The organism is Nostoc sp. FACHB-190 (assembly GCF_014696905.1).
In the GTDB taxonomy this organism is placed as follows: domain Bacteria; phylum Cyanobacteriota; class Cyanobacteriia; order Cyanobacteriales; family Nostocaceae; genus Nostoc_B.
The window spans coordinates 1-57671 of the sequence record NZ_JACJQW010000023.1 but is presented as its reverse complement, the minus strand read 5'-3'; the positions used below and the strand labels follow the sequence as shown (position 1 = coordinate 57671).

The window sequence follows — 57671 nt, the reverse complement described above, 5'->3', positions numbered from 1 at the left end:
GTTGCCCGTACTCCTTTACCAGTCAACGGACGAAAACCAGCAGGCGTTTCGATTTGAAATTCTAAAACACTGGTTGCACCTCTAATTCTGGTGCGAATGACGCGATAAAGTTGCTGGTTAATGTGAAACGTGAAATCAACGCGGACTTCTTTAGCCCCGGCGTGAATCACGTCATCTTCAACAGCAGCACGACTTTCACCCCAAATTGCCCATGTAATCGCCTCAAGCAAAGACGATTTACCCGCACCATTAGAACCAGAAATACAAGCCGTATGCAAACCACGAAAATCTAAAGTAGCATCACGGTAACTAAGGAAGTTTTTGAGGATAAGTTGTACTGGAATCATTGAGGCAATAGCGCCACATCTAGGTTTTCATCAACAAGCAGTACAGATGCACTCTAGATAGTTTAGCTAGGTAGATATCAGTATTCTAGTCTTTAAGTCCGTAATTTTACGAAAATTAACAATATGATGAGCAAGTTTTTCCCTTCTGGCAAATTAGGCGTTGCTGATTTCATGTATGAAAATCAATTTGTTTTCTGATAAAACCCTTGTAGGGACGTTTCATGAAACGTCTCTACATTTAAATTCATACCTCGATTCAGCAACGCCACAAATTATTTTGTTAATAAAGAGATGTAAGCTTGAGAGACAATTTATTTTTACTGTAGAGACTTTGTATACAAAGTCTCTACTATAGCAATCCTAAATCATTTGTGAAATCTCTTTCTTTTCCTCTTTCTCTTTCTTTGTGTCCTTTGCGCCCTACCCTGCGGGAAGCCGCTACCGCGTCTATGCGGTTCGTTAAAAAGAATACTTTTTCACAACTCAGATAGAATTGCTATATAGCAATCCTGAATGATATACAAACATCTCTCTACCTTATCTACCTTGTCTCTTTTGTTCATTTCTCAATTAGGGCTGCTATATATTTATTGAACCTAACCCTTCAAATTTCGCAGCAGTAATTGACAACCACATAAAAACGGGTTGGGATTTTCGATACGCTCATCTTGCAGTACCTCAATCGGCAACTTGCTGTGATAAATCAATTCATCGTAATCCATCAACGCATTCCACTTAATCTTGCCTGTGGGAAAACCTAATTCTAAAGCGGCATCATAGATTAATTCCTGCCATTTCTCAATCTCTGGATCTCGTGATTTACAATAATCGAGAATTGCGATTAATGCACCGGATTTTGTAACACGTAAAATTTCACTCAAAGCGCGTACAGGATCAGCGACAACACACAGTGTAAAACCCGATGCAGCAGCATCAAAGCTATTATCAGCAAAATCCAAATTTAGCAAATCAGCAACTTTAAAAGTGATATCTGCGGCGACAGTTTTTTTCTGGGCTTCATTGATCATTTTTTCAGATAAATCTACACCCACAACGCTCACACCTGGGGGATAAGCCGGAAGATTTAATCCTGTGCCGACAGCAGCATCCAGCACAGTTTGTCCTGGTTGAAGTTGTAGGGAATCAATCAGTGGTTGACGCTCAATGTGCCAGTAGCGCAGCATAATCTGTTCATAATCTACTGCACCGTGATTGTAGGCATCAATTATTTTGACTACTTGCATAAACTTACCATTAATGTCTAAGTAAATGCCTTGTTGTAACTATGTTATGCAACACTTTGACAAGATATATTTGTCATATTTTGTATATTATATGATGGTGTAAATACTTTTATTTTTAGATATATAGGAATCCGATTTGATTTCTGAATCTATTTGTGTAGGCAGGGAGTAGGGAATGGGGAGTAGGGAGTAGGAAAGCAGCCTGATCTGAGTGTACTGATTTTTTTCCCAAATCAAATATGAGTCCTATAAAATGTAAAACAAAATGATGATGGAACAAATTTAGTAAATTTGCGTCAATTAGAAGTATCAAAATCTTGGGTGAGCAACATATTTTAAAAGTGTAAAATTTGGTGGAACCACAGCAAATACTCCTCGTCATTCAATCAGTCTTACCTACGGAATATGCCGAGAGATAGTTCCACGATGAGTCAGAAACAATCTCAGTAACACCTCGTCATTACATCAGGTCACACACATAAACGTAAATTTTGTTATGACACACCTTTATCGGCTGAAATCTGGAACTGCTGCATTCATGGCAATAGCCTTAACTACAGCAGGTGCGATCGCTCCCATGATTGCATTAGCTCCCGCCCAAGCGCAATATAATCTTGGGCAATCACGCTCAACTACAATTCCTGCTAATGTAACTTTGCCTGTAACTTACGAAAAAGAAAAAATCGTGATCACCCCAGGCGAAAGTATGTCCATCAAGCTGAGAATAGCTAACGACATCATCGATAGAAATAGAAATGTCTTAATTCCTGCTAGAACTGAAGTGGTTGGTAGATTAGAACCTGTCGATTTATACGGCAGAAGTTCCTCCAACAACAGAAATAGTGATAATAGCAAGGGTGTGAGATTTGTTGCTTCCGAACTCGTCTTTCCTTCTGGTCGCAGATTACCAATTAATGCGAATTCTCGCACAATTACCGAAACAGAAAGAATCAGCAAAGGTGCTAATACTGGCCAAATTTTAACCGATGCAGCTATTGGTGCAGGTGCGGCCACTGTTATTTCATTGTTAACTGGTAACAGAAGGATAGAAGTGTTAGAACCTGTGGCTGGTGGTGCGGTTGGCGCTGCTGCGAGTGTGCTATTGCGGAAAAACCAAGCTGATGTGTTTGTTCTCAGACCTGAAGAAGATTTGGACATCACATTGACAAGCAATTTAGTTATTTCTCGAAATAATACCTATTAACTAAAATTCCATCGTGAATTTAATCATGCTATCAGCGATCGCCTGTGTCAACGTCTGGGCGATCGCTTCATTTTTATCGATAAAAATATCGGAGATAAATAACCATTAACTCCTAATATGTCATCTGGAATAAGTAATGAATCAGACACATAAATACTATGACTTATTACCTATTTATTTCAGCAACTTAAATCTAAAAATATTCCCCAAAAATATCAAATAATAGAAACTTTTTATATCCAAAATGGTCTAAGTAATTAACAGAAACAAAATAAATGTAAAGAGGCATAAATTAATGTTTACTTTAAATCGTTGGCAATCTAAAACTGCTGCAATCATGGCTTTGACCATTACTGCTGGCGCTGTCGCACCTTTTATAACTGCTACACCTTCTTTAGCTCAAACTACTTTTACAGATGTTTCTTCTAATTATTGGGCAGCACAATTTATTCAAGAATTGTCACAACGGGGTGTAATTGCAGGTTTTCCTGATGGTAGTTTCCGCCCAGAAGAAGCAGTCACCCGCGCTCAATTTGCTGCGATGGTAAATAAGGCTTTTGCAAAAGCACCACAACGACAAGGAATCAACTTTGTGGATGTACCCAGCAATTTCTGGGCATCTAGCGCCATTCAGCAAGCTTATACCATCGGTTTCCTATCGGGATATCCTGGAAATCGTTTTGAGCCAAATCAAGCGATTCCTCGTCAACAGGTGTTAGTTTCCCTGGCTAATGGTTTGCAATATAACCCTAGTGGTAATGTGGAAAGCACTCTGCAATACTTCAATGATGCTTCAGGAATTGCGAGTTATGCCCGTAGTCCGATTGCGGCGGCGACAGAACAGCAAATTGTGGTCAACTATCCTAATGTTAAATTCCTCAGCCCAAATGCCACTGCAACACGCGCCCAGGTAGCAGCTTTTATTTACCAAGCTTTAGTGAGTTCTAATCAAGCTTCGGCAATTAACTCACCTTACATAGTTGCGTCTCAACCCACAACACCTACACCCGTCTCAATTACAATTCCCCAAGGAACTGTTATCCCTGTGAAGTATGACCAAGCGAAAAAAATCTTGGTAACTAAAGATGAGACTGCACCTTTAACACTGACTGTTGACCAAAACGTAGTTACCCAAGATGGTACTGTGGTAATTCCGGCTGGTAGTCAAGTTGTTGGTCAACTCAAACCAGCCAAAGGCGGTTCACAATTCGTAGGACAAAAACTAGTGTTAACCACAGGTCAGGAGTATCAAATTGCTGCTACTTCTGATGTGATTACCAAAACCGAAACAGTCAACAAAGGTACTAGTACAAGAGCCATTATTACCAATACAGTCTTAGGTGCGGCGGCGGCGGCGGCGGTATCTGCGGTGACAGGCGATCGCGCGATCGCAACCGAAGAAGTTCTCGGTGGTGGGGCGATCGGTGGTTTAATTGGCTTGTTCTTCGGTCGCAACAGTGTTGATTTAATCGCCATTAACCCCAACACAGATTTAGAAATGACCATTAATCAAAATCTGTTGGTGTCAGTGAGATAGTGTGAAAGGCGCTAGGGGCTAGTGTAGAGTTTAGTCAAAGTTATGAAGGAGAAAATTTCCCATTTCATACTTCATACTTCACATTTCATACTTCATTTGACTAATTGGCAACCAAATAATAAATGTAGTTCCTGGTGCATCGGATGATGCGATCGCGGTTGTAATTGCGGGGCTGAAAACTTCAATTTCACCTTGCATTTGCTCGATTAATTGTTTTGCGATCGCTAGTCCCAAGCCTGTACCGGGAATTTCTGTTTGGGCTTGTACACCCCGGTAATGTCTTTCACCCAAATGTGCTATGTCTTCTTGGGGGATTCCTGGCCCAGTATCACTAATAGCAACACCCAAAAAGCTATCTCTTGTTTGACCTACTTGGATGAAAATTTTGCCGCCTTTGGGTGTGTATTTCAAAGCATTATCAATAATGTTATTCAATACCTCTTGTAAGGCTTTAAGATTAACACGCACCAAAGGTAAGCTTTTCGGAATATCAGTTTTGATTTTCAGGTGTCGTTCTTGAGCGATCGCTTTGGCTGATAGTAATAATGGTGCTAGTAAATCAGACAAAGAGCAATCCGTGGCTTGTTCACCTGTACCTGGCAATAATAAAATCGGTTTAGGTTCTGTTTGGACAGTTGCCTCTACAAACACTTCATTTTCTGGTAATGCCCTTGGTGCTACATCCAATTCTGACCAGTCAATAACCTGCTCAAATTGTTGCAATAATTCTTTGAGGCGATCGCTTTCTCGGACAATACTCGCCCCCACTTCTCGGTTTGGGTCGCCTGGGCGCAGTCTTTTAAATAGCAATTTGCCAAAAGTCCGCAATGCTGTCAAGGGATTGCGAAATTGGTGCAGCAAGTTATCTAATAAATCTCGTTGCTGTTCTTGCAGCACTTGTTGTTGATGTAGCTGCTGTTGCAACCAAGCGCGACGCTGATCTAAAACACAAGCGATCGCCAAAGTTTGAACTATCTTTTGAATTGTATTTTGCTCTTGTTGATTCCAAGCCCGGTCTTCTCTGCATGTTACCAGTAATCCCATCATCACACCTTCATGAACTAAAGGCATAACAATCTGGTGTCCACTCAGCAAATACTCTTGTTGGAAATTAGGTTGTTCTGTATCAGTCGGAGATTCTGTAGCTGCGGTTAGTAACCTTTTTTGCTGTTGCGGTAGTAGCAAAATATTACTAATTTGCAACTGTTTGCGTGCTTTTACTTCCGTATTTTCTTCTTCAGGTGGTAATCCTGCGGTTTCTGGATAAACAACCACAGGAATAAGTTTCGCCTCAGTTGTTGGCGCTTCTACCAATTCTTGTGTTAAATACACCACACTTAAAGAAGCTCCCAAACCTTGGGCTAACAATGTTATTTGTTCTCGGCATAAAGCCACAAAATCTGAACTAGCAGACATTAACATTTTTCATTTCTTGCTCAGGATCACAGGCTTTGAAGGAATTTTCGACAACAAAGAACTCAGAACTCAGGAGTCAGAATACAGAATCTACACTGAGTGTAACTGACAGGTGAATGACAGTGAAACTCCACATAAATCTAAGATTTGCTGGTTTACCCTTCAGGAAGGCTACATCTAGAATTAGTGGCAGGTCTGGTTCACTCATAATTAATTCTGACTCCTGAATACTGGCTCCTGAATTTTTCTTCAAGAATCTGCTTGATTCTAACTCTCTTTTTATCAAGCTTAACGAAAGCTTCTAAAATAATGGTACAAATAAAGAAATTGTGTACTTTACTAGTTGTGTGATTTATTTGCCTTCAGAAAAATTATTTTTATTGTATTAAAAGTTTATAAACTCTTGATTTTTTGAACTAGAACTTTTATAATTACGACGGATTTTGTAGCTATCACTACAATCTAATAGCTTGAAAGAGGAGGAAAATAGGTTGGCAAGGAGACGGAAACGGAAGAGTCGTCGTCGCCAGGAAGGACGGCGGATTTTAGAGCATGTGCCTCAATATAGCATCGAAAGCGGCGAAGAAAAACCTGTGACAGCAGCACGGAAATTCATTCAGGCTGAAGGGATCTTGCCACCAGCTCTGCTACTCGTAAAGCGCAATGAACACACAACAGACCGATATTTCTGGGCAGAAAAAGGTCTGTTTGGAGCTCAATACGTCGAAGAAAACCATTTCTTGTTTCCCAGCCTACGGACGTTAGAAGCTCCGGCTGGTTCAGAACCTGTGGCAGTAGCTGCACGTTGAACTTGAATTGGTACTTTTACGTTGTTGAATGTGTTCTGAATATTCATTTAACTGGCAAAGTTGCTCAGTTTATGCAAAATTTTCAATTTTTTTTAAATTTGGGCCTGATTTGCCAGTAGAGGGTAGTCCAGGCAGTTGGACAAACAACTTGATTCAAGCCAATTTGGTTTGTATGAGTTGAATCATCAACTAATACACATCAGGGAGTGAGAAAGAGTGATTAAGAGCATCTAAAAGCAACAGTAGAGTTGTACTTTGCTTTGGAAGGCTACGTTACAAGATACATTTTTCTCTCAAACGTTTCGTTACAGAGAAATTTTACATCCCACAAATCCTCTTTCCTACTCCCTATTGTTTATTTCTTCTTTGTGAATCACTAGAAACAGCTTAAAAAACAAAATTTAATCACTCAGCTTTAAGTTGAGTGCCTTCTGTAACTCAATCAGTTCATCTCGATGGGCAGTTACAGTAATCTTACCCGGAGAGTTGGGTTCATCTTGATTAGCTTTTTGCAGATGAAGTAAGACTTTCTCGGTTCTTCCTGCTTTTTTCCAATAAAATAGACCGCTCAAAGGTGCTAACAGAATTATTCCCAGAAAAAAACTGCTTATGTTGGGCAGAAGCAGTGACAAAACAAAAGATAAACAAATTAAACCTACAGTTGCAAGTAGGGTTAAAAAAATTGCTAAAAATAAGCTGGGTTGGACAAAACCCTCAAATGTGACTTGATTTTGATCTCGGTCTACCTCTGCCACTCGGTAAGACCGGGAACGGAAATAATCCTGTAATTGAGGCATTAATACAGCTTCGTCCTGCTCAGATATTAGTTGAGCCGTTTCTGTGCGGTCTTTGGTAGCAGCACGAATAAAGAAAAACAACCCAACTAATAACAACAAGGTGAGCAGAAACGTAGATGGCAGAATAGCAGTATCCATAACTGATTGTTAGTGTTTAACGGGAGGAGATTTATTCATTATTAATTATTAGTTAATTTGTCCTCCCGTTGATGTACTCTTGCCAAAGACGTGTTAAATCCTGCGCTTGAACTTGCCATTCTGGAGAAACTTGGTACATCCGCCTCGGTCGTCCTCGTCCTTCGAGTTTCTTCCAATACCCATTAATTGCCCTTTCGTCTTCCAGAAATTTGATCGCACTATAAAGCACGGTATCTGAAAGCCGATAGGTTGGATACTCAGTTTCTAAACGTTGAATTAACTCGGTGCCGTAGGATTCACCTTGCAGTAAGACAGACAGTATGTAACAAATTGCTAGTTCCTGACAGAGGTAAGTTGGCGGAGGATTTTCAAAGAATTGATATATATCCTCAAGTTTCATGGTTGGTGAATGGCTAAAAAAATGCCCTAGTGTGGGGTTTATCATCCTTGTGTTCCGTATGTAGTACTACTAAAAGTAAGCATTCATACAGAGACACTAGGCAGGATTGTCAAAGCGTCAACGTAAAAAAAGTAAAACAAATATGCCCCACGCAGATAAAGTCATGGGATACAAGCGAAACTCTAAGGAGTGTAAGATATACCCTCCTATTTAAGCTCTAGGCAGTGTGGTGAGGAGCAAGAAAGACAGAGGCATAGCCACTGTAATTGGTGTCAAATGATGCCGAGCCGATTAGAACTGCATAAGCATAAAATGCCATCGAAGAAATTTTACAAGTAAAATGCGATTTTGTCTGTAAATTTTCTTTCATGACAAAGTTCTACTTGAGCTACTCATAGGTCATCTGGTAAGTGTGATAGTAATAAGACTTACGCACTAAGATGATCTGTGAAGAATGGGTGAAGGAGCTTCGCCGTGAGCGCCAGCCGAACGGTGTAAGGGTTTTGAATACATACACCCTGATACCCGTACACCCCAGACTCGCCCAAACCCTTGATTTTTGGTCTCACTGCGTAAGTCCTAAGCAAATCTAGCAAGTGCTAAGTATATTAATTAGTATGTCGCAAAATTCCGATGCCCTGCGAGCGATCGCTCAAACATTCCGTCTCATAGGTTGGATTAGTTTTTGGATTCAGCTAGTGCTAGGGGTAGTTTCCAGCATCATTGTGTTATTGTTTGCTATTTTCTCCCAAAGAGCCGGTAGCCCTAGTAATAATCCAGGGACTGGATTTGGAGTATTTCTGGCTGTCTGTGGGTTAATTGTGTTGGGTGCGGGTATTTATATTGCTTTTCGCTACACCAGAATTGGCAGACAACTAGAATCTTCAAATCCCAGTAATCGCCCACGCAAAATCGAAACTGTACAAGTATTACGCTTAGGCTTGTGGATAAATTTGATTGGGACTTTGGTAACACTTTTAGGAGCGCAGGCGATCGTTGGGACTTTGGTAGCTAGATCAATCTCTCCCCAAGCCATCACTACACAATTTTTTGATCCAACGCGGATTATTAGTGGTTTGGATATGTTGGTAGTTCAGGCAAACACTAACACCGTTTCCGCCCACTTTGCTGGATTAGTGGCATCGCTTTGGCTGATCAACCGCATCAACCGCCCATAACCTGATTTTCTTGGCTGATTAAAAATTTTCCTGTCAGTAAGCAAAAGTTTACGTTTAACTTTTCCGAAACCAACTTACACAAGCTTGTAACTTAGCATATAGTTGTAAAAAAACTTACTACTCATAAGTAGTATTAAAGCTTACTTGAGGATGAAATTTATCTTTTGAGGATATTATGACAAATTCATTTGACCCCAGGAGAAATCAACCAAGACAAAATTTTGATCAGAGTGCTTGGAGATTTGGTGTACAAGTTGCTTTTAGTGCTGTGGTGTTGGGACTGTGTATTTTTCAATTGGTGTCAAAACCAAGTAATGATCAGAATACAGCACTCTACTGGGGTGGGGTGACTAGCGTTTTAGCATACTGGCTACCTTCCCCTGGGCAGAATAGGGATGATAAAGAGCAGATGACAATTAATACTAGAACATTTACAGCTACTGACAGTAACGGCCAAGTTGGTAACGACACCATTTTGGCTCAAACCAATTCCACAACTATAACTACAGACTCTAAAAATTGATATAGCAGATTACAGGTGAGAGGTTATAGGTTACAGTTTTATTGATCAGTTTTTGGGATTTAAATTCATACTAAATCCTGTTGATCTCAACTTAAGAAAGATAGTTGTCATCTTCAGAATTATTATCCCAATTAGAAACATTATTAGAACGATAGGCTTCGGTTTTGGTGCGGCGATTTTCCTGGCGTAAGGCTTCTCGTTCTCGTAATGTTAGCTGTGGTTTTTCGGTAATTGGTAAACGTTCTACTGTGCGCTTAGAGGATTTCTGACGCACAAAGGTCTTCCACGCAGTTTTTATCCCAACTGCAAAGCTACGAGTCCCAACTTGAAGATTTTGGGCTTGTTTTTTTGCACCATCAATGCTTTGATCAACTTGTTGAACGACTTGACTAGCACTTTTGACACCTTCACTGACATCATTAGTTAAGTCAGTGATTTCGATACCAGTGGTGCGGATAGAATTTAAAGTAGGTGGTAACTCCCGCGATAGGGTATCAAACAACTTTTCGGCACTGCGGGCGGCGCGGGCTACTTCTAGCAATGCGGGTATGGCCGCCACTAAAACAGCAGTTAAGCTGGCGGCGACTAAGAGTAGGGACAGTCCCAACCAAAATAGGGGGTCAATCACGGCTTATGCTATCTATGAGCGTTCCAACGGCTGGGGAATTGAATCTGAGTCTTCTTCGGTTGTTTGCCGATGCAAAACTTGACTTTCGCGCTGACTAGCATCAATGCCAGCTGCGATCGCTTCTTTGAGTCTATCCAAAGTTTCATCCCAGTTACGTAATGCGTTAGCAGACAGACGATCTGCCTGAATTTGTACACTTGTTGATAAATCTTCCGCTAATTCTGGGATGGCATCAGCAGACTTTTTCAAAAGTTTACGAGTTTCGCGTCCTGTGCGCGGAGCAATTAGCAAACCGGTTAAAGCACCGATGGTTGCTCCTAGCATCATACCGCCAATAAAGACTCCAGAACGGTTATTAGACATCTGAGTTGTTTCTCTCCTTACACTTATTTTAGGTGGCTTGTTTCCTCTTGTATAACCAGAATGTTTTGATTGAGTTAATTTATCTTGACAATTGATCAACGAGAAAGGTTGCTGTTGTTTATTCTGGTTTTGGGAACTGTCTTTGTTCTCCCGAAAGAATGAGATTGACGAATATAGCGTTTACTTAGTCGCTGTCCTAACAATAGCAGACTCACAATTTGCCGTACTTGCTGAAGTTGCAATTGTAGAGATTGATTTCCCAGTCTGAGGTTGCGGATATTTTGCTGACTGATATCCAGATTTTGGGGTGCTTGGGACAGGAGATTCTGGCTACATTGTTGATATGCGGTTAACCTATCAGTTATCCATGCAATTCTTCCCTTAATTTGCCAGATTTGCCAAGCTACGTAGAACAGCAATAGGGAAATGAGGGTATTAATGATGACTACTACTGTAACCATTGTTTACATACGTAAGAATTTGATTGATGTTTGGGTCTGGTAGAAGTTGCGATCGCAGATAATAAAATTAATCTGATGGGCAAAATACCGATGGAACCTCTCACCCTCAACATACCACCAGCAGTAGGTTTGACAGACGAGCAGTTTTATCAAATATGTCTAGCCAATGATGAATGGCGTATCGAACTCACTGCCGAAGGAGAATTAATTATTATGCCACCAACTGGCGGCGAAAGTGGTATTAGAAATTCAGGATTGACAGCTAAACTTTACATTTGGAATGAACAAGCAAAGCTGGGAAAAGTGTTTGACTCTTCTACAGAGTTTCGCTTACCAAATGGTGCGTATCGTTCGCCGGATGTTTCTTGGGTGAAGCAAGAACGCTGGGATGCACTAACCCCTGAACAAAAAAGACGCTTTCCGCCCATTTGCCCTGACTTTGTGATTGAACTGCGTTCTCAAACTGATTCTCTCAAAAAATTGCGGGATAAGATGCTGGAGTATCGAGATAATGGTGCTCGTTTGGGTTGGTTAATTGATCCGTTCACACCTTTAGTAGAAATTTATCGCCCTGGTATTGCAGTGGAAGTGATTAATTTTGCTGTTGAACAACCACCTACATTGTCTGGTGAAGATGTCTTACCTGGGTTTGTTTTGTTGTTAACTACAATCCTCAATCCTTGAACGTTTGATGAACTTGTAATTCCTCATTAATTTTGATGGACACAATATCGATGGAACCTCTCACCCTCAACATACCACCAGCAGTAGGTTTGACAGACGAGCAGTTTTATCAAATATGTCTAGCCAATGATGAATGGCATATCGAACTCACGGCCGAAGGAGAATTAATTATTATGCCACCAACTGGCGGCGAAAGCGGTATTAGAAATTCAGACATTAACACAGAACTGAGTTTATGGAATCGTCAAACCAAGCTGGGAAAAGTGTTTGACTCTTCTACAGAGTTTCGCTTACCAAATGGTGCGTATCGTTCACCGGATGCTTCCTGGGTGAAGCAAGAACGCTGGGATGCACTGACACTTGAACAAAAACGCCGCTTTCCGCCCATTTGCCCTGACTTTGTGATTGAACTGCGTTCTCAAACTGATTCTCTCAAAAAATTGCGGGATAAGATGCTGGAGTATCGAGATAATGGTGCGCGTTTGGGTTGGTTGATTGATCCGTTCACACCTTTAGTAGAAATTTATCGCCCTGGTATTGCAGTGGAAGTGATTAATTTTGCTGTTGAACAACCACCTACATTGTCTGGTGAAGATGTATTGCCAGGATTTATCTTATCTTTAACTACAATACTTAATCCTTGAGATGTGAGAACATATTCGATTCCCCATAACGAGGAGAAATTTCATTTGACAGGTTGCAGGTGTTCAGATCCCCGACTTTTTCAAAAAGTCGGGGATATATGAGTTGAGATAGTTGGTGTGGCGGACTACTAAAATCGGAATGTAGTCCGAATGATGCCAGTGTAAATTGTATCGTTGTTGCTGTTATGTTCGGGGTTAAAGATTACCAGCAGTCCTGGTGTAATTGAGATATTGTCATTGACTTGGTAGCGATACAATGCTTCTAAATGGTAGGAGGTATCAGAGTCTTCCCGACGGGCGTTAGTAGCAGTTCGTACATTTTCACCAAAGTCATTGTCTGTAACTTTTGGCGGTTGACCGAAGATAATCCCACCTAAGTTACCTTTTTTACCCAAGTCTGGGAAAGCGAAAGTCACTGCCCAATTCCAGATATCTGCTTGATCACCACGATTGACGTTAGGTGAAAATGTAGTTTCAGCGATCGCACTACTATACCCCACCCAACCAGACAAGACAAATTTAGGATTTAAACGATAGCTGGCTTGAAAACTATAGTGATTGGCAGAAGTGGCGATTCCACGGGGACTTGTACTGGTACTTCCAGCGCCAGCGCCAAAGGGCTGGTCGGCAAAAGCACCACCATATAACCCGGAAACTGCCACATCATTATTCGCACCGCTAAAGTAGGAGTGGGCGTAGGTTAATCCTAATGAAAGGTCTTTGTTTGGTTGAAATGCCAATTGTGCTAATGCGCCATAACTACCATCGAATAAACCTCTTCCCGCAGTGGGATTCTCACCTCTTCTAGCAAGATAACCGCCAGATAAAGTAATCGCATCGCTGAGTTTGTAGTTCACACTCACGCCTGAACCAAAACCAGCACCTGAACCAGTGTTACTGGCGCGATAGATGGGGGAAAAACGACCAGCGCGGGAAATTGCACCTAAAGGAATTGATGCTAACAAGGGGTTGAAGTTGTTGAAGTTGTCGTAAAATTCCCCCCCAATTGCGTCAACAATCACGTTGAGTTTGTCACCTACGGGGAAGCGATAAAATAATTTACCAAGTATAAACCCGTTATCGGTGCTGCCATCCCAAGAGAGACGGGTCATGTTTGTACCCGAAACTGCATTATTAACGGCGGTGTTATTCGCTTCTAAACGTGTTAATAGTTGGTCTTTACCAGTAAAGCTAGTAACAAAGTTAAGACGGATGCGATCGCTAAATATTGTATTATTTGTCAAACGCTCGCCACCTCTGGCTCCTGCTCTAAATTGGTCAGAGTTTATGGCTCTATCCTCACCATAAACTCCGCCTACACTAAAAATCACCTCTCCATTAAACCTGGTGGTGGTGGAAAATTGCTGACTTTCTAAAATAGCTGTACGATTTTCTAAAGCATCAACTCTGCCTCTGACTTCTGCCAGAGTATCAGCAAAATCTGTTTGCAGTTTTTGTAAAGTTGCTAAGTCTTCTTTGGTTACTAAGTCTGCTGTACTACTGGCAATCAATTCATTAACTCGATTCAAACAAGCATTCAAACCTGCGGCAAATTCATAACGAGTCAGGGCGCGATTACCGCGATAGGTGCTATTTGGGTAGCCTGCAATACAACCATAACGCTCAACTAATGATTGTAATGCTTGGAATGCCCAATCTGTAGGTTGCACATCTGTTAGTTGCGAGACTGATGTTACTTGACCTTGAATCTCGTTTTCCGAGTCTGCAATATCTGTCTCGGAAATTACATTGCTTTGGATTGTCGGATTGGCAGATACAGTTGTTGCCGCGATCGCATTCAACCCTATAACTATTGATGCTATCCCCAAAGAACGACGCATAATATCAGACATTATTGAAATTGTCCAGTAATATTACTCAGGTTTTTCGTATCAATTACTGTATGTCTAAATACTCAGCTTAAAAGTATTGAGCTATACAAAAAAATATTTTTACTTTTTTCGTATAAAAAAATTAAAAAGTCTAAAAATACTTCTCTATAAGCTTTTCAGCCTATTAAGACAAAGATATTTAGCTAAATACACCAATTCTAATAAAGCATGATTTTGATGTATTTTTTACATCATATATTTTTACAAATGACAAAGCAGCAAAATTCTGCATCTCTGCCATCTTTGTAGAGTGGTATAGCCCTCCTATTTGAGATATGAATAAGAGACTTTAAAGAGACAAGACAAGGGGGAGAAGGTAGATAAAGGAGATAAATGTTTGTAAATCATTTGGGATTGCTATATCCTCAGCAATAAGTCCAACATCTCTAATTTTCTAAATCAGGAGATACATAAAGATGTCCGTTAGCAATTCACCAACCCAACTCAAACGCGAGTTAGGTGTTTTTGGTGCAACCCTGATGGGATTGGGTTCGATTGTCGGAACGGGTGTATTTGTCAGTATTGGAATTGCGGCGGGGATAGCAGGGCCAGCAGTAATTCTGGCGGTGGTAATTGGGGCAATTGTAGCTACTTGTAATGGTTTGAGTAGCGCCCAGTTAGCTGCTAATCATGCAGTTAGTGGTGGTACTTATGAATATGGTTATAAATATCTAACTCCGGCTTTTGGTTTTACCGCAGGTTGGATGTTTTTAGTAGCGAAAACAGCTTCGGCGGCGACGGCTGCGTTGGGTTTTGCTGGGTATTTTCTGAATATTTGCGGGTGGAGTAACAGTTGGCTTGTACCTGTGGCGATGTTGGCGGTAGTAGTGATCACAGGAATTGTATTAACTGGGATTAGACGGTCTAATACTGCTAATACGGTAATTGTTTCGGTGACATTGCTGTCTTTAGGTTTATTTGTGTTGGTTTGTTTACCTCGTGCAGCCACGGTAGGAATGACAAATTTAACACCTTTTTTTACGACTTCTCCTGGGGCGGTACTGCACGCCAGCGCCTTGATGTTTGTGGCTTACACTGGTTATGGACGTATTGCCACAATGGGAGAAGAAGCGCGATCGCCCAGAGTTACAATACCCAAAGCGATGATTATCTGTTTGCTGCTGACAATGCTGTTATATATAGTTGTCGCTACTGTGGCAATTGGGGCTGTAGGGGCAGATTTTTTAAGTAATACCGTAGGGCAAAGCAAAGCCGCACCTTTAGAAGTAGTGGCCCGGAATGTGGCTGGTTCTGGTGTCGCTTTGGTGTTAGCTATAGGTGCAATGACAGCAATGTTAGGTGTGCTGTTGAACTTGATTTTAGGCTTATCCCGTGTGTTGTTGGCAATGGGTCGCCGTTCCGATGCACCGAGATTTTTAGCCAGACTCAACCGCGAACAAAATTCCCCATATTGGGCGGTAATTTTCGTGGGAATTGCGATCGCACTTTTAGTTTTGTTGGGTAACGTCAAAACTACTTGGTCGTTTAGCGCCTTTAGTGTTTTAATTTACTACGCAATTACTAACTTAGCTTCTCTCAAACTTTTGCCATCTGAAAGACTGTATCCTGTGTGGGTAGGCTGGTTGGGTTTGTTATCTTGTTTATTCCTCGCCTTTTGGGTAGACTCGGCTATCTGGCAAGTCGGCTTAGGGTTAATTGTAGCTGGCTTAATTTGGCACAAAATCCGACGGATGGTCGGTGAGAGGTGACAGGTTACAGGTTATAGGTTACAGGTTATGGGTTAAGGGTGAGAGGTTACAGATATAGCAATCCTAAATGATTTATAAACATCTCTCTCCCTTGTCTCCCTTGTCTCCCTTGTCTACCCTGTCTCCCTTGTCCTTGTTGCTAACCTATCAACTAGGACTGCTATGTGAAATCTACAAACCTGCTTGAAAAATTTGGTTTGGGGTGAGATTCAAGTCAGGGAAAGTGTGGGAGATAATTCGGTCATCATCTCGGAACTTACTAACCTGATATTCTCCCTCAACTAAATTACAAACAGAGATGGTTGGTTGTTTGGGATTCCCAATAAAATTACGTCCACCCAATGCTGCGTAATCTATAATCCAGTATTCGGGGATACCCATCTCTTCGTAATCAGCGTATTTTAAGTAGTAATCATCTCGCCAGTTGGTTGACACAACCTCAATTACCAAAGGTATTGATGCACCTAAACTGACCACAGATTCTTTTTTCCATAATGGTTCATTTGCCAGATTGGGACGATTCAGCACTAAAACATCGGGAAAATAACCAGAATCTTTTTCTAGTGGTCTGACAATAGCTTGATTGGGGATAATGTAGAGAAGTCCTAAACGTCTGATTTCACAAGGAATTTCGATACCTAAAAACCCTTTGACTTCCTCATGGTCTCCTACTGGTTGTGCCATTTCAACAATACTTCCATTATGTAATTCGTAGCGTACCCCGGAATTTTCACGTAGGCGATCGATAAATTCCGCAAAGGTGACTAAATTGGGGATGGCTTGAGTCATAGATAATCAATGATTACGACTGTGGAAACATTATCTCTAATCTAAACGCTCCCGAATTGGTCGCCCAAAAAATTGAGACATTGAGATATTGCTGGAATATTGCATCAGTACTAAAAAACGTCAACTGTTCGTTGTCTCTTGATGAATATTAACAGTTTTCATGAATTTTTAACCTATTTTCTGCATATTTCTGGCAAATTAAGATGAAAGTATTCATAGAAGATACTTTTTATCCAGCATTTCTCCGTTGAGTCAAGTACACCTCGATAGGGGCATAGAGACACTCTGCCTATTTTTGTGTACCTCTTAACAATGAAAACTGCTGTAAGTTGTTGATTTAATCAAATGGATTGAAAAATTATGAAACCAGTAAACACAGGAATCAAATATGCCTTTCCCTTAATTACTTATCCAGATGGTAGAAAATCTATTTGTACTATTCCTTCAGGATATGTTCAAACAGCATTATCTGAATCAGATTATAAAGATTTAAGTAATGAATTTGGACTAGAAGTCGCCTTAGTAAAAGCTGTGATGGAAGTTGAATCTAATGGTTCTGGATTTTTATTGAAAGAACAATCGCCAGCACGCCCAAAAATTTTGTTTGAAGGGCATTGGTTTTATAAATTAACTCCTAAACCTGTCTCTAAAAGTCGTCCTGATTTGTCTTACCCTAGTTGGGATAAAAGTAAATATAAAGGTGGTTCCAGCGAGTGGGACAGATTATTAGATGCCATGACATTTGATGAAATTCAGGCTTTAAAAAGCGCATCTTTTGGATTGGGGCAAGTGATGGGGTTTAATTATCCTGTTGCGGGTTGTGCTTCGATTCAGCAATTTATTGAAGAAAACTTTGCTGGAGAGTACTGGCAAGCCAGACACATGATGAATTTTATTGTGAATAATAATTTGTTAGATGAGCTAAAGCGAAAAGATTGGGATGGTTTTGCTAGGGGCTACAATGGCCCTGGCTATAAAAAGAATAACTATCATACCAAGTTGGAAGCAGCTTACAAAAAAGCCCTATAGAATTTTTCTCTTCTTACAGGAATGAAGCACAAAGATGTGTGCATTCACTTTCAACATATAGCCCCTGCGCTAAGGCGCACGCTACGCGAACAGACTGAAGTCTGGGGCTATACAAACGAAGCCTGCGAAGGCAGGCTAATTATATTTTTAAAGTTTGTAGTTGGGCTTTAGCCCTTTATTTAAGTGATAAATCGCAACTACGAACCCTTCATTACTACCAAGGTACAGGCTCACCCAGATGGAAAAAGCCGCCACTTGGCCCATCATCAGGTAGGGTAGCTAACTGCACGCCTGTTTTTGCACCTTCGCCAATGTCCATCATTGCGCCTTCTCCACCCAATTCTGTTTTTACCCAGCCGGGATGGGCGCTGTTGACTTTGACTGGTGTATTGCGTAGTTCATGGGCTAAGTGAACGGTAAAGGAATTAACGGCTGCTTTGGAAGCATTGTAGGCAAAGGGTTTAGCATCATAGATAAACGAGTTTGGATCAGCGTGGAGGGTGAGTGAACCTTCAATGCTGGCCATATTGACAATCCGTCCGCTTTTACTCTTCAAAATCAATGGCAGTAATGCTTGAGTCACTTCTACTAAGGCAAAAAAGTTAGTCTCAAAAGTCTTGCGAATGATATCTAGAGAAACAGAACTGGCGTTACTAATGCCCCAATCTCCATCCAGCATCACTCCTGCATTGTTAATCAGAACGTCAAGCTGGCCAAATCTGTCGGCGATTTCTTGAACGGCTGTGTGAATTTGAGTACTACTATTAATATCGAGGGCGATCGCTTCAGCTTTGAATCCTTCATCTTTCAGTGTCGTTGCTGCTGCTTGCGCGGCTTGGAGATTGCGTCCTGCTATCAGAACTGTTAATCCTTGCTGGGCGAGTTGGCGGCTCATTTCAAATCCTAGGCCTTTGTTTGCGCCAGTAATTAGTGCAATCTTGCCATTTGATGCGCTACTCGTCATTGGCTCCTCCTTTGGGATAGATGCTTAAAGCAGTCAGAGCGAATCTACCATAAGATTTCCATGACTAAACCTAGAAGATTGGCTAGTTTTTGCAGAGATTACTAGCAATTCTTATGCTACACTTTTTATAGCAAATTTTGTTTACTCTAATGATATGTTAAGAGTCGTTAAAGTCAGGTTATATCCAGATGTCCAGCAGCAGCAGTCACTAGCGCAAGCTTTTGGCTGTTGTCGCTGGCTTTGGAATTATTGCTTGAATTTGATGAACCAAACATATAAAGAGACAGGTAAGGGGTTATCTGGATACGAAGTTAAAAAGATAATTCCCCAGTTAAAGAAAGAGTACGAATGGCTAACATCGACCTATTCACAATGCTTGCAGCAAGTCTGTTTAAACCTAGGGGTAGCATTTAATAATTTTTTTGAAAAACGAGCTAAATATCCAAGATTCAAATCAAAGCATGGTAAACAGTCAATTCAATATCCTCAAAACGTCAAGGTTTCTGATAATTGCGTGACCCTCCCAAAAATAGGAGATATATCAGCAATAATTCATAGACCTATTGAGGGTAAAGTTAAGACTGTAACCATATCTAAAAACTGCTCTAATCAATACTTTGCGGCAATTATTTCTGACGATGGTAAAGATAAACCATTATCAAATACAGAAGGTAAAGCGATAGGTATTGATCTGGGACTGACTCACTTTGCAGTTACTAGCGATGGGTCTAAGTTTGATAATCCTAAAATACTGAGCAAGCATGAACAGAATTTAAAACTTAAACAGCAGCAATTATCTAGAAAACAGAAGGGTTCTAATAACCGCATCAAAGCTAGAAAAAAAGTTGCTAGAGTTCACAGAAAAATCACTAACTGCCGTGAGGATTTTCTGCACAAGCTATCGCGTAGGATAGTTAACGAAAATCAAGTTATAGTGCTGGAAAATCTCAATGTTAAAGGCATAATGCAAAACCATAAACTAGCCAAATCTATACATCAAGTTGGATGGGGTATGTTCTGCACAATGCTTAAATATAAAGCGGAGATGTCGGGGAAAATATATCAGGAAGTTGATAGATTTTTTCCTAGTTCAAAAACCTGCCATGTGTGCTTAAACCAAGTCGGTAGTTTACCGCTAGATGTAAGATTCTGGACTTGCGAAAACTGCTATGAGAAGCATGACAGGGATATCAACGCAAGCATTAACCTCAGAGATGAGGGACTACGAATTTTGACCTCTGGAACGGGGGATAAAGCCTGTCGCCCAGATGTAAGTCGTGTCAAGGGAGGACGCAAGAAATCCACTGTCACGCTTTCTGTTGGGCAGGAAGCTTACACTAACCGCTTGCGGTAGTGTAGGTAGTTCACCACAAAAATATAAAACCGCTTATTATGGGTGAGATTATCATGCAAGCGAGAGCAGAGGTTTTGATGATATGGTGGCTGATGTAATAACAGATACAGTTCCCGTAACTGTTTTGACTGGCTATTTGGGCGCAGGCAAAACAACTTTACTCAATCACATTCTCACTTATGAACATGGTAAAAAAGTGGCTGTGATTGTGAATGAGTTTGGGGAAGTGGGCATTGATAATCAATTAGTTATTGATGCCGATGAAGAAATATTTGAGATGAATAATGGCTGTATTTGTTGTACAGTTCGTGGCGATTTAATTCGCATCATCGGTAATTTGATGAAGCGACGTGATAAGTTTGACCATTTAGTAATTGAAACTACTGGTTTGGCTGATCCGGCTCCAGTGATTCAGACATTCTTTGTTGATGAAGACATGCAGGCGAAACTGTCTCTAGATGCAGTGGTGACAGTGGTGGATGCCAAGCATATTTGGCAACATTGGGAAGCTGATGAAGCTCAAGAACAAATTGCGTTTGCGGATGTTATTTTACTTAATAAAACCGATTTAGTTGCAGCAGAAGAATTAGAAGAATTAGAAAAGCGGATTCGGGGGATGAATGCGATCGCCAAAATCTATCGCACCCGCAACTCAGAATTAGCAATGGATTCCTTATTGGGTGTGCAAGCGTTTGATTTGAATCGCGCCTTAGAAATTGACCCGAATTTTTTAGGCGAAGATGCCCACGAACATGATGAAAGCGTTTATTCTGTGGCGTTAGTAGCAGCAGGCGCACTCGACGGCGAGAAACTACACGCTTGGATGAGTAAATTATTACAAACTCAAGGTACTGATATTTTTCGGATGAAGGGGATTTTAAATATTGCAGGGGAAGACAATCGCTTTGTATTTCAAGGCGTACACATGATATTTGATGGTAGACCCGATAGACCTTGGAAACCCACCGAAACCCGGAAAAACGAGTTGGTTTTCATCGGTCGTAATTTAGATGAAGCCAAACTCAAACAAGATTTTTTGGCTTGTCTAGTGTAGAAAGTGCTGAATGCTGAGTCATGTACACTTCGACTTCGCTCAGTGTACATGACTCAGAACCCTAAACCCTTACACCCCTAAACCCTAAGCCTTTACACCCTTATACCCTTACACCCCTAAACCCTTACACCCTTATTTAATGCTTATCTGACAAAATTGGTTCTGTGGCGACATCGTTTAAACGGATGCTGGCTAACAAATCTTGCCATTGTGTGTTCAAGGCTGAATCTTGGGGATTTTCTTGTCTGAGGGTGGCTAGTATTGTGATGGCTTCATGCCAAATACCATTTTGAGCATAGATGGCAAATTGTTCTAAAAGTGTGGCTGTTTGCAGTTCCTTGATAGTTGCTTGACTGAGGTTAACTCGTTTCACTACTCCTTCCACAAAAATAGGAGGTGATGGTTCTTTAGTCTCACAAGCAAAAGTCAAAAACCAACGGTATCGTTGATTGACAGCTAATTTAGGAGCATTAGCAGGTAGAGTCACACTAATGATTCCGGGATTTTTTGGCAGTGCTATTGGTTGGTTATACAATTCCTTTGATTGCGGCTGATCTTCTTGCAGGACAAACATAGAGGGAAGATTGTCTTTTTGGGAATACGGCACATAAAACCAAAAGGTTGGGTGTGGTGATGTAGTTAATGACCAAACATTGGTAATTGAAGATGGTTCTTTTGTATACGGTACTAAAGCCGTCAAATCTTGTTTGACTTGGGGACAAGAACCGCGTTTTGCACCTCCTAATACCCGACCTCCTGGTGGTGGATCTGCTGGTGGTTTAGGTGGATTAAAATTTACTGTTTGGGATACAGTTTTCATGTTGTGACTAGCCATTGGTATTGGTGTTGCCATTGGCTTTGGTGTTGCTGCTAGTGCTAGGGTTTGGCTGGCTAAAACACCTACATAGCCTAGAGTTAATCCGAGTGGTAGTTTCATCAGTTGTAAACTCCAGTTGTGTGAGGCTGAGACAGTTGAGTATATCTCTGTAGACTACTGTTTCAAGCGGTTAATTGTTCATTTTTTAAATTTTTGCCAAAACTTTGACGGGCAATTTTGGATGGCAACAGTAGTTGTTGTTCCTACTAGCAACCAAGCTGAAGGCACAAACGGCACCCATACACCCCAGATTAATAAACCAAGACACAGTAAATAAAGTATGCCAGAGGTAAGACCCAAGGCTAATGCCAACAAGGGTAGCCGCCGCCACCGCCAAACTAGCAAGCCACCAACCACAGACCAGCCCCAAATCCAAAGTATTTCCCATCCAAAAGGCCACACTGTCAGCAATGGTCGCTGATTTAAGACGGCACTAATAATTTGGCTAATCATGTGTGCCTGAACAGTAACTCCGGGCATTTGTGCGTCTAATCTGCTGTTGAATGGTGTTGCCCAATAGTCAGGAAAATCACCTTTAGCTGTCACCCCAATCAAAATAATTCGGTCTTTGATGGCGTTAGAGTTCATCGGACTCGATAAAATTTGGGTGAGTGTGACGGTTTCAGCAATTTTCTTGGTAGCGCGATAGTTGAGTAAGGTTTGACCGCTATTGGCATCAATGCCTTGATAGCCGCTACTACGAGATGATAAACGGGGAAAAATGGTATTACCTAACTGTAAATTTCCTTGGGGGGTAAATTTTGGTTGAATTCCCAAGGGTAAAAGATAACGAAATGCCAATTGTGTGCTGAACGCATAGTCAGCAGAACACAGAGATGCTGTTTCTGGGGTAAAAAACATCAAATGGCGACGCACCACTCCATCAGGATCATGAAGAAAGTCGCTGAATCCTTGCCGATTTTTGGGAATTTCTGGTGGTGGTTCAATGCCTTTGGTCATGACAGTTGAATCACTACCTTTACACACACCAATTAAATTATCAGTTTTTTGCAACCTTTGAGCTAGTTCTGGGAGTTCGGCGGGAAAATCACGATAAATATCTAAGCCGATCGCTCGCGGTTGGTATTCTTGTAATTTGATTAGTAAGGCATTGAGTGATTGATCAGATAAAGAAGTTCCCTTCAAAACCTGACCGCTACGGCGTTGGTTGACTAAATCAGCATCGTCAATGGTCACTATTAATAGTCGCGGATCTGACCCTTCATCGGGGCGCGATCGCATCATTTGATCGTAAGCTTGGAGTTCTGCACTTTGGAAAACTCCGAAAAACCGCAGCCCCAAAATTGCTAATGTCATAATGACACTAGAGGCTATGCCTAATTTCCAGTAGAGTTTGGGGTATTGAGATTTACTTTTGATTGGGGGTGTGATTTGTCGCCAAGTTAGGGGGATTTGGGCAGGATTTTGACAAATTACTGGTAGCCATGTGGCACAGGGAAATCTATCTTCTAAGCCTTGCAAACGTTCCCTGGCTTGGCGGACTGCTTGATATAAAGATTCGCCCCCGGCAAAACTTGTTAAAAAATATTTCAAAAATTCTTGGGCTACTTGGTCGGGGACAGGTTCGCGCATAATCACCATTTGGGGAATATGCAGATCAGCTAATTCTCGCGCTAGTCCCAAACCATCACAGGAGTTAAAAATTGCCAAGTGCAAGCCCCGTTCAATGGCTTGTTTGAGGGCGTATCTTAACTCGTGAATAGTCAAACTATCGGTTTTGTTTAAATAAATTCGTCCGGTGACATCATCTCCCTGACTAGAAGTGTGTCCCGCAAAGAATAAAATATCCCAATTTTGTCGCCAGAGAAAATCGTTTAATTCTTGACGCTGGGGTTCTACTAAAAAGGTGATATCGGCATTTTGACATTGTTGCAAAATGGCTAAATCTGCTTGGGTGTCAATGCCTTGACTGTTGCCAACGATGGCTAAAATTTTAACTTTTTGGTTTTGCGTGCGGAGTTGGGGGATGCTGTCGTAGGTTGGTGAGGCGATCGCTATTTCTGCTTTGGGATAACGTTCTAGTAATTCCCACAGATGCCAAGGTAATCTCTGCAATTGACTATTATCTGTTTGTAAAATTACCCGTACCTCATCCGTAGGTATGAGTTTTTCTAGCCATTTCTCCCGCAGTGGGCGAAATTCTTCGGAACGCAACCAAGTATTAAAACGCGCCTGTAAAACATGGGCTAAATCTTGACAACTTTGGGTAATAGAAACATTTGTGACTTGGATTTTCTCAGCATCTAAGCGAAAGGTATTACCAATTTGACGATAACTTGATTGCCAACGGGTGTAGTATAGCGGCATTTCTGGGCATGGTGGTAGTCTACCAGTGATTTCTGTGGTTGGGCGATCGCTTTCTTCACCAATCTGAAGCGTCACAGCAAACCCTTGGTTAAAACTAACGTCTCCAAATTTCAAAACCACTAACTTAGCCATGACCAATAAAAAATTTTAAATTTTATCGAAAATTGCCGAGTACTAATTTAAATCTAGCCCCTAGCCTCTAGCCCCTAGCCCCTAGCCTCTAGCTTGTTTTTCAAATCATAAATTGTTCTCTCACACTCATATCATTTAACGAAATTTCGACGCTAAATTGTTCTTGAATGTCTCCCCGAAATTGCAATTGAATGTAATTATCTGCGCTGCGGGCTTGGGCTTCTAAAAATACTGCGCCTGACTCATCTAATACTGTGAGTTTTACACCTTCTGGCAAATAAACTTGATTAGTCGTGGGGTGCAGTTGCAAACGAATACTGGTTTTATTTTCTTCTGGGCTAATTTCGACAATCAACATTAAGGGTTGATGAGCAATTTGAATACCCAAATCAATGAGTTTTGCTCTTTTAGTAGTTTGTGACTGTTGGTTAGCCGATGATTCTTCCGTGGTTACACTACCACGAAAAGCATAATTAGGTCTAGAATCTAACAATTCTCTTAAAGCTTCCACTGTTTGCCAGCCTGCATCCACTTGACCGATAAACCATTGGCTTAAATTTACTAAAGCTTTAGCTGGAGAAGCTTGTAATTGGGCGATGCGGTCAATTAATGCTTCTAGAGGTTGTAGTTGATGCAATGGTAAAAATTCATCATGCACACTCCGCATAAACCCTAATATATGGGCTTCATGGAGAGATTCATCTACTTGCACCACTACATAACCTACTCTGTCCTCCCAAGTTTCAGGCGGAATGAAACAAGTTTGTTCATTTAATTTGACTGGGCGACATTCTAAACGACCAACAGAGGTAATTTCTAGGTCAGCTACGTTACTACATAACTGCATTATTGGGTTCCAACTATCGCCAACGTTGCGGTTGGTGGGAATTTCCATTAATTGCAAATACTCATTCACCACCCAGACGGCCAATGTATTTAATCGTACTTGTTCCGCTTTGGTTGAGTTTGGTTGTTGATGGGCAAATCTTTCAGCCATCTTACAAGCGGCTTGAGTGATAGGCAACGTGATGCCTAAATCATCTACTCTCTGGGTGGTGCGAGTCATAATGTTATACCTAGTGTTCAGGACTGTGTTGTAGTATCTATCGCCCAGGCTCAATAAATTTATGCCACAAAATCAAGAAATAAAAGAAATATCCTGATATTTTTGTGTATTCATAAATTTGTGCTATTGCAAGGCAAAGATATATAAAGTTTGTATGAAGCGGTTGCTGTTAATTACAGAAAGATTTTCCCCGGATGTGGGGGGTTTGGCTAGGAGTGCGACAAGGCTAGTAGGGACGCTGTGTCAGTTGGGTATAGCAGTTGATGTTGTTACCTGGAGTCGTTATCTACAACCGGGGGAAGTTCTACCACCGGAAAGTATAGATGGCAAATCCCGTGTTTATCGTATTGGGCTATACCGTAATTGGGATATGACTATGCCCCATACTTTAAATGTGCTGGAATGGTTGCATTCTTGTTGGCATTATGATGCAGTGTGGGGGCATTATGTATTTCCAAGCGGTTTTTTAGCAACTTGGTTTGGGGGAATGCAAGGAATACCCAGCACTGTTAGCGCCCGTGGTAATGATATTGATAAAGAAATGTTTCCCCCTGGTGATTTTGCCCGTTTGCAATGGACGTTGCAACAAACTCAAGTCATTACGGCTGTGAGTGCTGATATGTCGCGCAAAATTCAGCTATTGAGTGGGAGAAATGATGTGTTGGTGTTGAAAAATGCCGTAGATACAGAAATTTTTGCCCCTCAGTCGATACAAACCAGTCAAATTACCCCCCTTAATCCCCCCTTTCCAAGGGGGGAAATAAGCAAATCTAGTTCCCTCCCCTTGGAAAGGGGAGGGTTAGGGTGGGGTAACAAGAGTGATACGATAACTGGCGTGTATACCGTAGAGTCGGCAGTAGGGAAAATTAATAGGGAATCTTTAGGAATTGCGCCAGAAGAAGTAGTATTAGGGTTTTGTGGAGAATTGCGGGAGAAGAAAGGACAGCAATTTTTATTAAATGCTTTAACCACAGTACGAAATCAGCGTCCAGCTTATTTATTGATTATCGGTGAAGTACGGGCTTCTCAGGAATCTGTGCTGCAAGTTTATGCAACTCAATACCCAGAACATGCACAAAGAATTATTATGACGGGACATTTACCTGATATTCAAGCTGTGGCGGCGCATTTACAATTGTGTGATGTGTATCTCCAGCCTTCACTGTGGGAAGGAATGCCAAATGCACTTTTAGAAGCAATGGCTTGTGGTTGTTGCTGTATTGCTAGTGATGCGGGGGGTATCACTGAAGTAATTACACATGGTGAAGATGGTTTTATTTTGCCGCGATCGCAACTGCATAAATTAGGTGAAGCTGTTTTAGAATGTTTGACAATGCCCAGCACCCTCAAATCTCAAATTACTCAAGCTGCACGCGATCGCATCCTCAAAGAATATTCTATCCCTCAAGAACAACAGCGACTGCAAATTGTTCTCGACCGTCTTTTAAAAAACTAAGGGTGAAATCAAGTCAAAAGTCAAAATGCAAAATCAAATCAGCAAACTACCCTATCCCCCTTGTCTCCCTTGTCTACCTTGTCTCCCTTCTCCCCTTCCTCAACCCCCAACTCGGTATAAGCTGCAATTAAAGCCTCACCTGCCAGTTGCCAAGTATAATGCTGTTCTATTCGCCCTCTAGCATTAGCAGCGAGATAAGTTGCTAATTCTGGTTCATTTTGTAAGCGCAAGACTGCATCTTTTATAGCTTTGGCGGAACTGGGTTTAACTAACAAAAAATGTACGCCATCTTCTCCAAGTTCTCGCACTACTGGTAAATCACTAGCAATTACAGGTGTACCTGTCGCCATTCCTTCTAAAATCTTCAGTGGACAGCAGCCTTGAATTAAGTTGCGATCGTTTGGTGTTAAAGGTGCCAAAATCACATCAGCATGATGAATATATTGAACTAATTCTTGCTGTGATATTGGTTCTAGTATTTTAAACTGTTCAGCAACTTCTAATTTCACAGCCAGTTGTTTTAAAGTTTTAATTTGGTCATATCTGGCTTGTCCAATTACCGTTAAATCAGCAGGAATCTCGCGGTTGATTAAAGCTAAAGCTTCAATTGCTAAATTTACACCTTGCCACGGTGACAAAGTACCAAAATATATGAGATTGATAGATTGATTGTTTAAATTTTGGTTTTTTCCAGAGTAGGTAAATACATCCAAATCTACCCCATTAGGAATTACTCGAATTTTATTATCTGATATACCCCGACTTTGTAAATATTCTGAGGTAATACTACTGGGTGTGATAATTAAATCTGCTACTGCTAGACAAATTTGCTCTTGAGTATATAACTTATGTAAAAGCTCTTGATCATCCACAACATTTGGGTAGCGATATTTCAGCTCTATGGAAGGTAGTCCATTCACTTCAAAAATTAATTTTTGACAATATTTCTGTTTATTTTGTGCAATTACAAATCCTTCATAAATTGAACGAATATGTATAACTTGAAATTGCTTGTCTTGCAACCATAATTTCAATAAATGACGAAAATTCAAAATTCGCTGAATCAAATTATCTCCGCAAGCAGCTAAAGCTGTGTGTGCAACTTGTGGATAAATCTCTTGACTATCTATACATTCTCTGGTTGGTGAAACTGTTACTAAGTCGATACCATCAAAAGCAGTTCCTACAGCTTGAGCAAATGCTGTAATATGAATTGCTGCTCCTTTTGGTGCGGGTACAGTATCAAATGAAATATAAGCTATTTTTGATTGCTTCATAAATATATAGATGGCAGGTAGGCATTTTTAGCTAAACTTTCAATTAACCTATAGTAATCCTCAATCATTTGTGAAATTCTCTTTCTTTTCCTCTTTCTCTTTCTTTGTGTCCTACCCTTCGGGAAGCCGCTATCGCGTCTATGCGCCCTTTGCGGTTCGTTAAAAAGAATACTTTTTCACAACTCAAATAGGATTGCTATAGAATATAGTCGTGAATACCAACCTTACACATACTGCAAATATCAGATACAATTGCTCTATTTTGATAATTGAGTATAATCAAGGTAAAAGCAAAGTATAATTTATTAAAAAATATTTCAAAATATTGAAATAGATTGAAAAATTACTTTTTTTAACAAAAATCAAATAAATTCTATTAAAGCTGATTTAGTTGTAAATAATATGCCTATTGATGTAAAACAATTCCGGCAAAACTTGACTTATACAGCGCAAGCATCAATTAAGCAAGTAATAGCTGATTTGCAAGAGATAGCAGAGATTGATCACCTTGCCGAACTGAAACAAAAAGAATATGGCAAAAAGGCATTAAATTACTTTTGGGGAATATTAATTGCTGTTATTTTGATAATTGTTGGCTCTATTATTATACCTGATGCTCAATTATTAGGTGTGCTGATCCTCTTATTAACTTTAGCAATTTTTGGGCTGGCGATCGCTTTTATTTTGGCATTAGTCAAGCGGTCAAAGTTCGGTAGAATCAACGTGATTAATTATCGTTACCAATCTACACAAAAAATCTTACAAATGTTAGCGAGAGATATGGATACAAATGCAACTATTGATTTGCATCTATCTTTTAAAATAACTGAAAAAAACGAGCATAAAATCAGTACCACACCCCACCCTAGTAAAACTGATTGGAAAATAGATAATTATCAACATGAATGGATGAAAATTCAAGGACAGTTTTTAGACAAGACTCGCTTTGAATTATCTGCAACTTCTTTATCTAAAAAGCAATACGGCTGGAAACGTGGTAGCAGTGGTAAAAATAAATATAAATCAAAAATTAAATCTGGAGGATTAGATATTCACTTAAATATGGTCTATCCTCAGCGTCGCTATGGTGCAATCAAAGTTTTAAAAGACGAAATTGATGGAGCATTAAAATTACCAAAATTATCTAATCTGCGAAACTTAAGATTAACCGATAAATCTATGCAGCTTGCAGTTAGAATAGCCCCTAATGTCGCTGACAATCAAGAGGAAATATATCAAACAGTTACAGCGATGTTTTTAAGCCTTTATCAAGTGCTGAATCTAGCAAAAGCTTTGTCTAAATAAATACAGCATTTTTCAGTTGAGTACAGTACAAGTTTATATGGACTAGAGACTAGATGAATGTACTTTATTGGAATGAAAAACGCAATAATACAAACTGTTAGTAGTAGTATCTATAGCAATCCTAAAATAATTTATAAACCTCTTTCTCCCTTGTCTACCCTGTCATCCTTGTCTCCCTTGTCTCTGTTGTTCACATATCAAATAGAAATACTATAGTGATCAAGATACTACAATAGACTGATAATGATTAAACAAACTTAAAAGCAGGTGAAATATGCAGTTAGAAATCAAACCACACCATTACACACCTGAAGAATATTTAGAACTGGAAGAGAAAGCAGAATTTAGGAATGAATATCGTGATGGAGAAATTATTCCCATGACTGGTGGTACTACTAATCATAATAAAATTGCTTTGAATTTAGCTGTATTTCTAAAAATGATATTGAAGGCTCAAGATTATGAAATATATATCAGTGATGTCCGCTTATGGGTTCCTCGATATCGCCAGTATACTTATCCAGATGTGATGGTAATTGCTGGAGAACCTGTGTATACAGGAACAAATACGACTACTGTGATGAACCCTTGTTTAATTACCGAAGTTTTATCAAAATCACCTAAAAACTATGACCAAGGTGATAAATTTACTTATTATCGCTCAATTCCTGAGTTTAAGGAATATATTTTAATTGACCAGTATAACTATCATGTTATGCAGTATGTTAAAACTGCTGAAGGTCAATGGTTATTTACTGAGACTGAAACTCAATCAGCAACTTTATCGATTCAAACACTTAATGTTGAAATTACATTGAGTGATATTTATGAACGAGTTAATTTTACGGACAACAATGAAGAAAGCTAAACTAAATCTATGAAGAATAGAGTTTTAAAAATTGCAACTTTAGTTTTTTTGATTACCGCTATTTTAGGCTGTAGCAATGCAAGTAACAAGACTGTAGAACAGCCAAATCAAGTAAATAGTCCTCCTGTGGCTGAAAATACAACTAATGTAGCCACGCGGACTGATAAAATTAAAATTAAAACCGAAACTGGGACAGATTTATTTGAACTTAAGCCGCAAGCAGATGGCGCTAAATTAGTTGATGGAAAAGAGCAAGAAATAGCTAGAATTAAATCAGAAAAATCTGGTAAATTAAAATTTAAAAATCCTGCGGATAAAACTTTGGGTTATGTAGTTACGGAAAAAGGGTCTTGGAAGTTAGAAAATTCTAGTCAAAACCAAGATTTATATAGTTTGAAAAAACAGAGTAATGGTGATTATGGCTTAGAAGATGGAGGGAAAAAATTAGTTTATCAGATTAAATCAAATGATAAAGGTATCGAAATTTTAAAACCTAATAAACAGCTAGTTTATCAAATTAGAATTAAAGAAGGTAAGACGGCTTTAAGAAATCCATCAGGTAAAACCGTGTTTTATACCAAATCAAGCATTTCACCAATTGCATTTGCTTGTTTTGGCTTTGATGTTCTCAACCGCGAACAGCAAGCAGCCTTAGCTTATGCAGTCAATTTAACAGGAGGACAATAGACTTTGCAAATACAGCTAACTTGGATAGATCCAAATACAGGCGATCGCAGAGAACCAGTCTTAGAAACCCCAGTGGCTATTGGTAAACAATTTAATGCCATGCCACAGCAAATTTATGAACAAAGAGTTTCTCGAATAGTTATCGAGGATGACTTAATTGCAGATTACCATGCTTTGATTGACTGGCAAAATCAAGAGTTGATAATTATTAACCAAAATACAAATAATTCTATCAAAATTAACGATACTCAGTTAACTAATGGTATCTTGCAAAATGGCGATCGCATTCAAATTGGCAGTTGTGAAATTGTCGTCAACTTTGCCAATCTAGGAGAGTGCGATCGCATGGTAGGCTTTTTATTTAAACGCCGTTGTGGACGCACCGATAGAACCAAATGCCCTGACTGTAATACATCTTATGATGATGATTATGCCTATTATCCCGAATATGGTAGTTACCGTTATTGGGGTAGTAGTTACTATCATGACCGCGATAACTATTCATACAACCACGAAACAGGTAATGTAGACTTTACCGAAGCTGATGCTGTCAGTTTTGAAGCAGAAAGAGATAGCGATTTTGAAACCAATATGGGAGCAAGTTGAATGTGAAGGGGGTGGGGAGTGGGGAATTATTAGTTAATAAAAAATGACAAATGACAATTGACAAACACTTGGTTAATTTACGCCCTTGGGGGTGGTTGGGGACATTTAAATCGGGCTTTGGCTTTGGGGAGAATTGCCGCTAAAGATAGAAAAGTTACGATTATTACTAACAGTCCATACGCCTTAAAAATCAATCATGAAAATTGCATAGTAAATTGGATTTCTGAACAGGCTGGTTTTTCTACAACTTGTCAGCAAGTACGAGAAATCATCTTGAATACTCAATGCGATCGCCTAATTATAGACACTTTTCCTAGAGGCTTAGGCGGTGAACTCGCAGACATCTTACCGCAGTTGCAAGCCACACCACGCATTTTAATTCATCGAGATATCAACCCAGACTATGTAAACGCTAAAAATTTGCGGTCTTTTGTCGCCCAGAACTACGATACAGTGATTGTTCCCGGTGAAGGGCAAGATTTACCCTTGGCTGACTTACCAAATGTGCAGCATACAGCCCCTTGGTTAATTCGCAATTGTGAAGAATTACCGGATAGAATGAGTGTGCGATCGCATATTTTCAAAGTTAACCCAGATATCAAAACGATTTTAGTTTGTGCAGCCGGGAACGCTTCAGAATTGTCTTTCTTTGCCCAACTCACCCTGTGCTTACAGCAAAATTTTCCCCATTGTGTAGTCAGAATTTTAGCGGCTAATTGTCCCGCAGATATTCCCGAAACTTTATGGATATCGCACCATCCAGGAATTGAATGTCTAGCGGCTGCTGATATTGTTGTTGGTGGCGCAGGATATAACACAGTCTACGAATGTGTGGCTGTGGGTGTACCTTTGGTAGCATTTGCCTTTCAAAGATTGTACGATCGCCAAGCCAAAAGAGCTAATCAAGTTTACAGGGTACAAAATATACAACAGGCCATTACAACCGTCAGCACACTGTTAGACAGAATAGAGGTGACAAGAAATTTGTCTATGCCAACTTATATTAACGGTGCTGTCCAAGCACTACACTACATCTCAGCTTGAAATTCTCCTTGAAACTAACCTTGTGGTAGCAATCTTGCAGAAGCTTAGGATAGAGTTTTAGCCAAGCCATAAACAATGGCCATGTGTGGATCACTGCTACACCTGCGATCGCCGGTTGAACCAGCGAAAATAGTCAAAGTTACAACAAGTTTGAAGTTCAAGGAAGTTGTGATTAACCTACGCTTTGCCACCTCTGCTGATTTGGATCTGCTACGACATTGGGATGAACAGCCTCATGTGATGGCTTCAGATCCTAACGATGACTGGAACTGGGTAGTAGAACTGGAAAAAACCCCTGATTGGAGAGAGCAATTGATTGCTGAAATCGATGGTCGTCCCATTGGATTTATCCAGATCATCGATCCGGCTCGTGAGGAAAGCCATTATTGGGGAGATGTTGCAGAAAATCTGCGGGCTATCGATATCTGGATTGGGGAAGAGTCAGATTTAGGCAAAGGCTATGGAACAAAAATGATGCAGTTAGCCCTGGCTCGATGTTTTGCCGAGCCATCGGTAGCAGCTGTAATTATTGATCCACTTGCCAACAATACCCGCGCCCACCGCTTTTATGAACGTTTTGGCTTCCAATTTGTTGAATACCGAAGATTCGGTGAGGATGAGTGCTTTATTTATCGTCTTAATCGACTAGACTGGCAACATAACAACCCTGCTGACCATAGTAGTTCATGATAATGATCGATTTCTTTTAAATATCTACATTAAGCATTTAATTGAATTTACTTTACCAGTCGTTATAGAAGAGTTATAAGTTATAAGTTATGAGTTTATACCTTAACTTTTAAGCATTACCTGTACTGAATCGTGAATCTAACTCGACTGATTCCCATTTTTGATAATTCCGTTACTAGCTGGGCTGTAGAGGCGCGGCTGTTGCGTTGGTTAACCTTGATTTGGTTATTTTTTGGGTTAATTGTGCTGTATTCAGCATCTTACCCAGTTGCCGACGCGCGTCAAGGCGACGGATTATATTATTTCAAACGTCAGATTATCTGGGTGATAGTTTCGCTAATCGTCTTTAACTTGATTGTGAATCTGCCGTTACGCAAAATTTTGCGGGTATCTCATTGGTTTTTAGGACTGTTTTTACTGTTAATTTTCGTGACTCTTGTCCCAGGTTTAGGTAAAAAAGCGTTTGATGCAGCGCGTTGGATAGCCATTGGCCCCATCCCTATCCAACCATCAGAATTAATCAAACCTTTTTTAGTGTTGCAAAGTGCCAGACTTTTTGGACAATGGGAACAAATACCTGGGCGAGTGCGTTTGACTTGGTTGTTAATTTTTGGGTTGGTACTTTTGGGCATTCTTGCCCAACCTAACTTGAGTACAACTGCACTTTGCGGGATGACAATTTGGTTAATTGCCTTAGCGGCTGGATTACCTTATAAATATTTAGCTGGCACAGCAATAGGCGGAGTGTTATTAGCCGTACTCAGTATTAGCATCAAAGAATATCAGCGCAAGCGGGTGATGTCTTTTCTCAATCCCTGGGCAGATGCAACAGGTGATGGCTATCAGTTAGTTCAAAGTTTACTCGCTGTTGGTTCTGGACAAACTTGGGGCGCTGGCTATGGCTTTTCGCAGCAAAAACAATTTTTCTTACCCATTCAAGATACCGACTTTATTTTTGCTGTTTTCGCCGAAGAGTTTGGTTTTGCAGGTGGTATCGCCCTGCTGCTGATGTTAGCAGTGTTTACCACTTTGGGATTAATTGTGGCGATGAAAGCCAAAAATCCCGTTAATCGTTTAGTGGCGATCGGTGTCACTATTGTGATGATTGGACAATCTTTATTACATATCGCCGTTGCGACAGGCGCTTTACCAACTACAGGCTTACCCTTACCGATGTTTAGTTACGGTGGTAATTCGATGATTGCTAGTTTAGTTGCGGCTGCATTGTTAATTCGGGTAGCCAGGGAAAGCAACGAAGCTGAGGTTGTACCGTTACGCCGAACTCCATCGCGGCGAAAGTTATATAGGTGATAGGTTATTGCCAAGATTCGCCATCATTAATTTATAGAATATCTGAGAGTGGATGCGATCGCACCCACTTCTTTTTTACAAATTTTCTACTTTTAACTGCGTGTCTGTGTTTTGCCATGCGGTAATAAATTCAGTCTGCGTCAATTTAGCTGCATCATCTTTACCTTGGGCTTGCAAACTTGCTTGCAACCCAAACAAAGACCTTCCATTATGGGGATACTTTTCTAAATCAGCACGAAACACTTTCTCGGCTGTAGCATAATCACCCTTGGCTAACAGCACACCCCCTAATGCTTCTCTGGTGGGCAAATACCAATCTGGTGGTTCTACATAATCAAGGGCATCTTCCGCTACTACTGCTTGTTCTAAGTATCTAATTGCCAAATTGTAGTTATGATTAGCTTTGGCAATTTTGCCCTCCAGAACTTTTTGCGCGATATAAAGAATGCGATTAGCAGGAGTAAAGCCAATAGTCACCCCAGGCGGAAGTTTTTGGATTGCAACTTGTAAGGCGCTGCTTTCATCCGCCGCACTTTGCAGATTGCCTGTAGCTGTATAAGCTAAACCTTGGGTAAAATGCCAAAGTGCTGTGGTTGTTGGCAAAGTCGCATCTGGTGGTGGAGTGTGTAAAATTGCATCCCAATCATTGAACCTGGCCTGTATCAGCATTTTACTGCCCAAAAATCCCTCAACCAGAGGTATATGAGAACCCAGAGAATTAGCGTGGGCAATTAACGTATCAGCAGCTTGGAGTGCATCTTGATATCTACCCGCCATACTACTAGCCACCATGAGAAAATGTACATTGTGGCTAAAGTACATTTGGGCATAAAATCCCTGAATTTTATTTTTACTGATATAAGCAGCATCTTCGGCGATCGCTTGTGCATTTGATCGCATTGCCCCTTGATAATCTCCCACACGAAAATAAATATGGCTAGGCATGTGTACCAAATGTCCAGCAGCTGGAACGAGTGTTTCCAACCGTTTCGCACTGGCGAGGGCAAGTTCTGGATGCAGAGACGCTTCTACCGCATGAATATAGTAGTGATTTGCCCCCGGATGATTGGGATTTCGTTGCAAGACCGATTCTAAAACAGTGACAATTTCTGTTGTATCTGCTTGTGGCTGACCATCATGTGTCCAAAGTTGCCAGGGATGCAAATCCATCAAACTTTCTGCAAACAAAGTGGCTGCATCCAAATCATCAGGATATTTTTGGGTGAGATTTGCCATCGCTTGGGCATAGTCCACCTGTAATTCCTGCAAATCTGCATCAGGATTGGCAGCATAACGCTTTGCCAAAGCCGCAATATAATCTTGTTCGGGAACTGGTGCTTTCTCTGCCAGTGTCAAAGCTTGTTGTATTGCCTGATATGCCGTTTGTTCCTTTTCAGTAGTAATAACGGCGTTTATATTCGGCCCTAAAGCTAAAGCAATACCCCAGTAAGCCATTGCCATTTCTGGGTCAAGTTCCGCCGCGTGTTCAAAAGAACGCACCGCTTCATCATGATTAAAGCCGTAAACTAAGTTTAATCCCTGGTCAAAAAACTGTTGTGCTTCAGGATTTTGGGTGGAAACTGGATGATGATAAGTCCCTAAGCCAGGAATTAAGTTATATGAGGGTTTTGCTTCTGCAAGTACCTCACTGGGAAAGATGAACGTTAGTATGAGTACCCAAACTATTAATAAGTATCTCATAGCAATATTCCCATTTTTGATTACTATTTAGTATTTAGATTACAGTGACTGGAAAAGAATATATGCGTCTTGTATGAGTCAGAATCGCGATCGCTTTTCCCCGCCTTTCATCACATTTATTCAACTCTTATTTCTCTGAGACCTCTGTGCCTCTGTGGTTCGTTATTCCTCTAAAAACAAATAAGGTTCCAGAATGCTCATACCTGAAACCTTTAATTTATAGCTTTTTTACACTTAGTGCGGATGAAAGGACTTGAACCTTCACTCCTCTCGGAACTAGAACCTAAATCTAGCGCGTCTGCCAATTCCGCCACATCCGCATCAGTCAACTACCCTAGTATAGCATATTCTTCCAGGAAGAGAAACACTAAAAGGATGAAGTTTAAATAATTAATTATCAGGACTTACGCACAAAGATTATTCGTGGAGATTGGGTGTATGGGTGTAAGAATTTTGAATAAGTAACGCCGTGTGCAACTTTCTCTCAAACCTAACCCCCAACCCCTTCCCTTGTAGGGAAGGGGAGCAAGATTCAAAGCCTCTCTCCGCTTCGGGGAGCCAGCGCCGTGGGCGGGTTTCCCGACTTGAGGCGACTGGCGTGAGAGGTTTGGAGAGGGGTTTCAAGAATAAGTTGCACATCGCGTTAAGTACACCCCTATACCCCTAAACGCCTAAACCCTCACCAAAACCCTTGATTTTTCGTTTTGATGCGTTAGTCCTAATTATGTATACTTCACCCTCATAACATTCCCAAGAATGCTAGATAACTCCCACACGGGGTAGGCGATGCTTGAACCCACACAAAATTTCCCAAGAAATTGTATTTAATTGTGCAGCCCAATCATCAGCTGTGATTTGTTCTTTTCCTTGGTCGCCTAGTAAGGTCACAATTTCCCCTTCTTGAATCTCAGGAAGCTGGCTAATATCAATCATTAACTGATCCATTGTAATTGCGCCAATTTGCGGTACTCGCTGACCACGCAACAACACTTCCATCTTGTTAGAAAGGTTACGTGGTACACCATCCGCATACCCAATAGCCACAACAGCAATACGCATTTGTCTATCAGCCACAAATTGATGACCATAGCTAACACCAGTTCCAGCCGCAATCGTTTTCACCTGGGTAACTCGCGCTTTTACTTGTAAAACAGGCTTTAAGTTAATCTTGCGTTGTAAATGTGGTGCAGGCGCAAGACCGTAAACCCCTAAACCCACTCTGACCATATCGTAGTGCAGTTGGGAATCTGCCAGGGTGGCGGCGGTGTTGGCTAAGTGCAAGCTCGGAATTTTGATGCCGATTTTTTGAATTTGGGCGATCGCCGTTTTAAATCTGCTATGCTGTTCTGCCATAATTGCCGGATCAGGACTATCGGCAGTCGCTAAATGGGAGTAAACACTGGCTATGGTCAAATGTGGTAAGCGTTCTACTAACTGCACAAACTCGGCTGCTACTTGCCAATCAGTCCCTAACCGTGACATTCCTGTGTCCAATTTAATATGTACAGGTACAGGAGAACCGTAGTTAATTGCTTCTAAAATATTGGAAAAAATTAAAGCTTGTTTAGGACTGCACAACGTCGGCTGGAGTTTCCAATGGGCGATCGCATGAATTTGTTCTGGTGTCTGGGTTGCCCCTAAAATTAATATGGGTGCTTGTATCCCTGCTTCTCGTAATTGAATCCCTTCGGGGACTGTCGCCACCCCTAACCAACTCGCACCTGATTGTAATGCTGTTTGCGCGACTGTAACTGCACCATGCCCATAAGCATCAGCTTTTACTACCGCCATCAACTGAGTACGTGGTGATAACAACTGTTTTAGTTGCTTGACATTGTGTGACAACGCCTCTAGGTCAATTTCTACCCACGCACGCTGGGAAAACCACGCATAGGTGTCACACTGTTGATTAGATGCAATACCCGTCATTTGATCACGACTCAGCATATTTCCGTTCTCCTATCACACCACCACTAATAGATATTCATACTCATATAAACTACTTCCGTGTTAATTGAAAAGTTTTTCTTAAGACCAATTGAATGTTTAGATCAGAAGTATTTGAGTTTGGGAAAGATCATCAACCCCAGTTAATAAAAATTTACAAGTGTTGCTTAATACCGCAAATTTCTGCCCAAAATCAGGCTAACTGGCGATTTATCATCAAAATTGTGCCGTGCAACTTAACTTTTCCGACTCTTATTTTCAAATTTCTAATTTAAATACAACAATTATTCAATTATTCCGGAAGTATAATTTATTCTCATCTCCCAAGGAGAAGAGAATCGTGTTAATATATGTAAAACTAATACCTTGAGCGTTAATCAATGGGGAAGGTTTTAGTCTTAAACGCCTCTTACGAACCGCTTAATATTACGAGCTGGCGACGTGCTGCGGTTTTGTTAATTAAAGGCAAGGCAGAACGAGTCGAACACAACGGCAGACTACTTTACGCGGGTTTTCCATTACCAACGGTGATCCGCCTACGTCATTACGTGCGTGTTCCCTATAAGGAAATGCCTCTGACTCGCCGGAACCTCTTGCACCGTGACGGTCACACTTGTCAATATTGCGGCTATACAGGGGATGAGTTGACGTTAGATCATGTCATACCGCGATCGCGTGGTGGTGGCGATACCTGGGAAAACATCGTTACGGCTTGTGTCCGTTGCAATGTAAAAAAGGGCAATCGCACGCCTCAAGAAGCCCACATGCTACTGCGTCATCTACCCCGCCAACCTTACAGCAGCCTCTATTTTGAGGTTAGTAAGCATCTTAAAAGTGGACTGCATCAAGAGTGGCAAAAGTATGTGATAGGTCTTTGACACTAATAATTCCACCCTAGTTAGCACAGCCACAATGACTGATTGTTGGTGTGATGGTTTTGTTTGAGTTGGGGCAACAGTAGGTTAGATTGCTCACATACTACTATGATTGGTGTTGCATCCTATACAGGAGTTGCATCTGCTTATGGGTATGACCCGACAGTAGCTGCAAAAGTAGTGTGCTGGCATCTGCCTAAAGAATTCAACAGTCTTTTATTGTATATCCATAAACCAAAAAAATCTAGACTTGAGTCAAAAATTCTCTCCAACTGAGAGAATGGTCTAGGGAAGGGAAAAATTAGAGTTTGATCACAAAGCTGAAACATTGATTTTCTGCCGTTATATGTAATTTGGCAGAACTTCATAAAATTTTGCCGGGTTATCTTGACAAAAAATACACCAAGATACGTATCCCAAGTATTCTATATTTTTGCGAAGATCAAGATGTGTGGCTAAATCAGTAAAACCCTGATTGTAACTTTCTCAATCAATCCAGCCTCACACTTAACAAAGATGTTTTCTATGCAACTAAATTCTTCCTTGAAGCAGTCAGAGAGTTTTTCATTGACCACAGAACCCAATCCAGAAGATGCTGAGGTAGACCACCAAGAAGTAGTTGAACTACCTCTGAATCGGCCATCCTTACCAGCATCTACCAGCGATGGGGTGAGTGTTTATCTCAGTCAACGTAACAATTCCTTAACTTTTCAAAAAGCAGAGGAACTACAAAAGACCTTATTAGCCCATAGACATGAGCGCCAGCTAATTATTTTGCAGGATTTTCCTGACCCTGATGCGCTCTCATGTGCGTGGGCTTACCAGCTAATTGCTCAACAATATGATATTAAGTGTGAAATTATTTATGCTGGGACGTTGAGCCATCAGGAAAATATTGCCTTAGTCAAGCTGACAAATTTACCTGCACAGCGTTGGACACCGCAAAACGTCAAATCTAAAGATTTGTCTTGTTATCAAGGTTTTGTACTCATTGATAACCAGGGAACCACCAGTCAGTTATTAGCGACTGTACAGCATTCAGGCATACCCTTAGTAGCAGTGATTGACCATCACAGCTTACAATCAGAACTTAAATCAGAGTTTGTTGATGTCCGTCCTTATGTCAGAGCGACAGCAACGATTTTTACTCAGTATTTGCAGTCAGGTTTATTGGCTTTAGACAGCAGCATTAGCCAACACGTAAAATGTGCTACAGCCTTGATGCACGGCTTGAGATCGGATACAAATCGACTGATGCAAGCACAAGAAGAAGATTTTATGGCGGCTGCTTACCTGAGTCGATTTTATGATGCTCAATTATTAAACGCGATTCTCCAGGCGAACCGTTCTAAGCGAGTGATGGATGTAATTGAGCGATCGCTAAAAAATCGTATAGTGCAGAATAACTTTTCCATCGCCGGCGTTGGTTATCTGCGCTACGACGACCGCGATGCGATTCCCCAAGCGGCTGATTTCTTAGTCACAGAAGAAAACGTCCACACCGCCGTAGTTTACGGTATCGTTCACGATGAAGACGATGAACTCGAAGTTGTCATCGGCTCCCTGCGAACCACCAAACTCACCCTCGACCCCGATGAATTTATCAAAGAAGCCTTTGGTCAAGACAGCACCGGACGCTTTTTTGGCGGTGGTAGAACCAGTGCGGGTGGTTTTGAAATTCCAATGGGTTTCCTCTCAGGTAGTAACGAAAATCCAGCCTACGCCAAGATGAAATGGGAAGTTTTTGACGCTCAGATTAAACAGAAATTACTGAAGTTAGTTAACCCTAAAGATAACCCAATTCAGTCAGAGTAAATCTTGCGATTGAAGACAGGATAAAGTTGAACTTAATTTAAATTGGCAGCCAGAAATTTATTTCTTGGCTGTTTATTTACTTTATGCTATGAACTTGAGTAAATGGTGTCCGATTTACTTTTCGCTGCTATAGGACTCATATTTGATTTGGGAAAAAAATCAGTACATTCAGATCAGCCTTCTGTCCTACTCCCGACTCCTCATTCCCTATTCCCTACCTACACAAATAAATTCAGAAATCAAACCGGATTCCCATAGACTATTCCATCAGTTTAATTTGCTGATTAGCTGTGGTTTGCGCCTTTAACATTGCTTGCTGTAATGATTGTTGTCCCAACAAAGCACTGACAAATTGATTATCAAAATTATTCATAATAGCTGCGGGATATTTACCAACTTGCCACGGTGTTGCATAATTCACCCCTGCAACCAATGGTTTTCGCAGAATATCTTTGTCATAGCCTAATTTTTGTGCTACCGATTTTCTGGTTGGTAATGCAAATCCTGTAGCTGTCCATTTTTGCATTCCGGCTTTACCAGTTAGGTAAGAAATCAACTCCCAAGCTGCTGCTTTTTGCTGAGATTGCTTGTTCATCACATAGGCGACAGTAAACACCATTGTGCCTTTTTGATTGTTAATGGTGGGTAATTCTGCTGTGGCAAATTCTAGTTGAGGAAAGGTTTCTTGGAGATAAGGAATCGCCCAGTTACCTTCAATCACCATTGCGACTTTACCCTGTCCAAACATTTCGCTACCTGAGTTTGTCCCAACATCAGATTTTTGGGCGGATGATTTATCTTTTTGATACTGGTCGATAACTAATTGTAAGCCTTGTAAACTTTGTTCGCTGGCAAAGGTAGCGTAACCGTTCTCATCAATAACACGTCCATTAAAGGCTTTAATTTTATATACTTGTCGTGCTAATTCAGGTAATTCACCAAAACCATATTTGTTGAGCTTGCTTGTTAGTTTTTGGGAGTAAGAACGCAGTTCTGACCAATTTGTTGGAGGACTATTTAAGCCCACCGCATTCAAAGATTTTGTGTTATAAAAAAGAGCTAATGTAGAATAGTCTTTTGGTAGCCCATAAATATGGTTTTGATATTTAAAGCTATCTAACAGGGTAACTTCAAAGTCTTCTATGTCAAATTCTGGTTGAATGTAATTATCTAAAGGTTCCAAAACATTTTGACTCATCAAAAAAGGCGCTTCCAGTGCATCAAGATAAAATACATCAGGGGCTGCGTCTCCAACCAAACGGGTTTTGATGACATCCATATATTGGTCGGAAATAACTTCATATTTAACTTTGATGTTGGGATGCTGGGCTTCAAAGTCTTGTAGAACTTGTTTTAATAGCTTTTGCTCAACTTGAGAACCAGCCCAGCCACTCAGTTTAACGGTGACTGCTTTGGTTGTTGTTAATGGTAGCTGGTGACAGCTAATAAAAGCGATCGCCATCACTAGAACTACACCCAAAAATTTCCCCAAGTTGATTCTTTTCACAGATGGATGACATGAGTTTTCACTTCACTTATATCGTCTGTTGCTCAAGACAGATGTTTAATAAATCTGAATTTTTGTTGAGAATAAGCAAGATAAAATAACAAAAAATTATAACCAAAACTGCGCTGAGGTGCGTTACTTCAAAAACAACTATGGATTCTGTTCAGCTTGAAACTGCTGCTTCTCTGACTCTGGAAACTCTGGAAATACCCCAGATTGTTACCCCACCAACTACTCTTGTTCCAACTCCCAAACCTGCTTTTCGTTTTCCCAAGGATGCTATTCGGACTAGTTTACGCGCCTCTACAGTGGATGCTGTTTTAGCAACAGTTTTTTCGATAACTACAGGCGGTATTTTACTTAGCAATTTCCTTGTGGAATTAGATGCTAGTCCGGTGGTGTTTGGGTTGTTATCTTCTATACCCATGTTGGTGAATCTGATTCAGCCTTTGGGTGCTTATTTATCAGAACGTACTACTAGCCGTTTTCGCTATGCGCTGGGGATATACGGAACATCTCGATTATTGTGGCTAATTTTAGCGATCGCTATTGCTATTTTTAGTTGGGGCAGTATCACTTCTCAACAGTTAGTTGTATTAACCTTGTTGATTGTTTTAGCCACTCATCTTTTAGGCGGGTTGGGGTGTGCATCTTGGATGAGTTGGTTAGCCATAATTGTTCCCCGAAGATTGCGCGGTAGGTATTTCGGGATTCGCAACAGTGCGGTTAGCTTGACTAATTTAATTTGTATGCCTTTGGCTGGTTTAATCGTATCTCATTGGGATGGTGGAAATATTCAAGGCTATGGAATAGTGCTGTTAATTGGGGTGATATTTGGCATTGTTAGTATTGGTTGCCAATATTTCAAAATAGACATCAATCCTCAATTGCAAAATTCTTTAGCTTCCATATCTCCAAACAACACAACAGATGAATTAGTTGCATTACCTACTATTAGTATTTGGAAAAACTACAATTTTTTAATATTTCTGATTTATATCAGTTTATGGATGTTTGCTGTTCATTTGAGCGCACCCTTCTTTAACCTTTATATGTTAGATACTTTGAATATAGATGTTAGTTGGGTAACGCTGTACGGCAGTTTACAGGCTGGCGCAAATTTATTGATGCTGATTTGGTGGGGCAAATTAGCAGACCGGGTAGGCAATTTACCTATTTTAATTTTTGTGGGAATTTTGGTAGGGCTGACACCAATTTTGTGGTTGGGAATTAATGCCAGTCAACTTGATATTTGGGTATGGTTGCCACTTTTACATATTTTGGCTGGCATAACTTGGGCAGCAATTGACTTGTGTAATAACAATTTGCAACTAGCGATCGCACCTATGAAAAATCAGTCAATTTATTTTGCGATCGCGGCTGCGGTTGCTGGTGCTAGTGGCGCTTTAGGCACAACTATCGGCAGTTTTATCGCTCAATTTGCCCTGTGGGGCGGCTTACTTGGCTTATTCGCCCTCTCTGGCTTGTTGCGCCTAGCTGCACTTGTACCACTGTTTTTTGTGCAAGAACCAGGAAGGTAAGGGAGTTGGGAGTTGTGAGTGGGGAGTTATGTATTTGTTCTTGCGATCACCCTATTCCCTACTCCCTATTCCCTACTCCCTCATTACTCAACTGCTGTAGAACTCAACGTCATCGACTCCCACAGCATCATCGAAGGGGCTGTTGTAACTGGTTGATGTAAAGCAATTAGCTGTGCTAAGGTTTTCTTTAACTGAGTACGAGGCACAATCTCGTCTACAAAGCCATGCTTGAGTAAATCTTCCGCAGATTGAAAATCTTCTGGTAATTTTTCGCGGAGGGTTTGCTCAATGACGCGCCGACCAGCGAAACCGATTGTAGATTTGGGTTCTGCCAAAATAATATCGCCTAACATGGCAAAACTAGCGGTTACGCCGCCTGTGGTCGGGTTGGTCAATACGGGAATGTACAATAATCTGGCTTCACGATGGCGGTCTAAAGCTGCGGAGATTTTTGCCATCTGCATCAGGGAAAGCATACCTTCCTGCATTCTCGCACCGCCAGAGGTGCAGACAATAACTACAGGGTAACGTCGTCCGGTGGCTTGTTCAATTAAGCGGGTGATTTTTTCGCCAACAACGGAACCCATACTACCACCCATAAACCGGAAGTCCATTACTCCCAAGGCTACAGGCATTCCGTTGATTTGTCCTAAACCAGTTTTTACCGCATCTACAAGACCGAGTTTGGTTTCCATTTCCCGCAGGCGATCGCTATAAGGTTTGCGATCGCGAAATTGTAAGGGGTCGGTCGGGCGCAAATGCTCATTTATCGGTTGCCAAGTATTGCTATCTATCAATTGGCGGATGCGTTCATCACTATCTACCCGATTATGATGTCCACATTCGACGCAGACCATTTGATTAGCTCTCAAATCTTTTGTATAGGTTAAAACACCACACTGAGAACATTTATGCCATAGCCCGTCAGCAATTTCCCGTTCTTGTCGTTCCAGGTTGGTAGAGCCTGATTTTTTTCGATTTGCAAACCAATCAAACAGAGACTTTAAACCGCGTGATTCTTCGTTGTTTGCCATTTTTATCTTATTCAAGTGGGGTATGGGTCAAAAACAGTCATTGGTCATAAATCATCTGTCATTAGCCAAGGACAAATGCTTCATGACTACGTAACCAAAATTACGCTTATAAGCAATTCAGACCTTATTTTGCATCTTTGGTTGCCAGCTTAACGAAAATGCTTATACCAATACAAGTCTCTCGCGGATATGATTTTGTAAATGTATTAGTCAAGTCAAGTCCATTGGAACACCAACTCCCGAAAAAAAGATGCTGTTACCCAACCCTAGCGGCAATCTACTGTTTCCATATTTTGTAAATAATTTTGCTAGTTTCTGAGCAGTTAGCATCTGTGGCTTTAGTCTTGCCAAAGGGTCGCTTTCGTTAAGAGGGTAATACAAGTCACAGTGTTGATAATATTATCAAAAGGTGAAGCGGCAATGGGGTAATGACCGTTACAGTCATTAATAATCGTCAGTGCTTGTCTTAAACAGGACACAAAAAGCGCGTAAACAATCTTAATTATATTATCTTATCAGGCGATCGCTTGCAGGTTACAGAATATTCAACTTGCGATTGGCTAGAGTGGGGCGATCGCATGAGAGAAAAACAAAGCTTTAACCCAAATCCAGGTGGAAGTCAATGTCAGTGCAGAAATAGTCAGGGAAACAGGCATACCAATAGCAAGTTTGATTGAAGTTGTTGGAGGTAAGTCAGAGCAATTATTAACAGGTTATAACGTCTCAACTGCCAAGCTTTTAGCTCAGGTAAAAAAGTCACCTTGACAGGGTTAGGGTACAGAGGTATGGGGGTGTATGTATCTAGAACTCTTACACCCCTTCACCTCTAAACCCTCATATTAACCTACACATTAAATAGGAATAACATGACATCTCCTTCTTGGACAATGTACTCTTTTCCTTCACTTCTAACTAAGCCTTTTTCTTTTGCACTTTTCATCGAACCACTTGCTACTAAATCATCGTAAGCAACGGTTTCGGCGCGAATAAATCCGCGTTCAAAATCAGAGTGAATCACACCTGCGGCTTGGGGTGCAGACATACCAGCATTAATTGTCCAAGCGCGGCTTTCTTTGGGGCCGCTAGTGAAATAAGTCCGCAAACCTAACAAGGTGTAAGTCGCGCGAATCAAAGATTTTAAACCGCCTTCTTTCACACCTAAAGATTCTAAGAAATCTGCTTTGTCTTCTTCAGCTAATTCCACTAATTCTGCTTCTACTTGAGCAGAAACAATGACGACTTGAGCATTTTCTTGTGAGGCAATTTGTCGGACTTTTTCGACAAATTCATTACCTGTAGCTAAGTCATCTTCTGAAACATTGGCAGCGTAAATAATCGGTTTACTGGTGAGCAGTCCTAACCCTTGAATAATGGCTGCTTCTTCTTCATTTAAACTGACTTGACGGACAGATTTACCTTCGTTTAAGGCTGCTACTAATTTTTCGAGAACTGTAATTTCAAACTGAGCATCTTTGCTGGTGCGGGCTTGTTTGCGGGTACGTTCAATACGGCGTTCAATTTGGGCTAAGTCGGATAAACCGAGTTCTAAATTGATAATTTCAATATCCCGCGCTGGATCAACCGAACCGGCAACGTGGATAATATCATCATTCTCAAAACAACGCACCACATGAACGATCGCATCAACTTCTCGAATGTGGGATAAAAATTGGTTTCCCAAACCTTCACCTTGACTCGCACCTTTGACCAAACCGGCAATATCCACAAACTCAACACGGGCGGGGACAATTTGTACAGAACCAGCAATTTGCGAAAGCACGTTTAACCGCTCATCCGGTACTGAGACAACGCCGACATTCGGTTCAATCGTGCAGAAGGGAAAGTTAGCAGCCTCCGCTTTCGCATTGGCTACTAAGGCATTAAACAAAGTAGATTTTCCGACGTTGGGAAGTCCGACAATTCCGGCTCTTAGCATTTTGGATTTTAGATTTTAGATTTTGGCTCAAACTACTAAGATAATTCAAACAGGTTCAGGTATGGTTTGGGGAATTGTCCCAGGAACAGTTTGCGGAATAGGTGCAGGTACAGTTTCTGGTACAGGTTCGGGAATAACTGGTTGTGGTGTCGGTTCCGGTCTGGGTAGGGGGTTGGGTTGCGGTGTCGGAATTTGCGGTTCAGGAATCGAAATAGCTTGAATATCAATCATGGGTAGTTCTTAAATTACCTGACTTTCCCAACCTAGATGATTACCCTTGATGCTGACATCTTCCTCAAAAGTGGAAAAAGTCTGAAGTATAAAGTCTAAAGTATGAAATAGAGTTTCAGATCCCCGACTTCTTTAAGAAGTCGGGGATCTTGTATCTGCTATCTACCCTTGCCAAGCAAAGAAATCTTCAAACTTCTGCTGGGTGATATTCTTGCTGTCTTTCCACAAAAGTTTGGACGCGGTGGCGGTAGTTGCGGATGGTGTCGTCTACCCAATCGCGATCGCTACTATTGGCAAACAAATGTACTAATGGCTCGCTGGCATCGGGTAAAACTAACAGCCAATTATCATCGAATGGTTGACCAATTTTCACGCCATCGATGAGTTCGAGGTTTTGGGCTGGGTGAGTTTCTACTAAGTAGCGCATTAATGCACCTTTAGCAGTCCAAGGACAGCGAATTGTCTGAGTTCTATGAATGACGCGGGGTAATTCTGAACGTGCAGTAGCCAGCGATCGCTCTTGAATTGTTAACATTTCAATTATCTTGGCAATGCAGAACATGGAATCAAACCCCGGATGCAGTTGCGGGAAAATGAAACCAGTGTCGCCACTACCGCCCAACACTACATTAGAATTTTTTTGGCAAGCTTCCATTAAGGCGGTTGGGTTAGCTTTCGTCCGAATCACTCTCCCATCATGGCGACGGGCGACTTGTTCTACCGCACTAGAGGCGTGAACTGGGACAACTACCGTACCTCTGGGGTTAGAGGTTAATATCATGTCCACCATCAAGGCGGTTAACATTTCCCCACGAATGGGAAAGCCTGATTCATCAACTAAAATTAGCTGTTCGCCATTGGCCGAGACTTGCACGCCAAAGTTAGCTTTCAAGGCTTCCACCACATGACCTAACTGGGTTAATAAGGCTTCGCGGTCAGCCGTAGTAACAGCGTGTTTATTTAAGCTGGCATTGAGTACCACTGCATCCGCGCCGAATTTATCCAGCATTTGGGGTAAAACAGCCCCAGAGACAGCATAAACATAGTCAATGACGATTTTGGCGCGACTGTTGGTGAGGGTAGAAACGTGGAGTAATTTTTCAAAGGCTGTGCAGTAACTGTCAATAACTTGGCTGGGATAAGCCACATCACCAACTTCATGAATCAACGCCCGACGCATATCTTCTTTAAAATATGCCCCTTCAATTTTCTTTTCTTGGGCTTTGGAAATGTTAATTCCTTTGTCATCCATAAATTCTATCAGGATGTAGTCGGGGCGATCGGGATGGACTCTGACATGGATACCGCCAGCCACTGACATCATCGGAATCACAGTCCGGGCGATGGGTATAGCTGTAGCATCAAGGTTTTGAATATCAACACCTACAGACATTAAACCGGCAATCAGCGATCGCGTCACCATCCGAGAAATGTTCCGTTGGTCTCTTGATACTGTAACTTTAGAACCGGGTTTTAAAATCGAACCATAAGCCGAACCTAAGCGCACCGCAAATTCTGGGGTAATGTCGATATTCGCCAAACCTTGTACGCCACGTTGACCAAACAAGTTGCGTTGGGCAGTATTACCCCAAATCAAGTTGATGTTTAAAATTGCACCAGACTCAATTTTTTTACTCGGCCAAACACGCACACTAGTACTAATTTGTGCTTCTTCGCCGACCGTAGATAACGAACCCACCACGGCAGCTTCTAATACATGGGCGCGACGGTCTACGCGGCTACCACGGGAAATGACACAGGCACTTAATTGAGCTTCTTCCCCCACAAACGCCCCATTCCACACAATTGGACGCTTGAGGTTAGCATCAGCCCCAACGGTCACGTTATCACCAATAACTGTTCCCGCTTCAATTTGAACTCTTGCCCCAATGCGGCAATTATCGCCAATTATGGCGGGAGTTTGAATATGGGCTGTTGCATCAATAAAAGTATTCTCGCCTACCCAGACACCGGGGGAAATTTCTTCATAAGCAAATTCAAGTTTTACCTTTCTGTCTAAAGCATCATATTGTGCTTCCCGATAAGCATCTAAATGACCAACATCACACCAGTAACCTTGGGCAATATAGCCGTACATCGGCTCATTTTTGGCTAAAAGTAACGGAAATAAATCCTTAGAAAAGTCAGTTTCGGTATTAGCTGGTAAATAATCTAAAACTTCAGGTTCAAGAATGTATGTTCCAGTGTTGACTGTATCGGAAAAAATTTCGCTTGTAGATGGTTTTTCTAAAAAGCGTTTAATTTTGCCTGCTTCGTCGGTAATTACTACGCCAAATTCAATGGGGTTAGGAACTCTAGTTAAAATCAAAGTCGCTTTTGATTGTTTTTGTTTATGAAATTCAATTGCTGCTGTTAAATCAAAATCTGTGATGCTATCGCCACTAATTACTAAAAAAGTTTCATCTAGTAGTTCGGCAATATTTTTCACACAACCCGCCGTTCCCAAAGGCTGATCTTCTTCTACCGCGTAGGTCATTTGTACGCCAAAATCACTACCATCTTGAAAGTAGTCACGCAAAACATCGGGTAAATAATGTAATGTAGCAATGACTTCGGTGATTTGATGTCTTTTGAGCAAATTGATAATATGTTCAGCAATGGGACGATTGAGAATCGGCACCATTGGTTTAGGTAAATCGCAAGTTAAAGGACGAAGCCTTGTCCCCGAACCGCCTGCCATCAGTACTGCACGCATAAATCCTCCTGATTTACAGCCTTAGCTGCTTGTAAAGCTATGAAAATATGTCGGTTTTATCTTTAGTGTCTTATAGATGTTCTGAGTTCAGGAACTTCCACAAGAGACATCTAATCAGTGTTAAGCATATTTACTCAACACAGTAGCCTGTCTAGAAAAATGAAGAAATATTTCTAAAAATCGAGTTCATTTATTATGCCAGTTTCCCATACTGTTGAGGTAGCAAGAAAGTAGAAAAAAGAACATAAAAATCTAGAATAGTATATTCTTTTTATTTTTATAATTTAGCTTCATGGTTAAATAGCAAGAATGCTGGATGTTAATTTACACTGGAATCAGAGAATATGCGATCGCATCCTCAACTGGTCGGAAAATTACGGCTAAGTTCTAGCTTGTTAGTATAAATTAAGAATTGCTGAGATATTTTGACAATTCTTAACTTAAATTTAGTCAGTAGTGAATGGAGTTCCTGAACATGAGCAAATTAATCGTATTACTTTTGCTAGTAGGTTATGTCGGTTTAGGTTGGAAGTTTTGGAATGGATTTACCAGGACTAACTTTCAACCATCCTTACTCAATCGGATTGCTTTATCTTTGTTATGGCCTGTTTTATTTATCGCTAATCAATCCTATCGCCGCAATTTTAGAAAAGCGTTGAAAGGGTAGGTGTTAATTTTAAATTTACCAGTATCGACTTGTGGCGATCGCCTACATCTTAAAATAGTTTAGTGAGTAGTTTCTTGAAATTCCAGAGTTTTAGACCCCCGACTTCTTTAAGAAGTCGGGGGTCTTGTACTTAACCAATAGGTAAATTACCTGGGTTGACTGCATGAATATATTCACTACCAGAATGTGGTCTACCGCGTTTATATCTGGCTTCTTCGGGATTTCCCCATCCTAGCTGTAAAATCATCTCTAAAAAGTTAGGATTTTCCCACTTCCATAAACTTGCCCATTCGGTTCTGTGAGCAATTCTTTGGACATCATCTGTAGTAATTTGTTGATATTGCTTACTGTTATTAAAACTTAAATATAAATCCATATCGCTGGTTACTTCATACCAAAAATTCAATATCGCATCTTTGGCAGATTGTAATATAGCGATATCACTAGTCAACCCGACTAATTCGGTATCTACTTCTGGATAGCGTAAAGTTTTGCCTTTGACTGTCATTTCGCGCCAGACAATACCGGAAACATGATTTTCTCTTTGATAATCGTGAATAGCTGCTTTAAAATCTTGATAGGCAGTAAACTTTTGGAACCCCTCGGTTCTGATAAACTGGTCTATTACAGGATTGCCAGAGACTGTTACCTCTAACTTCAGACGCTCTCCTTTTAGACAAGCTTGGCGTTCGGCTGCCAAAATTTGGATTAGCTCTTCGGTAGTGTAAACTTTTGACATCAGTTATTAGTCAAGGGTCAATAGTTTTGAACTTGAGACTATGAATTTGCGCTTTTGTGAAAATCGGTTATTTAAACATTATCCTTTGCTTGATTGGTGATGCAGTAGCCCACAGTACTAAAAATTAGGGTAGACCATCTTCAGTCTACCCTGGCAGTTATTTGGCTAACTCACTGCTAAATTCATTAAAAGAACGGCGCTTTAATTGTACAGATTCAGCACGGGGTAATAAATCAAACACTTCGCGGAATTTATCATCTATTTCTTCAAAGGGTACTTGACCTTTTTTGTTTAACAATACTTGCCCTGATTGATTAAACACTACAACTTGAGGCACACCCCCAGAATAGTAATATCCTGGTTCCGTGGGATCATATTTTTCTTTGACTGGAATTGTATCAACATCAATCGGGATGATCTCTGCTACTCGTCCGTAAAACTCTTGGACGCGAGAAATTACAATGGCATATTTTTTGCAATCGCTACTGTCATCTACATAAAATGCTAAAAATGCAGGTTTATGTTCTGTTAAAGTCTGTGCGAGTGTCTGTCTGGGTGGAACTAAGGAACCATTGCCAGCATAAACGACAAACATATTGCCATCATAGTTATCATCATTAATACCAGCATAAGCCGGTTGAATACTGAACATCAGTAAACACACAAGCAATAACAGGCATTTCGATATCAAGCGTCGCCAGTCAGCCATACGTTTTTGTAAAAAAAACAACTTTGTAATATTCATCAAAAGGAACCTTGCAAGCTACGATTTGTCGTAAGTTTGTGCTGAATTCGGCAACCTGGGCTGGATAAGTAATTACACCCGCGCACTATTTTTTAAGATAACGTCTTACGGATGAAGTATGAAGTCTGAATTTTGAAATTTCTTTTTTAGACTTCCCACTTTCCTATCGCTGGCTTTTTGAGCCAGGATTCGCTAAACTCACAGGATTAAATTTGCAACTAGATTAATTAGCAAACACGAGCAGATTCAGGTAAAGAAGTGGGCAATAAAATTAAACTGATAGATAGACTGCGCCTTGGTTTGGCGGTATTGGTGGCGAAAACTGTAACATTTGCGGTGCGATCGCTGCGCTTAGGTGCTGCTAGTGTATTACCAGGGTCAATTGCGCGGCGAATAGAACCTCGACTGTTGCAATTATTGAGTCAGCAGGTAAAAAATGGCGTAATTATCATTGCGGGGACGAATGGTAAAACAACTACGTCGCTGCTGTTAAAAACTATTTTGGAACGTAAAGGCTACCACATCACCCATAATTCTACAGGTGCAAACTTAGAAAATGGCTTGATGACAGCTTTACTAGAAAACACCAACTTGGTGGGGACGCTGGCTGCTGACTACGCCATTTTGGAAGTAGATGAAAATATCGTCCCCAAGGTATTAACACCACTCCAGCCACGTATTATTCTGTGTTTAAACTTGTTCCGTGACCAACTCGACAGGTACGGCGAAGTAGATACCATCAGTAAACGCTGGACAAAGGTAATTTCCACACTTCCCAAAGAAACAGTCGTAATTCCCAATGCGGATGACCCGACTTTATCGCACCTCGGTCAGCAGTTACCGCAACGTGTGTTATTCTTTGGCTTGAATGAACCAGAACAATACCTCGAATCAATTCAACACGCGGTAGATTCTATTTATTGCCCTAATTGCGGACATTCTTTAGATTATCAAGGTGTGTATTTGTCTCACTTGGGCGATTTTACTTGTCCCAGTTGCGGTTTTAGCAAGAGTAAACCAACCCTGGAAAGTAGCGAATGGGGACAAATTTTGGTTGGTTTGTATAACAAATACAATACTTTAGCGGCGGTGACTGCGGCTATCGAATTAGGTGTTGATGAAACCACAATTAAAGATACTATTAATAATTTCCAAGCTGCATTCGGTAGGGCGGAAGATTTAATTATTGATGGGAAAAAGGTGAGAATTTTATTATCTAAAAATCCTGTAGGCACAAATGAAACTATTCGAGTAGTGAATCAAAGTACTGATAAAACTACATTGATGGTTTTAAACGATCGCACCCCCGATGGTACTGATGTATCCTGGATTTGGGATGTGGATACAGAAAAATTAGTCGAACGTGGCGGAACTATTGTGGTGAGTGGCGATCGCGTTTATGATATGGCTTTACGTCTGCGTTATAGCGAAAAGTCTTTGGAGAGTAACTTAAACTTAATTGTCGAGGAAGATTTGAAGCAAGCGATCGCAACTGCCCTCAAGCATACAGCAGACAACGAAACTTTACACATTCTTCCTACTTATTCTGCCATGTTAGAAGTGCGCGAAGTTCTCACCGGCAGAAAAATTCTTTAGGAAATAGGGAAATTGTAAATAGGAAATTGATACCAATTCAATGTTAAGTTGCACATATCTTGGGGGGACTTAAAGAATTTCCCCCCTTTTTAAGCTACCGTGTACACACAAATCTGGGTTGAGTGCATCTATCCCGCCTCGGAATTAATTCCGAGTCTCACAGCACAAGTCCTCTGAAGAGGACTCAACTAGAAATCTATTGCAGTCCACTTAAGTGGACTTTGGCTATGAGCCTGGAACTTTAGTTCAAGGCGGGATGCGGTTTCATACAGCAAATTTTTGACTTGTGTGTACACCATAGCCCTTTTTAAGGGGGGGTTAAGGGGGATAGAATTCTATGCAGCTTTATAAAAAACTTTTATGAGAAGCTTTTTTTATCATCTTTCTCATATCCCTCATCTTTCTCACTTTCTAAACTAAATAACTGGTATTCGGGACAATAGGAAAGAAAGCATACTCATACCAAGCAGTCCAGATAAAACTTCTCAACCACCGTTGACGCTTTTCGGGAGTAAATTCATATTCAAATACCCCGCTAGATGTATCAATCGAAGATAGGTGAGAATTGCAACCACAACCATGTTGATAAGTAAAGCCATATTTAGAGGCGATACTCTGCACCTTCATTTGCATCGCAAAAACCTTACCTGCGTGTAATATTGCATCCCAAGAACGCTTATGTTTGATATCTCGCTTATCAAATCTTAGGGCGCGTTCTTCAAATACATGATCGCGGTAAATTGGTGCTAGATGCACATGATAAAAACTTGCTGGTAGTTCATAGCCAAATTCTTGAAAAAGTTCTATTCCTATCCGCGCTACTTTTAATTCATTGGCAAACTCTTCGCCCTTTGATTCTAAATCTTGAAGCAGTGTCGCAAAATCAGGATAGCTAGTTTTTATAAAGTCATAACCGTAAAATTCTAGGGTTTCCCAAGCTAACTTGCCAAATAGTTGGGAGAATGATGATTTAAGATATTCTAATTCTGGACGTTCGTTAAATAAGTCAACATCACCTTGTTCTAACTTATATTGAAATAACTGTGCCATTTCAACATAACTTTGTGGATCAGAGATGCCTACATCTGCTATTCCGTTAGCAATATCTTGCCACACAGCAGGTAGTTGAGACACAGGAACTGCGTTTTCATACGCAATTACCGTCAAATTCGGAGCTTCAATTGCTTGCATATAATCTCCATTGAGATATTAAAAATTTGTCGCTTAGTTAAACAAAGTTAACTTTTTGGGAAATTTGCACAAAAACAGTGTAACTGTTTACCCAAGATTGAGTAAATTTACAGTTACCTGTGGAGATTATGGCTGTCTGACAATTACAAAACTGTGACCTAAAATACTGAAATCTGATGAAAATTGCTATAAGTCCATGCAAAAATATAGCAGGGGACAGGGAACAGGTGACAGGTAACAGCGTAAAAAGTCTTTTACGGATTCTGCAATCAGAGAAAGAAAAAAGTTATAAATTATCAGTTATGAGTAAAGAATTATGACTTCTGAACAATTAGAATTAACAATTGGTTGGTTGTATCCTACTTTAATGAGTACTTATGGCGATCGCGGTAATGTAATTACAATAGAACGTCGCGCCCAATGGCGGGGATACAGCGTAAAAGTCTTACCTCTAGACCAAAATTCCACTGCCGAAGATATTAAATCTGTCGATGTAATTGTGGGTGGAGGCGCACAAGACCGTCAGCAAGAAATTGTGATGCGTGATTTGCAAGGGGTGAAAGCTGACGCAATGCGCGAAAAAATTGCCAATGGTACACCAGGGGTTTTTACTTGCGGTTCACCCCAACTCCTAGGACATTATTATGAACCCGGACTAGGACAACGAATTGAAGGTTTAGGAATCCTCGATTTAGTATCTATTCATCCTGGGGAAAATACCAAACGTTGCATTGGTAACTTAGTAATTGAAGTTACAGCCTCCCGCCTTGCCAAAGAGTTAGAAGAGATGACTGGTAGTAAACCTTATCTTGTCGGGTTTGAAAATCATGGCGGACGCACCAAGTTAGGTAAGGTAGAAGCCTTGGGACGTGTGGTGTATGGTTTAGGCAATAATGGCGAAGATGGTACAGAAGGTGCATTTTATCAGAATGCGATCGCCACTTATTCCCACGGCCCCTTGTTACCGAAAAATCCCTTTGTCGCTGACTGGTTAATTCAAACAGCGTTGCGGCTGAAGTATCAACAACCCATCACACTCAAACCCTTAGATGATGATCTCGCAATACAAGCGCGAGAAGCCATGCTTAAACGCTTGAAAGTTAGCGTAGCAACTGTAGCTACTAGCAAAGTTTGAGTCAGAATAATTTATCATTCCAGAGTCAGAATATCAGTTCTGACTCTTTATTTTTTGGTTTTGATATGTCATTACAATCAGATAGGACTTACGCAAACTCTACTATTTCTTGGCGTTCTTCTCCTGACGGAGACGCTACGCGAAGGTGGCTTGGCGGTACCCTGCGGGAAGCCGCTTCGCGTCTACGATAAATTAAGCTTGTGGGCAATTTTTGCGTAAGTCCTGTCAGAAATTGCCAGTAATCAAATCAATTAAAAATATGACTAAATAAAATCCTTAAAAAGACAAAATTAAGGATAAATTAAACCTAATTTAAAATCAATGATTTGCGCCACATTTATCAATATAAAATAATATTTATTTACCCGATAACTTATAGAATATTTACCAATATATCTCTCTCAGAAAACCTGTTTAATCGTATTATAAATCTTGTTATCAGTCAGTCTATTTTATACAGCAGATTTTAAGTTAGTTCTCAAGACTAGTAGAAAGTCCATTCTGAATGCTGCTGCATATTGTTCAACTTATAGATTAATCAAAAAATGAGTATAGAGAGAATTTTCAAGAGTACTGATTTTTTTCAACCTACAGATGGTGAACCAATTCGTTCAGTTGTGACGGAATCACCAGATGCAGTTGTGGTTGCTTGGTATGTCAAACCCGGACAAGAAATTGGAGCGCACATTCATCCTAATGGTCAGGATACTTGGACAATATTATCCGGTAGTGGTGAATATTATTTAGATAGAGACGGTTCTCGCAAAATAATTACCGTTGGAGATGTGGTTGTAGCACCAGTCCAATGTGTTCACGGTGTGTTTAATCACGGCGATGAACCCTTGATATTTATTTCTGTGGTGACACCTTATGAGGCTGGATATGAACCTGTGACCATCAAATCGTAAACAGCCTTAATCAAGAGTGCTGAGTTTTGTAAATCTAACAGGTTTCAAAATCTTGTCAGTTCTTTTAAATACAAAGAAAAGAGGGATTGAATTATCCCTCTTTATTTTTAGTTGATGGAGTGTACTTGGTTGAATATTAAGTACTCACACTCACTCTACTGTCCACGACTAGCCGGGTCTACACGAGCAAAAGTCAGAAAATCAACCATCCGAAAGTCTTCTGGTCTACCTGTTCTAGTAGGTAAAGTTGGCACCCAAGAAGGATTAACGTTCAAATAAGATTTTGGATCTACTTGAAGCAAGCCAATAATCACTTCACCAATAATGCGACTACCCAGAGGGCCTAGACGTAGGCCTCTTTCCATCAGTTCAGCTTCTTTAAGGATGTAGTACCAGAGTGGTGTAGAGGTATCGAAGGTAGGATATAGCAATCCTAAATCAGTTATGAGAAAACACCATAGGTATGGAGTTTGGGAAAGTCAAAAATTTGACCGTGAATTGCTAGTTCAAATAACGCTTTCACCACAGTAAAAGAATGACAGAAAAAATAAAACTCTCTGATGAATCGTTTGGCGT

Annotated in this window: 54 protein-coding genes, 1 tRNA gene and 1 pseudogene (1 of these 56 running past the window's edge); 27 read left to right on the top strand and 29 right to left on the bottom strand. The window is 40.7% G+C overall.

What is annotated here, in order from left to right:
* Nucleotides 1-347, bottom strand: partial view of an exonuclease subunit SbcC gene (gene sbcC / locus H6G28_RS22620; protein ID WP_190674354.1) — the 5' portion only. It extends 2680 nt beyond the left edge of the window; 347 of the gene's 3027 nt are visible here — the first part of the coding sequence; its start codon is at nt 345-347; the stop codon falls past the left edge of the window.
* A gap of 596 nt (nt 348-943) precedes the next feature.
* On the bottom strand, nt 944-1591 hold the full coding sequence (locus H6G28_RS22615; protein ID WP_190674351.1) for a class I SAM-dependent methyltransferase: 648 nt from the start codon (nt 1589-1591) through the stop codon (nt 944-946).
* Between the two features lie 496 nt (nt 1592-2087).
* Here H6G28_RS22615 and H6G28_RS22610 point away from each other — a divergent pair, with 496 nt between their 5' ends.
* On the top strand, nt 2088-2795 hold the full coding sequence (locus H6G28_RS22610; RefSeq protein WP_190594690.1) for a conjugal transfer protein TrbI: 708 nt from the start codon (nt 2088-2090) through the stop codon (nt 2793-2795).
* A 295-nt stretch (nt 2796-3090) separates the two neighbouring features.
* Nucleotides 3091-4332, top strand: coding sequence for an S-layer homology domain-containing protein (locus H6G28_RS22605; RefSeq protein ID WP_190594689.1), 1242 nt, complete (start codon nt 3091-3093; stop codon nt 4330-4332).
* Between the two features lie 78 nt (nt 4333-4410).
* Here the strand turns inward: H6G28_RS22605 and H6G28_RS22600 are convergent, their stop codons facing one another.
* Together H6G28_RS22600 and H6G28_RS37430 are read right to left on the bottom strand one after the other, a co-directional pair.
* The gene (locus H6G28_RS22600) at nt 4411-5754 is read right to left on the bottom strand and encodes a GAF domain-containing sensor histidine kinase (RefSeq protein ID WP_190674348.1); all 1344 of its coding nucleotides are present in this window, start codon (nt 5752-5754) and stop codon (nt 4411-4413) included.
* 70 nt (nt 5755-5824) lie between these two features.
* Entirely contained in the window at nt 5825-5956 is a 132-nt protein-coding gene (locus tag H6G28_RS37430) for a hypothetical protein (RefSeq protein ID WP_277880549.1), read from the bottom strand.
* A gap of 283 nt (nt 5957-6239) precedes the next feature.
* Between H6G28_RS37430 and H6G28_RS22595 the strand changes: the two genes are divergently transcribed.
* Entirely contained in the window at nt 6240-6557 is a 318-nt protein-coding gene (locus H6G28_RS22595; RefSeq protein WP_062294629.1) for a DUF3155 domain-containing protein, read from the top strand.
* Between the two features lie 401 nt (nt 6558-6958).
* On the opposite strand, the gene H6G28_RS22590 is transcribed toward H6G28_RS22595, so the two are convergent.
* Nucleotides 6959-7492: a cofactor assembly of complex C subunit B gene (locus H6G28_RS22590; protein WP_190594687.1), complete on the bottom strand. Its 534-nt coding sequence runs from the start codon at nt 7490-7492 to the stop codon at nt 6959-6961.
* Nucleotides 7493-7544: 52 nt separating this feature from the next.
* Nucleotides 7545-7892 carry a PadR family transcriptional regulator gene (locus tag H6G28_RS22585; protein ID WP_062298395.1) on the bottom strand — a complete coding sequence of 116 codons (348 nt, stop codon included), beginning with the start codon at nt 7890-7892 and terminating at the stop codon, nt 7545-7547.
* Between the two features lie 617 nt (nt 7893-8509).
* Between H6G28_RS22585 and H6G28_RS22580 the strand changes: the two genes are divergently transcribed.
* Nucleotides 8510-9070 (top strand): DUF3611 family protein, encoded by a 561-nt coding sequence (locus tag H6G28_RS22580; protein ID WP_190594686.1) that lies wholly within the window; start codon nt 8510-8512, stop codon nt 9068-9070.
* Between the two features lie 175 nt (nt 9071-9245).
* On the top strand, nt 9246-9593 hold the full coding sequence (locus tag H6G28_RS22575) for a hypothetical protein (protein WP_190594685.1): 348 nt from the start codon (nt 9246-9248) through the stop codon (nt 9591-9593).
* Nucleotides 9594-9684: 91 nt separating this feature from the next.
* Here H6G28_RS22575 and H6G28_RS22570 read toward each other — a convergent pair whose 3' ends face one another.
* The 3 genes from H6G28_RS22570 to H6G28_RS22560 form a co-directional block, all read right to left on the bottom strand.
* On the bottom strand, nt 9685-10221 hold the full coding sequence (locus H6G28_RS22570; protein WP_190674345.1) for a hypothetical protein: 537 nt from the start codon (nt 10219-10221) through the stop codon (nt 9685-9687).
* 12 nt (nt 10222-10233) lie between these two features.
* A complete protein-coding gene (locus H6G28_RS22565; RefSeq protein WP_190594683.1) occupies nt 10234-10584 on the bottom strand; it encodes a YtxH domain-containing protein in 351 nt (116 codons plus the stop codon).
* 95 nt (nt 10585-10679) lie between these two features.
* Nucleotides 10680-11045: a hypothetical protein gene (locus tag H6G28_RS22560; protein ID WP_190674342.1), complete on the bottom strand. Its 366-nt coding sequence runs from the start codon at nt 11043-11045 to the stop codon at nt 10680-10682.
* 90 nt (nt 11046-11135) lie between these two features.
* Here H6G28_RS22560 and H6G28_RS22555 point away from each other — a divergent pair, with 90 nt between their 5' ends.
* Together H6G28_RS22555 and H6G28_RS22550 are read left to right on the top strand one after the other, a co-directional pair.
* Nucleotides 11136-11729: a Uma2 family endonuclease gene (locus H6G28_RS22555; RefSeq protein WP_190674446.1), complete on the top strand. Its 594-nt coding sequence runs from the start codon at nt 11136-11138 to the stop codon at nt 11727-11729.
* A gap of 50 nt (nt 11730-11779) precedes the next feature.
* Complete coding sequence (locus H6G28_RS22550) at nt 11780-12373, top strand: Uma2 family endonuclease (protein WP_190674340.1); 594 nt, start codon at nt 11780-11782, stop codon at nt 12371-12373.
* A 128-nt stretch (nt 12374-12501) separates the two neighbouring features.
* Here H6G28_RS22550 and H6G28_RS22545 read toward each other — a convergent pair whose 3' ends face one another.
* Entirely contained in the window at nt 12502-14226 is a 1725-nt protein-coding gene (locus tag H6G28_RS22545; RefSeq protein WP_190674336.1) for an iron uptake porin, read from the bottom strand.
* 455 nt (nt 14227-14681) lie between these two features.
* Between H6G28_RS22545 and H6G28_RS22540 the strand changes: the two genes are divergently transcribed.
* Nucleotides 14682-15974 (top strand): APC family permease, encoded by a 1293-nt coding sequence (locus H6G28_RS22540; RefSeq protein ID WP_190674333.1) that lies wholly within the window; start codon nt 14682-14684, stop codon nt 15972-15974.
* A 171-nt stretch (nt 15975-16145) separates the two neighbouring features.
* On the opposite strand, the gene H6G28_RS22535 is transcribed toward H6G28_RS22540, so the two are convergent.
* A complete protein-coding gene (locus tag H6G28_RS22535; protein ID WP_190674330.1) occupies nt 16146-16763 on the bottom strand; it encodes a Uma2 family endonuclease in 618 nt (205 codons plus the stop codon).
* 360 nt (nt 16764-17123) lie between these two features.
* Between H6G28_RS22535 and H6G28_RS22530 the strand changes: the two genes are divergently transcribed.
* Nucleotides 17124-17792: an N-acetylmuramidase family protein gene (locus H6G28_RS22530; protein WP_190674327.1), complete on the top strand. Its 669-nt coding sequence runs from the start codon at nt 17124-17126 to the stop codon at nt 17790-17792.
* A 214-nt stretch (nt 17793-18006) separates the two neighbouring features.
* On the opposite strand, the gene H6G28_RS22525 is transcribed toward H6G28_RS22530, so the two are convergent.
* Nucleotides 18007-18756 carry an SDR family oxidoreductase gene (locus H6G28_RS22525; RefSeq protein WP_190594675.1) on the bottom strand — a complete coding sequence of 250 codons (750 nt, stop codon included), beginning with the start codon at nt 18754-18756 and terminating at the stop codon, nt 18007-18009.
* A gap of 154 nt (nt 18757-18910) precedes the next feature.
* Between H6G28_RS22525 and H6G28_RS22520 the strand changes: the two genes are divergently transcribed.
* Nucleotides 18911-20110: an RNA-guided endonuclease InsQ/TnpB family protein gene (locus H6G28_RS22520; protein WP_190594674.1), complete on the top strand. Its 1200-nt coding sequence runs from the start codon at nt 18911-18913 to the stop codon at nt 20108-20110.
* An 82-nt stretch (nt 20111-20192) separates the two neighbouring features.
* Nucleotides 20193-21164, top strand: coding sequence for a CobW family GTP-binding protein (locus H6G28_RS22515; protein WP_190594673.1), 972 nt, complete (start codon nt 20193-20195; stop codon nt 21162-21164).
* Nucleotides 21165-21300: 136 nt separating this feature from the next.
* On the opposite strand, the gene H6G28_RS22510 is transcribed toward H6G28_RS22515, so the two are convergent.
* The 3 genes from H6G28_RS22510 to H6G28_RS22500 form a co-directional block, all read right to left on the bottom strand.
* Nucleotides 21301-22101, bottom strand: a complete 801-nt coding sequence (locus H6G28_RS22510) for a DUF928 domain-containing protein (protein WP_190674324.1) — start codon at nt 22099-22101, stop codon at nt 21301-21303.
* Nucleotides 22102-22179: 78 nt separating this feature from the next.
* Nucleotides 22180-24501, bottom strand: a complete 2322-nt coding sequence (locus H6G28_RS22505; RefSeq protein WP_190674322.1) for a CHASE2 domain-containing protein — start codon at nt 24499-24501, stop codon at nt 22180-22182.
* Nucleotides 24502-24601: 100 nt separating this feature from the next.
* On the bottom strand, nt 24602-25567 hold the full coding sequence (locus tag H6G28_RS22500) for a DUF1822 family protein (protein ID WP_190593384.1): 966 nt from the start codon (nt 25565-25567) through the stop codon (nt 24602-24604).
* A gap of 154 nt (nt 25568-25721) precedes the next feature.
* On the opposite strand from H6G28_RS22500, the gene H6G28_RS36930 reads away from it, so the two are divergent.
* Nucleotides 25722-27023 carry a glycosyltransferase family 4 protein gene (locus H6G28_RS36930; RefSeq protein ID WP_242054630.1) on the top strand — a complete coding sequence of 434 codons (1302 nt, stop codon included), beginning with the start codon at nt 25722-25724 and terminating at the stop codon, nt 27021-27023.
* A 38-nt stretch (nt 27024-27061) separates the two neighbouring features.
* Here the strand turns inward: H6G28_RS36930 and H6G28_RS22485 are convergent, their stop codons facing one another.
* Nucleotides 27062-28300 (bottom strand): glycosyltransferase family 4 protein, encoded by a 1239-nt coding sequence (locus H6G28_RS22485; RefSeq protein WP_190674320.1) that lies wholly within the window; start codon nt 28298-28300, stop codon nt 27062-27064.
* 402 nt (nt 28301-28702) lie between these two features.
* Between H6G28_RS22485 and H6G28_RS22480 the strand changes: the two genes are divergently transcribed.
* The 7 genes from H6G28_RS22480 to H6G28_RS22450 all read left to right on the top strand — a co-directional run bounded on the left by H6G28_RS22480 (nt 28703) and on the right by H6G28_RS22450 (nt 34811).
* Nucleotides 28703-29605, top strand: coding sequence for a hypothetical protein (locus tag H6G28_RS22480; RefSeq protein ID WP_190593386.1), 903 nt, complete (start codon nt 28703-28705; stop codon nt 29603-29605).
* 274 nt (nt 29606-29879) lie between these two features.
* Nucleotides 29880-30473 (top strand): Uma2 family endonuclease, encoded by a 594-nt coding sequence (locus H6G28_RS22475; protein ID WP_190674318.1) that lies wholly within the window; start codon nt 29880-29882, stop codon nt 30471-30473.
* A 9-nt stretch (nt 30474-30482) separates the two neighbouring features.
* The gene (locus H6G28_RS22470) at nt 30483-31160 is read left to right on the top strand and encodes a hypothetical protein (RefSeq protein ID WP_190674316.1); all 678 of its coding nucleotides are present in this window, start codon (nt 30483-30485) and stop codon (nt 31158-31160) included.
* 3 nt (nt 31161-31163) lie between these two features.
* The gene (locus H6G28_RS22465) at nt 31164-31766 is read left to right on the top strand and encodes an FHA domain-containing protein (protein WP_190674315.1); all 603 of its coding nucleotides are present in this window, start codon (nt 31164-31166) and stop codon (nt 31764-31766) included.
* Between the two features lie 57 nt (nt 31767-31823).
* Complete coding sequence (locus H6G28_RS22460; RefSeq protein WP_190674312.1) at nt 31824-32810, top strand: glycosyltransferase; 987 nt, start codon at nt 31824-31826, stop codon at nt 32808-32810.
* An 81-nt stretch (nt 32811-32891) separates the two neighbouring features.
* Nucleotides 32892-33500 (top strand): GNAT family N-acetyltransferase, encoded by a 609-nt coding sequence (locus H6G28_RS22455; RefSeq protein ID WP_199332908.1) that lies wholly within the window; start codon nt 32892-32894, stop codon nt 33498-33500.
* 132 nt (nt 33501-33632) lie between these two features.
* Entirely contained in the window at nt 33633-34811 is a 1179-nt protein-coding gene (locus H6G28_RS22450; RefSeq protein WP_190674310.1) for an FtsW/RodA/SpoVE family cell cycle protein, read from the top strand.
* A gap of 75 nt (nt 34812-34886) precedes the next feature.
* Here the strand turns inward: H6G28_RS22450 and H6G28_RS22445 are convergent, their stop codons facing one another.
* The 3 genes from H6G28_RS22445 to alr form a co-directional block, all read right to left on the bottom strand.
* Entirely contained in the window at nt 34887-36512 is a 1626-nt protein-coding gene (locus tag H6G28_RS22445) for a tetratricopeptide repeat protein (RefSeq protein WP_190674306.1), read from the bottom strand.
* Between the two features lie 238 nt (nt 36513-36750).
* Nucleotides 36751-36832 (bottom strand) — tRNA-Leu (locus tag H6G28_RS22440).
* 439 nt (nt 36833-37271) lie between these two features.
* Nucleotides 37272-38459, bottom strand: coding sequence for an alanine racemase (gene alr, locus H6G28_RS22435; protein ID WP_190674304.1), 1188 nt, complete (start codon nt 38457-38459; stop codon nt 37272-37274).
* Between the two features lie 380 nt (nt 38460-38839).
* Between alr and H6G28_RS22430 the strand changes: the two genes are divergently transcribed.
* Together H6G28_RS22430 and H6G28_RS22425 are read left to right on the top strand one after the other, a co-directional pair.
* Nucleotides 38840-39337, top strand: coding sequence for an HNH endonuclease (locus H6G28_RS22430; RefSeq protein ID WP_062288673.1), 498 nt, complete (start codon nt 38840-38842; stop codon nt 39335-39337).
* Between the two features lie 522 nt (nt 39338-39859).
* On the top strand, nt 39860-41149 hold the full coding sequence (locus H6G28_RS22425) for a DHH family phosphoesterase (protein ID WP_190593394.1): 1290 nt from the start codon (nt 39860-39862) through the stop codon (nt 41147-41149).
* A 259-nt stretch (nt 41150-41408) separates the two neighbouring features.
* On the opposite strand, the gene H6G28_RS22420 is transcribed toward H6G28_RS22425, so the two are convergent.
* Nucleotides 41409-42611 carry an ABC transporter substrate-binding protein gene (locus H6G28_RS22420; RefSeq protein WP_190674440.1) on the bottom strand — a complete coding sequence of 401 codons (1203 nt, stop codon included), beginning with the start codon at nt 42609-42611 and terminating at the stop codon, nt 41409-41411.
* Between the two features lie 197 nt (nt 42612-42808).
* Here H6G28_RS22420 and H6G28_RS22415 point away from each other — a divergent pair, with 197 nt between their 5' ends.
* Nucleotides 42809-44197, top strand: coding sequence for an MFS transporter (locus tag H6G28_RS22415; protein ID WP_190674301.1), 1389 nt, complete (start codon nt 42809-42811; stop codon nt 44195-44197).
* 83 nt (nt 44198-44280) lie between these two features.
* On the opposite strand, the gene accD is transcribed toward H6G28_RS22415, so the two are convergent.
* On the bottom strand, nt 44281-45231 hold the full coding sequence (gene accD, locus H6G28_RS22410) for an acetyl-CoA carboxylase, carboxyltransferase subunit beta (RefSeq protein ID WP_190674298.1): 951 nt from the start codon (nt 45229-45231) through the stop codon (nt 44281-44283).
* Between the two features lie 612 nt (nt 45232-45843).
* On the opposite strand from accD, the gene H6G28_RS22405 reads away from it, so the two are divergent.
* Nucleotides 45844-45996, top strand: coding sequence for a hypothetical protein (locus tag H6G28_RS22405; RefSeq protein WP_190674295.1), 153 nt, complete (start codon nt 45844-45846; stop codon nt 45994-45996).
* 79 nt (nt 45997-46075) lie between these two features.
* Here the strand turns inward: H6G28_RS22405 and ychF are convergent, their stop codons facing one another.
* From ychF to H6G28_RS22390, 3 genes are all read right to left on the bottom strand, one after another.
* Nucleotides 46076-47167 (bottom strand): redox-regulated ATPase YchF, encoded by a 1092-nt coding sequence (ychF, locus tag H6G28_RS22400; RefSeq protein WP_190593397.1) that lies wholly within the window; start codon nt 47165-47167, stop codon nt 46076-46078.
* A 45-nt stretch (nt 47168-47212) separates the two neighbouring features.
* Entirely contained in the window at nt 47213-47398 is a 186-nt protein-coding gene (locus H6G28_RS22395) for a hypothetical protein (protein ID WP_015112758.1), read from the bottom strand.
* A gap of 187 nt (nt 47399-47585) precedes the next feature.
* On the bottom strand, nt 47586-50114 hold the full coding sequence (locus tag H6G28_RS22390) for a mannose-1-phosphate guanyltransferase (protein WP_190593398.1): 2529 nt from the start codon (nt 50112-50114) through the stop codon (nt 47586-47588).
* A gap of 475 nt (nt 50115-50589) precedes the next feature.
* Here H6G28_RS22390 and H6G28_RS22385 point away from each other — a divergent pair, with 475 nt between their 5' ends.
* Nucleotides 50590-50781, top strand: a complete 192-nt coding sequence (locus H6G28_RS22385; RefSeq protein WP_190593399.1) for a hypothetical protein — start codon at nt 50590-50592, stop codon at nt 50779-50781.
* Between the two features lie 130 nt (nt 50782-50911).
* Here the strand turns inward: H6G28_RS22385 and H6G28_RS22380 are convergent, their stop codons facing one another.
* Together H6G28_RS22380 and H6G28_RS22375 are read right to left on the bottom strand one after the other, a co-directional pair.
* A complete protein-coding gene (locus H6G28_RS22380) occupies nt 50912-51520 on the bottom strand; it encodes a hypothetical protein (RefSeq protein ID WP_190674292.1) in 609 nt (202 codons plus the stop codon).
* A gap of 157 nt (nt 51521-51677) precedes the next feature.
* Nucleotides 51678-52265, bottom strand: coding sequence for a thylakoid membrane photosystem I accumulation factor (locus tag H6G28_RS22375; RefSeq protein ID WP_190593401.1), 588 nt, complete (start codon nt 52263-52265; stop codon nt 51678-51680).
* Between the two features lie 258 nt (nt 52266-52523).
* Between H6G28_RS22375 and H6G28_RS22370 the strand changes: the two genes are divergently transcribed.
* On the top strand, nt 52524-53861 hold the full coding sequence (locus H6G28_RS22370) for a MurT ligase domain-containing protein (protein ID WP_190674290.1): 1338 nt from the start codon (nt 52524-52526) through the stop codon (nt 53859-53861).
* Between the two features lie 411 nt (nt 53862-54272).
* Here the strand turns inward: H6G28_RS22370 and H6G28_RS22365 are convergent, their stop codons facing one another.
* Nucleotides 54273-55052, bottom strand: coding sequence for a hypothetical protein (locus H6G28_RS22365; protein ID WP_190674287.1), 780 nt, complete (start codon nt 55050-55052; stop codon nt 54273-54275).
* A 316-nt stretch (nt 55053-55368) separates the two neighbouring features.
* Here H6G28_RS22365 and H6G28_RS22360 point away from each other — a divergent pair, with 316 nt between their 5' ends.
* On the top strand, nt 55369-56187 hold the full coding sequence (locus H6G28_RS22360; RefSeq protein WP_190674284.1) for a type 1 glutamine amidotransferase: 819 nt from the start codon (nt 55369-55371) through the stop codon (nt 56185-56187).
* A 545-nt stretch (nt 56188-56732) separates the two neighbouring features.
* Entirely contained in the window at nt 56733-57095 is a 363-nt protein-coding gene (locus H6G28_RS22355) for a cupin domain-containing protein (RefSeq protein WP_190674280.1), read from the top strand.
* Between the two features lie 155 nt (nt 57096-57250).
* Here H6G28_RS22355 and H6G28_RS22350 read toward each other — a convergent pair whose 3' ends face one another.
* Nucleotides 57251-57460 carry a hypothetical protein gene (locus H6G28_RS22350; RefSeq protein ID WP_190674277.1) on the bottom strand — a complete coding sequence of 70 codons (210 nt, stop codon included), beginning with the start codon at nt 57458-57460 and terminating at the stop codon, nt 57251-57253.
* A 77-nt stretch (nt 57461-57537) separates the two neighbouring features.
* Nucleotides 57538-57671 (bottom strand): annotated as a pseudogene (locus H6G28_RS22345) (IS630 family transposase); the annotation flags it as partial.

Coding starts and splice junctions, on each gene's coding strand:
- H6G28_RS22615 (WP_190674351.1), bottom strand. CDS start 1,591: ATGCAAGTAGTCAAAATAATTGATGCCTACAATCACGGTGCAGTAGAT.
- H6G28_RS22610 (WP_190594690.1), top strand. CDS start 2,088: ATGACACACCTTTATCGGCTGAAATCTGGAACTGCTGCATTCATGGCA.
- H6G28_RS22605 (WP_190594689.1), top strand. CDS start 3,091: ATGTTTACTTTAAATCGTTGGCAATCTAAAACTGCTGCAATCATGGCT.
- H6G28_RS22600 (WP_190674348.1), bottom strand. CDS start 5,754: ATGTTAATGTCTGCTAGTTCAGATTTTGTGGCTTTATGCCGAGAACAA.
- H6G28_RS37430 (WP_277880549.1), bottom strand. CDS start 5,956: ATGAGTGAACCAGACCTGCCACTAATTCTAGATGTAGCCTTCCTGAAG.
- H6G28_RS22590 (WP_190594687.1), bottom strand. CDS start 7,492: ATGGATACTGCTATTCTGCCATCTACGTTTCTGCTCACCTTGTTGTTA.
- H6G28_RS22585 (WP_062298395.1), bottom strand. CDS start 7,892: ATGAAACTTGAGGATATATATCAATTCTTTGAAAATCCTCCGCCAACT.
- H6G28_RS22580 (WP_190594686.1), top strand. CDS start 8,510: ATGTCGCAAAATTCCGATGCCCTGCGAGCGATCGCTCAAACATTCCGT.
- H6G28_RS22575 (WP_190594685.1), top strand. CDS start 9,246: ATGACAAATTCATTTGACCCCAGGAGAAATCAACCAAGACAAAATTTT.
- H6G28_RS22565 (WP_190594683.1), bottom strand. CDS start 10,584: ATGTCTAATAACCGTTCTGGAGTCTTTATTGGCGGTATGATGCTAGGA.
- H6G28_RS22560 (WP_190674342.1), bottom strand. CDS start 11,045: ATGGTTACAGTAGTAGTCATCATTAATACCCTCATTTCCCTATTGCTG.
- H6G28_RS22555 (WP_190674446.1), top strand. CDS start 11,136: ATGGAACCTCTCACCCTCAACATACCACCAGCAGTAGGTTTGACAGAC.
- H6G28_RS22550 (WP_190674340.1), top strand. CDS start 11,780: ATGGAACCTCTCACCCTCAACATACCACCAGCAGTAGGTTTGACAGAC.
- H6G28_RS22545 (WP_190674336.1), bottom strand. CDS start 14,226: ATGTCTGATATTATGCGTCGTTCTTTGGGGATAGCATCAATAGTTATA.
- H6G28_RS22540 (WP_190674333.1), top strand. CDS start 14,682: ATGTCCGTTAGCAATTCACCAACCCAACTCAAACGCGAGTTAGGTGTT.
- H6G28_RS22535 (WP_190674330.1), bottom strand. CDS start 16,763: ATGACTCAAGCCATCCCCAATTTAGTCACCTTTGCGGAATTTATCGAT.
- H6G28_RS22530 (WP_190674327.1), top strand. CDS start 17,124: ATGAAACCAGTAAACACAGGAATCAAATATGCCTTTCCCTTAATTACT.
- H6G28_RS22525 (WP_190594675.1), bottom strand. CDS start 18,756: ATGACGAGTAGCGCATCAAATGGCAAGATTGCACTAATTACTGGCGCA.
- H6G28_RS22520 (WP_190594674.1), top strand. CDS start 18,911: ATGTTAAGAGTCGTTAAAGTCAGGTTATATCCAGATGTCCAGCAGCAG.
- H6G28_RS22515 (WP_190594673.1), top strand. CDS start 20,193: ATGGTGGCTGATGTAATAACAGATACAGTTCCCGTAACTGTTTTGACT.
- H6G28_RS22510 (WP_190674324.1), bottom strand. CDS start 22,101: ATGAAACTACCACTCGGATTAACTCTAGGCTATGTAGGTGTTTTAGCC.
- H6G28_RS22505 (WP_190674322.1), bottom strand. CDS start 24,501: ATGGCTAAGTTAGTGGTTTTGAAATTTGGAGACGTTAGTTTTAACCAA.
- H6G28_RS22500 (WP_190593384.1), bottom strand. CDS start 25,567: ATGACTCGCACCACCCAGAGAGTAGATGATTTAGGCATCACGTTGCCT.
- H6G28_RS36930 (WP_242054630.1), top strand. CDS start 25,722: ATGAAGCGGTTGCTGTTAATTACAGAAAGATTTTCCCCGGATGTGGGG.
- H6G28_RS22485 (WP_190674320.1), bottom strand. CDS start 28,300: ATGAAGCAATCAAAAATAGCTTATATTTCATTTGATACTGTACCCGCA.
- H6G28_RS22480 (WP_190593386.1), top strand. CDS start 28,703: ATGCCTATTGATGTAAAACAATTCCGGCAAAACTTGACTTATACAGCG.
- H6G28_RS22475 (WP_190674318.1), top strand. CDS start 29,880: ATGCAGTTAGAAATCAAACCACACCATTACACACCTGAAGAATATTTA.
- H6G28_RS22470 (WP_190674316.1), top strand. CDS start 30,483: ATGAAGAATAGAGTTTTAAAAATTGCAACTTTAGTTTTTTTGATTACC.
- H6G28_RS22455 (WP_199332908.1), top strand. CDS start 32,892: ATGTGTGGATCACTGCTACACCTGCGATCGCCGGTTGAACCAGCGAAA.
- H6G28_RS22445 (WP_190674306.1), bottom strand. CDS start 36,512: ATGAGATACTTATTAATAGTTTGGGTACTCATACTAACGTTCATCTTT.
- alr (WP_190674304.1), bottom strand. CDS start 38,459: ATGCTGAGTCGTGATCAAATGACGGGTATTGCATCTAATCAACAGTGT.
- H6G28_RS22430 (WP_062288673.1), top strand. CDS start 38,840: ATGGGGAAGGTTTTAGTCTTAAACGCCTCTTACGAACCGCTTAATATT.
- H6G28_RS22425 (WP_190593394.1), top strand. CDS start 39,860: ATGCAACTAAATTCTTCCTTGAAGCAGTCAGAGAGTTTTTCATTGACC.
- H6G28_RS22420 (WP_190674440.1), bottom strand. CDS start 42,611: ATGGCGATCGCTTTTATTAGCTGTCACCAGCTACCATTAACAACAACC.
- H6G28_RS22415 (WP_190674301.1), top strand. CDS start 42,809: ATGGATTCTGTTCAGCTTGAAACTGCTGCTTCTCTGACTCTGGAAACT.
- accD (WP_190674298.1), bottom strand. CDS start 45,231: ATGGCAAACAACGAAGAATCACGCGGTTTAAAGTCTCTGTTTGATTGG.
- ychF (WP_190593397.1), bottom strand. CDS start 47,167: ATGCTAAGAGCCGGAATTGTCGGACTTCCCAACGTCGGAAAATCTACT.
- H6G28_RS22395 (WP_015112758.1), bottom strand. CDS start 47,398: ATGATTGATATTCAAGCTATTTCGATTCCTGAACCGCAAATTCCGACA.
- H6G28_RS22390 (WP_190593398.1), bottom strand. CDS start 50,114: ATGCGTGCAGTACTGATGGCAGGCGGTTCGGGGACAAGGCTTCGTCCT.
- H6G28_RS22385 (WP_190593399.1), top strand. CDS start 50,590: ATGAGCAAATTAATCGTATTACTTTTGCTAGTAGGTTATGTCGGTTTA.
- H6G28_RS22380 (WP_190674292.1), bottom strand. CDS start 51,520: ATGTCAAAAGTTTACACTACCGAAGAGCTAATCCAAATTTTGGCAGCC.
- H6G28_RS22375 (WP_190593401.1), bottom strand. CDS start 52,265: ATGAATATTACAAAGTTGTTTTTTTTACAAAAACGTATGGCTGACTGG.
- H6G28_RS22365 (WP_190674287.1), bottom strand. CDS start 55,052: ATGCAAGCAATTGAAGCTCCGAATTTGACGGTAATTGCGTATGAAAAC.
- H6G28_RS22360 (WP_190674284.1), top strand. CDS start 55,369: ATGACTTCTGAACAATTAGAATTAACAATTGGTTGGTTGTATCCTACT.
- H6G28_RS22355 (WP_190674280.1), top strand. CDS start 56,733: ATGAGTATAGAGAGAATTTTCAAGAGTACTGATTTTTTTCAACCTACA.
- H6G28_RS22350 (WP_190674277.1), bottom strand. CDS start 57,460: ATGGAAAGAGGCCTACGTCTAGGCCCTCTGGGTAGTCGCATTATTGGT.